The following is a 57,671-nucleotide window of genomic DNA, read 5'->3' on the forward strand; positions in this document are numbered from 1 at the left end:
AAACAGTGGAAACGAGTACGCACACGAATCCGCGAACTCCGAGCGCTTGGAGTACCCGAATGGGCCTGCTTTAGGATGGCAAACTCGCGGCGAGGCGCATGGGAAATGTCTCGGAACACAAATAATGCCCTTCCCACTTCCTACTGGGAAGCGAGAGGGCTGAAAAGTTTGCTTTCACGTTACTTAGAGCTTTGTTAACCTTTTGGAACCGCCGTATGCGGACCCGCATGTACGGTGGTGTGAGAGGACGGGGGCTTGCCGCCCCCTCCTACTCGATTATCCAATTCACAATTGAGAGAGCATTGATTGGCGGCGCGATTGAGCTAGTATCGCAGTTTTGTCAACAATTCTACATACTGAGCATCGTGCTGCAAGATATCCTTATACTTGTCCTCCAGAAAAGTAAGAATCATATCCCGATAGAAAAAGTCGCGGAACACATCGACGAGTTGTTCGGACTTTGTAACAATGGAATGCCAGGAAGGCTCCTTCGCAATTGCGAAAATCACTTCAGCATCGTCCACAACGATGTTCTGAAATTTTTTCAGCTCTTTCTGGTCCTCTCGCGGGATAAAATACCTCAAATGCTTGAGATTGGTTTCAAGCTTCCCCACAACATGCGCTTCAACGCGGATCCCCTGCCGCTCCTTCTCCTCCAGCAACGGCAAGTAAGCGGGTAATATTTCCTTCCACGTCGAAATATTGATTGACTTCCGTGCGCTCTCGATCAATGTCATGCTATAGGCGCGAATCGATTCTTCCGTCGCCAAATTCCACACCCGGTCGTCCGGCATGGATTGTTTCTGTTCAAGCTGCTGCAACTGCTCAATATCTGCCTGAAATTTCAAAGTCAGCTTATGTATCACCTGCTTCACCGGAACGGCACAGTATACCTTCTTCTTCTCAAGCATCGAATCGAGCAGTATCCCCTTATCGAGCAGTCTGGAAATCACCTCATAGACCTTGGCCTTCGGCACCCCCGACAATTTGGCCACCGCAGCCGCATCAATCGCTTGCCCTGCAACTAGTACAGCTTCGTATACCTGGCTCTCATACTGCGAAAATCCGAACTTCTCCAGCAATTGCTTTCCCTCCCTTAACGGCAACGCCATTATACCTATCATAGCAAAGATTAACGGTTGACGAAATTTATTTCCTAAGTTACTATCATGGTAGTAACCTTTTGTAACGTTTTTAGTTATTAAATATGACATGAATTAAATTGAGATCCACTTATTAAATTTTATGTCATATTAGATAACATGAAAAAACGGCGAACATCATTCAAAAAAATACTACTGGAGGTTGATACTATGGCTATGGAACAGCACAGCATTGATTTCATTCCCGAGGGGGAGCGTTACGGAAAGCCGCGAGATTTGTTCGCTATCTGGTTCGGTGCAAACTTGAATTTGACCACAATCGTAACAGGATCTCTGCTGGTCATGATGGGGCTAAATGTCCTGTGGAGCGTTATCGCCATCATTCTGGGAACACTGATCGGCAATCTGTTCGTGGCATCGCATTCCGTTCAGGGACCGCGGCTTGGCATTCCGCAAATGATTCAGAGCAGAGCGCAATTCGGCGTGCTTGGTGCGATTATACCGATGATATTCGTCATGTTCGTCTATTTGGGCTTTGGCGTGGCGAATACGGTGCTGGTCAGTCAGACGCTGGCCGATGTCGTGCCGCTTCACACCAATTGGGTGATTATATTGTTCACCTTCATTTCTATTGCAATTGCCATCTATGGATACAAACTAATTCATGCCACGCAGAAATGGCTGTCCGTCAGTGCCTTCATCGTACTCGGACTGGCAACGATTATCGCCTTCCGCCAGCCGATGCCTGCTGGAGCCTGGAGCGCAAGCAGCTTTGATCTGTCCCTGTTCGCGCTTGGCGTCGGTATTATCGCCACCTACGTGCTGGCCATGGCGCCATACGTGGCCGACTACTCCCGCTACATGCCATCCAATGTTTCATCCCGACAAGTCTTCTGGTATACGTATGGCGGTTTGTCCACCGCAGTCATTTGGATGACGACCATTGGCGCAGTGCTCGCCTATGCCTTGCCGAACTTCTCAGACAATTCAGGAGGCGGAATGGCCGGACTGTTTGGCGCCTACGACTGGATTTTGTATGTGCTGATCGTCTATGGTCTGCTCGCCATCAACGTGTTCAATTTCTACGGAGCATTCATGTTCATCGTCACCTCAATTCAGCCGTTCCGAAATTTGAAAATTACACCTCTCACCCGCATCATCATTCTTGCTGCGATCATGATCATCAATATTGTACTCAGCATGCTGAGCGGCAAAGGCGACTTTGTCACCTTCTTCATTAATTTTATTTACTTCATGAGCTACTTCCTTATCCCTTGGACGGCCATCAATCTTGTCGATTTCTTCGTGCTTCACAAGGGTGAATATCATATTGCCGACATCTTCAACGTCAACGGACAATATGGCAAATTCAATGGAATTACGATTTTCGCTTTCCTTGCCTCGATTGCTATTGAAATTCCGTTTATTAACTCCACACTGTATGTTGGACCAATCGCCAATCTGCTTGGCGGCGTTGACCTGGCTTGGCTCGTCGGGCTGGTCGCCGCTGTTGTACTTTACTACTTCCCAATGAAGGCTAAGCTGGCTGGCAGGACACAAGGCAATTTGTTTCGATAACGTCCTTAGCGTATAAATTGGCACGAGCCCTTGCAGTTGCACAGCATATTGAACACTTGAACACATCGCAATCTAGATAACCAGGAGGAGCATCATATGAAAAAAACAGTTTTTACCAACGTCGTCATCTTCACCGTAGACCCGCATGACACCGTCATTCGAAATGGAACCGTCATCGTTAGCAATGGTGCCATCACGGCTGTCGGCCGTAAGGAGGATATCCCGATTCCAATCGATGCAGACGAATTGATCGACGGCCAAGGACGAATGGCGATGCTGCCGGGACTTATCGATTCCCACAATCACTCCAGCTTGATGCGTGGCGTGGCGGAGGATATGCGACTGGTCGATTGGCTACCGATTTATGACCTTGAACATCGCGCCTGCACGGAAGAGGATGCTTACCACGCCTCGCAGCTAACCTATCTGGAATGCCTGAAGAATGGCACGACCACCATTTTGGACATGTACCGCTTCATGCACCGCAGTGCCGAAGCAGCGGGCGAACTGGGCATCCGGCTGCATCTCGTTCCTTATGCGGCAGATGTCGAACCGTACAATTTCTTCGAAACGACAAAAGCAAACGAGCAGTTGATCAAGACGCACCACATGAGCCAGAATGGTCGAATTCGTGTTTGGATGGGATTGGAAAACCTGTATTATTGCAGCGAGGATATGTACAAGGCGGCCATACGGGCACAGCAGGAATTCGGAGTGGGCATTCATACGCATGGTTGCGAACAGGAAGAAGAAGAACAGTCGATTATCCGGACATTCGGTAAATCAACCATTGATATGTTGGAGCAACGGGGCATTCTGGGTGAGAAAACGCTGCTTGCTCACTGTGTCTGGGTGAATGACGATGATATCAAAAAAATGGCGGCGACCGGCACCAATCTGGCACACTGCGCTGTATCAGCGGCGAAGTTGGGCTGCGGTGTAGCGCGCATTCCCCTTATGCTTGCAGAAGGCGTCAATGTCTCCATCGGCTCGGACGGTATGATTGACAACAACAGCATGGATCTGTTTCAGGAAATGAAATTTGCCTCGCTGATTCAGAAGGCCACACACAGGGATGCCTCCATCATGGGGGCAAAGCAGATGCTGCGAATGGCTACCATTAATGGAGCGAAGTCGCTCCATATGGAGAACGAGATCGGTTCCATCGAAGTAGGCAAAAGCGCCGATCTGATTCTGGTTGACTTCTTCAAGCCAAATCTCCAGCCCATTTATTGGAATGAAACAGAAGAAACCAATCTGCTCTGGAATCTGGTGTTCTCCGCCAAAGGCGAGAATGTCGACACCGTAATGGTGCAGGGCGAGATTCTGGTGCGGCAAGGCCAAACCACGAAGGTGAGCGAACGTGATATTATGCTGATGGCACAGCGTCAGGGCGAGGATTGGATGAACAGAAGAGAACTGCACAAAGCCAAAATCTGAAGAACAAAGACCGGATTTCCTCCATAATGAGGTTATCCGGTCTTTGTTCTTTATATTAGGCGCCTGCTTCCTCCAATGGCATCAACTGCTGCCGGAGAATCTGAACGCGGGAAATTCTCTTGTTGTCGGTCTCTTCCACAATATAAGTATATTCGCCGTACTCAACGGCATTGCCGATCTGAGGCGGGAGAATATCAAGCCGGGCGTAAAGCCATCCTCCGATGGTATCATAATCCTCAGAGTCCAGATCCAGACCGAAATGGTCATTGATCGCTTCGATGAGCAGCAAGCCGTCTACGGAATACACTTCGGTATCCAACTGTTCGATGGCAGGACGCTCCTCGTCAAATTCATCCTGAATTTCCCCAACGATCTCCTCTACAATGTCTTCCAGCGTCACCATCCCAGAGGTGCCTCCGTATTCATCGATCAGAATAGCAATCTGCGACTTGCCTCTTTGCATGCGTTTCATCAGATCGCTGATAGGAATGGACTCGGGAACGGCCATAATCGGCCTAATATGGTCGCGCAGATGGCGGGAATGAGAACGAATCAAATCCTTGATATGAATAAATCCGATAATATGGTCCTTATCCTGATTACATACGGGATAACGGGTTCGTGTGCCTTCCAGGGCAATTTCCAGGTTCTCCTCCAGCGAGTGCTGGGTGTACAAGCAAATCATTTCCGTCCGGGGAATCATGATCTCCCGAGCGGTGGTGTCAGCGAATTCAAATATATTGTCCATGAGCGACATTTCTGTGCTGTCAATCAATCCGCTTTCGCTGCTCTCCTTCATCATGACACGAATTTCCTCTTCCGTATGCAGCGACTCTTGCTCCGAAACCCGGGTCATGCCAAACATGCGTAGCAAACCGCTCGAAAGAAGATTTAACACCCAGATGAAAGGATACATCAGCCGGTAAAAAACACGCATCGGCCAAGCCAACCATAACATGATCGTTTCAGCCTTGCGAACAGCGATCGTTTTCGGAGTCAATTCCCCAAGCACAATATGCAGGACGGCAACCAGTACAAAGGCAACAGCTAGCGATATGATGTACACCGGCCTCTCCCCGAAGCCCATCCACTCAAACCACGGTCCAAGCATGCGGGCAACCACCGGCTCCCCAAGCCATCCCAGCCCAAGCGAACTAAGGGTAATTCCCACCTGGCATGCCGACAAATATCCATCTAGCCGACCTAACAAATCCTTGGCGATCTTGGCGCCTCTGCGCCCTTCTTCCGCCAATGCGTCGATTCGCGAACTCTTGACTTTAATAATGGCAAATTCCGCTGAAACGAAGAATCCGTTAAGCAATACCAATAAAATCATCCATCCTACAGAGAAAAGACTCGGTAAAGGGTCACTCAATACATTTCCTATTCCCACTGATGAGGTGGCGAATAGGTGCACCTCCTTCGTGATTTGAAATTGAAATTGATTTGATCAAAACTTACAACAATTATCAAATTCCGCATCAACTTCCCAATAGACCCATCTCCTTTGATTATATATTATACACTACACAGTCAATCGCTGCCGTATTCCTGTCGAACGGGCCATAGTACAAAAAAAAACACCCCTTGGGCAAGGGGTGTTTTTTCTAGCGGCGTCTGGTTGGCGGAGCGCCAATTGTACCAGGATATTGATAAGTCAGGGGTTCATCAAACGTGGCGTAATCCAGGTTCACCATCAGCATAACCGTACGTACACCAGTTACCGGATCACTAATGATAATGTGGTCACGCCCGGCAGCCTCAAGCACGCCCTTAAATATCTTGGCATTCCATTCGCTGTTATTCTCGTATGTCATATAGAAGGTTCCGACCTTGCCCAGGTTCAGGCGAAGTATGTTCTCGATATAGGATTGCTCGTAGGATGTGACAGGCGCAGGGACGGCAGTGCCGCTGGCGGTCATGGGACTGCCGCTGGGAATCTGTGGCGGGATCGTGCTTCCTCCTGACATCATCGGGTACCCCATGTTCTTATAATGGGGGGCCGTTTGGTTGGGCCCCATAGAGTAGGCCATCGGCCGATAAGGCTGTGTGAACATGTTAAAATTCCTCCTCTTCGGTAATTAATACACGGTAGGACAATCCTCCGCAGTTGGGGCAAAGAAGCAATGAGCTTTGAATCTGCCGGTATTTTGCTGATTGTACCAGGTTGTGGGGCAATCTCCGGCCGGGCGGAAGAACCATAGCGCATTGGACGCAGGCCACACCCGTTCTCCATTAACGACCCGCTGCGCCAGGCGAATATCACGGTCACGTGCCCGCTGATAGAAATATCCTTTTTGCGTGGCTTCAAAACCACCAGGACTTTGAAATACCATCCGGTTCATATCGCGAATATCACGGAAATCAAGGCAATCGCCAAGAATGCGGTTAACGCCGACATTACCAACCATCAGCATTCCCTGCTCTCCTTCTCCCTCCGCTTCTGCACGCATCAAGCGCGCCAGGAGCCTGACGTCCTCGGAGTTGGTCTTGATTACAGCCATTTTGTACCTCCTTCCTCCCTGCTGAACGCTATATCATATGTGCGGATGCCCATCTTGGTGCTTGAGAAAATTGCAAAAATCCCATCCCATATCATGGAAATAAAGACGGTTGAATGCGATTACAAAATTGAACAAATTGTGTCTATTTCTATGGACTCGCTTACATGAATAGCATATACTGAAGGTAAATAACGTTTGTTTATAGGTTTGTGTCTTTTTCTTTATAAAACGCTTGGCTTCATAAACACCTGTTAGGAGGTTTCCCCCATGAGAATTGCGATTATTGGCGGTGGGCTTGCCGGACTGACGGCTGCCGCTTATCTATCGAATCACGGCGATACGTCCGGAACGGTATTCGAACGGAGCCCGCAATTGGGTGGCCGCGCTTTTACTTATGAGAAGTCGGGATTTACTCTGAATTACGGGGCACATGCGGTATACGGAATAGATCGGCACACGCTCCAAACCATGGAAGATGAATTGGAATTAAAATTCCAGAGCAAGCAGGTAGACAAACGTAAGGTTGTATATGCCAAGCACGGACAGTTGACCCCCGCTCCCCTTGATTTTGTCAATGTGATGAAGACTCAAGTGCTATCTCCACTGGAGAAGATGCGATTTGTAGCCGAAATTGCTGCTGTCATCGGTAATATTCATCAATTGAAGCAGCATCGAACCCTGGGGGATTATCTGGAACAGTCGACGGCATCAGCCGATGTCAAGGAATTATGGGAGCATCTGGTCTGCTCCAACTTCTTTATTACACCCGAGGATGCCAGGAGGGTGCCCGGCGATGTTATCGCTGAATATTATCATAATCTCTTCTTGTCCAGCCGCCCTGTCAGCTACATTTTAGGCAGCTGGAGCACGATTACACATCAGCTCACTCAGAAGATTGGGATGAATCCGGAGTGGAACATTGCCACCAAGGAGCCCGTCGAATCCATTGAAATGCAGGATGGCCGATTTATATTGAATACAAAAGCACGGCAACAGCTTGAGTTCGATCAAGTCGTGTTCGCCATGCCTGTGCAGCAAATCCATAAGGTGCTGGAAAATTCGGCGTGGAGCGGTGCGATGGCTCCTTATCAGGATAATACCGCTACCGAGGTGTTAGTGTACGATGTTGGGTTATCCAAGATCGTAGCGCGTCCGTTCCATTACATCAGTGACATGGATCGCAAAATATTCGTTAGCGATGTATCTGCAACGGATTATACGGCAGCCCCACTCCATGGCCAATTGCTTCAGGGAATTGCCTATCTGAACGACGATTTCAAAGAGGAACTGGAGAAGAAGGAATATCTGGAGCAGAAGACGAAGCAGATGGAATCACTATTTGATACGTATTATCCAGGATGGCGCGATTGTGTCGAGGTAAAGCGCGTATCCAAAAAAGCGATGGTTGCCAGTGTGAAAAATGTTAATGGCAACAAGCTGTTACCTAACCGCATGGAGGGGCTGCCTTTCTATTTCTGCGGCGACGGCTGTGTTGGCAAGGGTGAGCTTGCCGAACGGGCCTTCTCCAGTGGCCGGACTATAGCGCAGATGCTGCTGGAGCAAACTTCGGACACGAAAGCCCTGGCTTACTAATCAGAAAAGCAGAAGCCTTCGGAAGAAGCGAATTCCTTTGTCCGCTCGTTTCCTCAGGCTCCTGCTTTTTGTTATTGTCCGTAATTCCAACGACTTGCCCATCCTTTCATTGTTATAATACTGCTGCCTGGCTCATGCTCTTAGCCGGAACTATGGTATTTGCGATATTCCTGCATCTCTGTCACATACGTACGCATAGCCCGCTCAAAGCCGTGATAACGGCGGCCTTGAAATGTCAGCTTCCCCTCATCCCCTTCCGCGCATTGGCCATACTCCAGACCGGAGACAGCAAACTCCAAACGATCCCCGCTCTCCACCTCGAACGTGAGATAATACTTGGTGTCGGACCGGTTAACCGAAGTATCTGTATCGTGCCGATGGGTCACCTCGGTGCGCTTGCCGACAATTACAGAGGTTACGCTAAGCACAGGCTGTCTGCTATTACCCAGGCCGCGCAGCAAGCCACCTGCCGCAGTAACTGCAACCAGGCCCACAAGGATGAATAGCAGAATCGGCAGGCCGCCTTCCATCATTTCGAACATTTCCGTCCAAGGCTGCATTGAGCTTCATCCCTCCTTACAAGAGGTAGCGTTTCATGGCTGTCTTTCCCCTCCTCCACTATGTATATGCCTGGCCGGTGAGAAACTTGTTATTCCACATGTCCGGAAAATATGCCACCCTTGTCCATAAATTTAGGGACAAAACAAAAAAACCTCCAAATCCCGTTTACGGATGGAGGTCTAATCGTAATCCAAGCCTGGTCTGATAAAGTTAAGCATAGTACTGGAACAGCAATTGACGGGTTTCTTCCACACCGTCTGTCTCTCCACTTAATTCAGCGTCAAGTCCTTGTTCCGCCCAGCAAGCCTGACACATTTCCTCGGTCGTACACAGATGAGCATCTTCACAATTGTAGCAGAATTGAAGGAAGTTGCGGGTTACCGTTTCTTGAGCTGTTGTTTTCATAAAGAATACACTCCTGTCAATTTGTATTGGAGCTTAGCTCCTGGCTTCCGATCTTTATTTATGCTTGGTGTTTCTTACAAGTTAAATATATCACAAAGTCTGAAATAAACAACGTGATAAATTTCACAATATGATGAACGTCACAAAATTATTTTTTTCACCTCACCCAAAAAGGCATGACAACGGGCGTCATGCCTTCAATAATCTGGATGAATTTGTTATCGCGAGCATCATTTAATGTATTAAAGGACCTTCCAGCTCTGTCCCCCATCCTTCGTTTGCATCAATAAAGAGCGCTGCTGATCCTCCTTAGCTACCAGCAGCCAACCGACGCGTGAAGAGAAGAATTGCAGCTTCACAATTTCGGGGTAGTTCTGTAAAGTGCGCTGTAGCTCCCGACTCTGCGGCAAAGGCTTCCAATGGCTTCCTTGGTCCGAGGTGTAGTACACTGTGGAGTTAAGAATTGTCCAGCCCTCCTCACTATTCAGGAAGGTTGGAGCAAGAAGTTCATTAATCCCTTGCTGCCAGGACAGCGCAAATGGGACCAGGGACCAGGTATGCCCGGCATCCTCCGTGAAATAACCGTTGAATTTGGTGGAGTCTTCACGACTACAGCCAATGGGAACCCAGCCTTCTTGTTTATTCTCTGAAAAGAAGGATATCGTCCCCATGGTAAAGCTGTCACAGCTCGTATATTTATCCCGATCGAAGAACTGTTCATTCTCCTCCCAGGTTAATCCTCCATCCTCAGTCATAAAGAGCTTAGGATAACCTTCCTCGGTATCTCCGATAAATCCGTGCCGTACACTTGTGAACGTTAACGAGAGACTGTTATCGGAAATAGGTTCATCATTTGAGCTTGGAGCCTTGCTGCCGGAAATGCTTAATCCAAAGCCATTGTCCAGTCCTGACGGGTTCTCGAAGCTTTGCCCTCCATCCTCGGTAACGTATAAAGAATAACGTTCTTCTTCAAGCGAGCTCCCGGTTTCCGAGAGCATCCAGCCGTGAGCCGGGTCCGTGAAGTACATGGCCGAGACTTCTTTATTCTCCGGGAAGGAATTGACCTTCCACGTCGCACCTCCATCAGTGGTCCGCAACATAATAGTATCCTCAGAGCCTTTGGGATTGCGTACTATAAATCCATGATTAGGATCCAGGAAAAAAATGTTCTTGCCGTACTCCGGCGTTTCCGCGAACGGCAAGGAAGCGGCGGGCGATATATTTGTCCAAGTATTCCCGTTATCCTGCGTCATATATAGTCTCAACTCATTACGGGTGCAGCCCCAGGCCAGACCGGTTGTTGCGCTAAGCAACTGAAAATCAGTGAGTCGAGTCTGAATCTGGTAACGATTCTTGCCGTCCTCGGCCGGGGCCCGGGAAGAGGCTGTCCCCTTGTTCTCCGCGCCTGGAGGATTAATCACTGTAATCGTCTGCCCTTTCTCGGGAGGATCGTCCTGTACCGGTGCGGCGGCCGGAGGCGGTTCGGACGTGCAGGCCGTCATCAACAGCAAACCACTGACCAGCGCTGCTCCGGCGAACTTACGCCACATTTTCAAAACCAAACTACCTCACTTTCTACATTAAATTTGATAAAATTTGCTTCGCACATGTTATTATAGCATAGCCATTTAGATAGTTATGCTGCGCTCATAGCCGGGGGTCATTGTCGAAATTAACAGAAAAGTGCTGCTCCGGCTTGTATACGGCGAATGCATAACCTTTACTTTGAAGATACTCAATAATTTGCGGCAGCATAGCCACCGTTTGGGCCTTCTCATGCAATAAGATAACCTCAGTATCTCCTTTTACCTGCCGTTTGATCTCTTGCAAGATCAACTCCGGCTTTTTTGCATTTTTCCAATCCTTAGAATCTACTGTCCAGTCCCACATTTTGAAGCCCGCCTCCGCGATTTCATCGCGAAATTTCTTGTTGACCTCCGGCTTGCTGCCATAAGGTGCTCGAATCAAGGCCGGTGAAGTCCCGATCAATGCCTTAATCATTTCCTGCTCTTTGGTGAATTCAGCGATGAACTGATCGGCATTCCCGCTCTTATATAGCTTCTTTTTGCTGTGGCTCATGCTGTGCAAGCCGATGTAATGGCCTGCCGCCGCCGCATCCTTAACAACTTGCTGATGACCGCTTAACTGGTTGCCAATTACGAAGAAGGTACCATGAATCTGATAATGGTCCATAATTTTCATCAGTGGTTCCGTGTATTTCCCGGGGCCGTCATCAAAGGTCAAATATATCGTCTTTTGCGCTTTGGCGGTGTCCGGCTTGTTGACAGGCTCAACAACCGTGTTTGCCGGCTGCTGAGCTGGCGGTGGAAGCTTGACAGGATCGGAAAAGGAATTTTGCGGTGGTGCAGTAACTGAATTCCCAACTGGCTCAGGCTTGGAGGCAGCGCTGTCGCCTTCCGGCTTTCCTTCCGAGGCAGACAAATTAGCCGGTATCACTCGTTCAACTAGGTTTTGCCGATTGGGGTTCGGGCTCGATAGTAGCGGAACAAGTGCTGCTGCAGTTAAAGCCATGGCAGCCAACGACAAGGCCATGGCCGTAATAACGACAAATTTTGCAGAGTGCGTGCGTCTGGAGCGATTTCTGTGTTGTTCTTTTCTGCTGATGTAAGACGGCATAACCAATCACCGGATTCCTCTCTCTCTTAATCTCTATGTAATAGAATAATATAAATAGAGAGCTTCATCCTTACAGAATCGTTAATCTGTGGTTACAAAGTAATAACAAAATTACTGGCATTTTTATAGTTTACATAACATTTATTATGTATATTTTTATCTCAAAAATGAAAATCCGCTATTTTACTTTAAATTGGGGGTACTTATGGAGTAAAATGAGAATTGGAACAAAAAAGCATTTCTCTTCGGCTAGTAACGAGGTTAATAATCTCTGTATTAGCGTAATCTAAAATTTGCAGAATACTACCCTAGGAGATGAGAACATGAAGAACAAATTACGTTCCAGTCGGGTCGTCATTATTGGAACCGGAGCAGTAGGATCCACGACAGCGTATACCCTGCTGCTGCGAGAGCGTATTTCAGAGCTTGTACTAATTGATGCCAATAAGGAAAAAGCGCTTGGAGAAGCCTTGGATATGAATCATGGATTGCCCTTCACCGGCGGAGTCAAGCTTTGGGCAGGAGATTATAGCGATTGTGCCGATGCCGATGTCATTGTTATTGCCGCCGGCGCTTCCCAGCGTCCCGGAGAGACAAGAATCGATCTGCTGAAGCGCAATGCCGATATTTTCGATAGCATTATTCAGAACATTGTGAAATACAATGATCATGCCGTCATCCTGGTGGCTACAAATCCCGTGGACATTTTATCTTATGTGACCTTGAAGAAAAGCGGCTTCCCCTCCAATCGCGTTATCGGTTCAGGTACGCTGCTCGACAGCGCTCGGTTCCGCTATTTGATCGGACAAAACAAGAAGATCAATCCGCGTAGCATTCACGCTCACATTATCGGGGAACATGGCGATTCTGAGCTTCCGCTCTGGAGCTTGGCTAACGTGGCTGGCATAGGGCTTGAGTTCTCGCCGGAGGATCAGAAAGAAATATTTAACAGCACAAAAAACGCTGCATATGAAATCATCAATGCCAAGGGGGCAACCTCCTATGCCATCGCACTCGCACTGGACCGGATCATTGTCTCCATTCTGCAAAATGAAGCCTCCGTGCTGAACGTCTCTACATTATTGAAGGATTACAACGGGGTATCTGACGTTTATCTAGGCGTACCAAGCATTGTGGATCGCAGTGGGGTTCGCGAAGTGCTGGATCTGCAGCTTAGTGATGAGGAGCTGGCACAATTCCACGCGTCGGCGAACAAGCTAAAGGCCGAAATCGCCAAGCTAGAGCTATAGATATATACAAAGAACCATCACGAGCACTTATTAAAGAAGTGGTTGTGATGGTTCTTTTGATATCTTGCACTCTAAAGTTTAACCCACTCAAGAGCAAAGTTCAGACCATAATTAATGAGATTAATCAATAAAATTCACCTGATTAATCATCTTCAAAAAAGAGCATATTCACCGTACCTTTAGAATGGCGGCAGCATGTCGTCGTCTTCCTCAGGCAGTTTCTTCTCCAGCAAACGCTGAGCGACTCGATCAAAGGGCTCGGGCTGTAACAACTCCACGGGTGAGAAGGCCTTGTCAAATGTGAAGGAATCCCCTTCAAGGATAACTGCATACCGCCCGTTTAATCGAGCGATATGAATCTGATCGCCAAAATCGGCCAGCCGCCCCTTCACCAGCGTATCACCAATACGGAATTTTAGCTCAATTTCCGGCTTAATCTCAATAATGCGTTCCGCCGCCTCATACACCTGCTCAGGCTCCCATTTATCCTGAATATCCCGCTTCTCGCTGGCCGCCCAGAGCTCTAACTCCTTTTCGACTTGCTGACGCTCTTCCCCGCTTTCATCGGGCCATTTGGTTTCTACAAAGGTCTGGACGTACTCCAGCACCTGCTCGTTAACCATTTCGGGGATGGACAGCTCGTAGGTAACGAAGCGAAGGAAGTCCTCAAAATATTTGGCGTGGGAGGATTGGTGAATCTTTAGCTCCCATTCGTCAACCAACCCCTCTTCCTCCATATACGGATATTGAATGGACTTCATGTTCCTGGCACTGATGGCCATCTCCACCTGGCTGATCAAGCTTCGCTCGTCGGAGATACGGGCAATCTTGGGCTCAAAGTCGCATTTCAGCACGAAGATAAATGGCGGTTCCGAATAATTGTCCAGATCGGCCTGGACGACGATCAAGGCGCCGCCACGAACCGCACTTGCGTCAAGATAACCTCGAACGAGATCATCGCAAGCATTTTTATAGTCTTCCTTGTTATCTGCCGCCCGCAATCGAGCAAACATGTTGAAGTTGGGATTGCTATCAAGCTCATACCCTGGCTCAACGATAAAACGGCCAATCTTCGTTGGCGCTTGTTCAACGGCGGGATTTTTATCTACCTTGCGCTTGGCAATCCGCTTGAATTCACCGTCCAAAAACAGCTTGATTTCACTGTCCAGATATTCATAACCGTCCAGTGTTTGATAATGCTTGTAGCTTTTTCCCTGGCCCTCCTTGCCCTCAGCCTGTATAACAAAAAAAGACAAGTGCTTAACACTAAATTTCATTGTTGCGTAGCTCCTTTGAAGTGACGTTTCCAATTAAATTACAGCAAGGATTTGAAGGAATGTCTAATCACATCCCCGCGGCTGATGATGCCAACCAAGACTCCATTGCGCTCCACGGGCAGCTTCTTGATCTGCTTTTTCCCCAGGATTGCCGCGATATTCTCTAATTCTTCATCCCATGAAACTTTGATGACCTTCCTCTTGCCGATTTCCATTACGTTGAGATCCAGCAAACGTTTTGCCCGCTGCTCGAAGGCTTCTGAATCTCCCTCGAATACGGCTACATAGTAGAATGAATCCACAACCACATCCCGGTGCTTGCCGATATAGCGCATAATGTCTCCATCACTGATGTATGACACGATTTCATTCCGTTCATTAACAATGGGAAGACCGCTGATCCGGTGCTCCATAAACCTCTCGATTACCGACCGGACTGTATCGCTCTCTTTGACCTTATATACCTGCTTGATCATAATTTCATGGGCCTGCATAGCCACATCCCCCTTATCTATTGGAATTATACAACGACACGACAGCTTGTCAAATGACTTATGAGGTAATCATTTTTCTCCGCATCCATGCTGTGGTACGATAGGTTTATATCTGTCAGCATTGCTTCACATAAATAAGGCAATGCAAACAGGAGTAGTTTACATAACAATGATTATGTTCGATTGCAAGGAGGATGCAAACTATGAATCATGTAGATTGTCCCGCCCAAGTTATTGAACGGGCTACTACGTCCCGCGGCGAAATTCAGCTGCAACGCAGAGGCGAGTATTTTGAAGTCATCAGCAATGGTACATTTCTGATGGCGACTTATAATGGAGAATCGGAGCGATTGTTGGTTCGCCGCGCGCTGCAGTTGGCCTCCCGGAAGGATAGGGTGCTGATCGGCGGGCTGGGGGTAGGCTTTTCATTGCAGGAAGCCTTGCTTGATCCAAAGGTTCAGGAAGTTACTGTCGTTGAAATTGAGGATAAGATTATTGAATGGAACCGGACCATTCTGGCCGAGGTGTCGGGGCAAGCCTTGATCCACCCCAAGACCCGATTGATTCAAGCTGATTTAGTCGCCTGGCTGCGAGAAACCCGGGAAACCTTTGATCTGATATGTCTGGACATTGATAATGGTCCGGATTGGAGAGTATTTGACGGCAATGCTTCATTATATGACGTTGAAGGCTTAACTGCACTCCGTTCCCGACTGCGTGAAGGCGGATGCCTGTCCTTCTGGAGCGCAACTCCTTCTCCTGAATTCGCCGCACAGCTGGAAGAATTTTTTGGACGAGTGGAAACTTGCGAGGTGCCGCAGGCCCATGGCGAACCGGATTATATTTTCCTGGTCCGTTAGCGAGTGTATGACTATACCGGCCGCAAGCTCCTCATCATTCACTAAGCTTTTAGATTGGAGGGGGTACAAATTGAAAATACAAAGGGTCATCGACCGCAAGAAGCTGGATGAGAAGGTGCTTAGCCTGCCTTGGTTCATCCAGCAGTTTATCGACTACAAGCTACCCGATCTCTCCCCTTCCACTTTGCTGGAATACGTTCGGGATTATGAGCAATTTCTGAGCTGGCTGCGGGCAGAAGGACTGACCTCCGCTGAGAAGAATGCGGATATCACTCTGCTGGATCTGGAGACATTGCACATGGAGAACATCGTGGGCTACCGTCTGCATTTAACGACCCGCACGGAAGGGACGAACTCTAAAATTACCGTATCGCGAAAAATGTCCTCCCTGCGCTCCTTGTTCCACTATTTGAGCCAGATTGCCGAGGATGAGCATTTCTATCCTTTACTCAAGCGCAATATTATGGCCAAGGTAGAGATCAAGCGAATTCACAAGCCGAAAGACACTGCTGCCAAGCTAAAAGGAAAGATTCTGGAGGAGGGCGAACTGATCGAGTTTATTGCCTACGTTGCTGAAGGATATGGTCAGGATATCGTCAACAATAAGCAAGCACTCTACGCGTATAAGCTAAACAGAGAGCGTGATGCCTGCATCGTCAGCCTGATTCTGAATTCCGGGCTCCGCGTGTCCGAAGTTGTTAATCTCAATATAGATGATCTGGATCTGGCCAATAAACTAATTTATGTCTACCGTAAAGGAAATAATGATGAGACCTTCAAAACTCCCGTGTACTTCCGCGAGCAGTCCAGGGAGGACCTCGCCGCTTATCTCGTCCTGCGACAGGAGCGATACCATGCGCCCAAACGGGAAAAGGCCCTTTTCGTCGCCATTCCCAACGGCCAGAAGGAAGGCAAGCGCATGACCAAACGGGCTATGCAGGCAATGATTATCAAATACGCCAAGCGCTTTGGCAAGCCGTACCTGACGATTCATAAGCTCCGGCATTCCTTTGCCACGGACTATTACTTGCAAAATGATATCTATAAAACCAAAGAACAGCTTGGACATGCTTCCACAGAAACGACCGAGGTATATGCCCATCTTACCGACAAGACCATGTCTGAGGCTATTGAGCGCCGGGTTGATGGCAATTAGCACGTAACACTAGAATTACTAACTATTTCAGTGAAAAAAAGAACAGCAGCCTAAAGATCTCCATCAGATCGTCACGCTGCTGTCTTTGGCTTTATTAGCATGGATAGGGGAAATCGAGGTTTGGTTGTCCTTCCTTGCCGCGCTCAATTCCCCTGCTGCTCTTGCAAATACTGATCAAGCAGCTCCGAAGCTTGGCGGGAGATGGCAATAATCTCTTCCTTGGTAAGATCATCATAATGAATGCCCATCACAACGGTCACGGTCCGCTGAAGAGCGGCTGCAGCGCGCTGGGCAAACTCTCCGCTCAGCGTATGCTCCTTATGTCCAGGCACCGCAGAGGTCTGCACTTCTGTTCCCTCATCCCCCACATAAGCGGTAGAAGCTGAACCGATATGCGCCACTCCCCCCGTTATGACAAGCAGCAGATCCCGGCCCACAGGGATCGCCTCAAGCTTGATATCCTCATAGTTCACGTTGCCGTTCCTCCTATAAATGAAGTTGTCTTCATTTTATAGGATTCCGCGGATTTCGTCCAAGCTGCTTATTCCTTCTTGTTCCATAAAGGCCTCCAGACCTGCTACAAGCTGCTCTCCGGCCCGTAATTGGACAAAATTATGCGTCCCTATCTGAATGACAGTGGCTCCGGCCATAATGAATTCAATGATATCTTCCGTACTGCTGATTCCGCCCATCCCCATGACAGGGAACGTTACTGCCCGGCACACCTGATGCACCATACGAAGGGCTATAGGCTTAATGGCCGGTCCAGACAGGCCGGCATACAAATTATCGAACATGCTGCGCCGCTTGTAGATATCAATCTTCATGGCCGAAAAGGTGTTGATGAGCGATACACCGTCTGCTCCTTCCTCCTGGCACATCACAGCCATGCCTACGATGTCTTCGGCATTGGGGGACAGCTTCACCACCAGCGGCAATGTCGTGGCCCCGCGCACCTGACGCACCACCTCACGGGCGATCTCCGTTTGGATACCGTAGGCCATGCCGCCCGCCTTGACGTTTGGGCAGGAAATATTAAGCTCGATCATATCAACGGCTTGACGGCCTGCTCGCGCTCGCCAGGCAGCATCCTCATCAATCAACCGAGCCCCTTCCACATATTCTTCAATCGTGTTGCCGCCCAGATTGGCAATACGGGCCAGATCCAGCGACTCCCAGCGTGGACATTCCTCTTGCAGAAACGCCGCTACGCCAGGGTTCTCCAGACCCACACTGTTTAGCATGCCTGACGCGGTCTCCGCTACTCGAATACCGTCATTACCTGCCTTGGGATGCAGGGTTAACCCCTTCCCCGACAGTCCGCCCAGCTTATTGATGTCGTATAGTGAGGCATATTCCTTCCCGAATCCAAAGGTTCCGGAGGCCATGACAATCGGGTTCTTAAACGCTACTCCCGCGATAAGACAAGAAGTATCTATCATTGGAACACCACCTCCTCCGCAGGGAATACCGGACCATCGGTACAGGCCTTTTTCCGCCCATCCTGGCATTTGACGCTGCATACCAGACATGCGCCTATTGCGCAAGCCATCCGGTTCTCCAGAGATACGTAGACCTTGGCCTGCGTCCCGCTCTCCGCCTGTTTGCGCTGAACGGCATGAAGCATGGGATGAGGACCGCAAGCCACAATCGTATCATAAGCATGAAAGTCAACCTGATCCAAAATAACCCCGCCAACATCCACGATGACCTTTCCTGTAGCAGCTTGCTTGAATTCCTCAACCATATACGGCTCACGGCTGAAGCCAAGATACACGTCTGCCTCCGGCACTTCCTTGAGCGCATAATAAAAGGGAGCAATCCCGATGCCCCCGCCTATAAAAGCTGTTTTCCCTTTCGGCAAGGAAAACCCGTTGCCAAACGGCCCCTCCAGTTCCAGGGGATCGCCAGGCTTCAAGGCGGATAATAACGCTGTGCCTTCGCCCGCCGCCAGAACCAGGAACTCAATCCGGTTGCCGCTTATATTGAAGATGCTGATTGGACGCGACAGCAATGGATAACGTTCACCGGCGCGAAGCATGTAAAACTGTCCCATTTTCCCTGTAAACTGTCCTTCGGCCTCTAGCTTGAAGACCCCTTGAGCTACCTGCTGATTGGCTATCACCGTTGCCATGAATCCACCTCGTCTTTTGTTCGCTTCATCACAGAATGCCAGTTTTTTGCGTTGATAGTCTGTGATATTTATCACTATGAATGACTGATCTGTACCTGAATCCGCCATTGTTACGAGTTTTCATAAATTTTTAGGAAATGGACATAACAATAGAACGATGAATGGAGGTGTAGTATTGCCTGATTTATGTAAGAAATGGGTATGGTTTCTCATCCTGATGTTGCTGGTTACTATTCCAACCAGTACCGCTCAGGCCTCCGTGCGCGACAACAAGCCTTCCAGTCTGGCAGAGCTGCGCAAAAAATACTCGGAGACCTTTAAATTCCGTGGGCCGGATACGAAGCAGATAGCTCTGACCTTTGATGATGGTCCCGACCCCCGCTTCACTCCGCAAATCCTTGAAATCCTAAGCCAGAAAGGGACCAGAGCCACCTTCTTCGTGGTCGGCGCAAGGGCGAAGAAATTTCCTGCTCTACTGGAGCGAATGCATAGGGAAGGTCATCTTATCGGAAATCATTCCTTTAACCATCCCTCATTCCGCAAACAGACCGTAAAGCAGTTCGCCAGAGAAATCGAACGGACGGAGCAGGTTGTGAGTCGGACCGTAGGCTACCGCCCCAAGCTGATTCGCCCACCCTACGGTGAAATCAACGAGGAACAGGTGAAGTGGGCCAAAGCCAATGGATACAAAATCGTCAACTGGAACGTAGATTCATTGGATTGGAAAGGGCTGAACAAGGAGCAGATCAAGGCGAATGTGCTCCAGGCCACCGGACCAGGCGCTATTATCCTGCTCCACGCCGGAGGCGGCGTCGGCTCCGATCTGAACGGGACGATTGAGGCCCTGCCTGATATTATAGACACCCTGCGCGGCAAGGGCTACCAATTCGTCAATCTGGCCGAGCTGCTGCAAACCAGCGCTTCCCGGTAGTACAAAAGAGCTCCCTTATGGAGCTCTTTGTTTTACTTTTACTTTTTGTCCAGCACATATAATTTTACATCTTGATAACCAAACATTTTGACGAAGGAACGGCTGCCTGGAATGAAGATATCAATGCGATTGCCCTTAATGCCCCCGCCCTGATCTGTCGCTGTAGCCACAAAAGCTTGATCCGGCAAGCCATCATGGCTGTGCCCGGTCACCAGCACCTTGGTTCCCATAGGAATGACCTCCGGATCGACGGCGATCGTTCCCAGCTTCAGTGGATTCCCCAAATAATCGACAGCTCCCCATTTCCCGTTCTCGTTGGCTGTCTTGCTATAGGCTGAGGCTTTAACCTCGATCGTATTGGAATAAGTAAACGTCTTGCCCCAAGCTACAACAACTTCCTCGGAGACGACCTCTAGCTTGGATGCGGATTTATGTATCGCTTTGGCATGTACCGCTGTATTTTGTAGTAAAAAGGTTACACTAGCAGCAACAAGGGCTGTCTTGGCGACTTTGGTTCTGATATGACTGTTCAAGGTTGTCCCTCTCCTTATATATCATTTGTTCGCTTTCGGCCTTACGAATATATCACAATTTTGTAACCAGTTGGACAGGTAAATTCGACCAGTTGCGATGAACCGCTGTTGCCTAACCATAAGAGCTATCCAGGTTCACCCGCAGTCACAGAAATAAGAATGGAAACATACACCAATGCAAATAAGCAAAAAGCACAAACATTACAATTTATTCTTCATTTTTTTCATTCTCCCTACATAGCAAGAAGGCTGCCGAAACCAATCGACAGCCTTCACCTGGCCAAACCAGCATTCCACATATGCCATTACATAACAGCTCAAACTACCCTTTAGAGCACTTTGCTTAAAAAGTCCTGGGTACGCTGATGCCGGGGCGAGCCAAACACTTCCTGTGGCGTCCCTTGTTCAAGAATAACACCCTGATCCATAAAGAGAATGCGGTCCCCTACCTCACGGGCAAAACCCATCTCATGAGTCACGATGACCATCGTCATTCCCCGTTCAGCCAGCTTCTTCATCACGTCCAGCACCTCGCCTACCATCTCGGGGTCAAGCGCCGAGGTTGGCTCGTCGAACAACATCACATGCGGCTCCATAGCCAAGGCACGCGCAATGGCAATCCGCTGCTTCTGACCACCTGATAATTGAGATGGATAGCCATCCCGCTTATCCTCCAGTCCAACCGTACGCAATAGCTCTAAGGCAGAAGCTTCCGCTTCAGCCTTGCTTTTCTTTCTGACGCGAATCGGCGCCAAAGTAATATTGTCCATGACCGTCTTGTGCGGGAACAGGTTGAACTGCTGAAACACCATTCCCATCTTCTCGCGGGTCTGATTGATATTATGCCGCTTATCGGTAATAAGCTCCCCCTCAAAGCGAATTTCCCCTTCCGTCGGAGTCTCCAGCAGGTTCAAGCAGCGGAGAAACGTACTTTTTCCAGAGCCGCTGGGACCGATGACGACGACGACCTCTCCCTTGGAAATTTGGAGATCAATGCCCCGCAGGATATGCAACGCTCCGAACTTTTTATGCAAGCCTTTAACGTTGATCACTGGTTTTCAACTTCCTTTCGAAAATCCCGAGAATCCGGGACAGGGTGAAGGTCAACACGAAGTACAGAATAGCTACGATCAGATAAGGAGTCATGCCGTCATAAGTAATCGTGACTACCGATTGGGATTGGAAAATCAGCTCCGTTGTGCCAATAATCGATACGATGGAGGATTCCTTGATAATCGTAATGAATTCGTTCCCGATAGCTGGCAGAACCGATTTGATCGCCTGAGGAATAATGATATGGCGCATCGCCATGCCCTTGGTCATCCCCAAGGAACGAGCCGCTTCCCCTTGGCCTCGGTCTACTGCTTGAATCCCCGCCCGGAAGATTTCAGCCAGATAAGCCGAGCTGTTAATCGATAACGTAATTGCACCGGACTGAATCGGGGAAAAATTAATGTCGAACATAAAGGCCAATCCATAATGAATGATCAACAGTTGGACCATCATCGGTGTACCACGCAGGAATTCTACCCATGCATGACCAAAGAATCGAACTACACGCCAGGAAGACATCCGCAGCATAGCGATGCCAAGCCCCAGGATAAAGCCGCATACCACACTGATAGCCGCCAGCAGCAGCGTATACTGCACACCAGCCAGAAAATAACTTCGGTATTCCACAAACATTGAGATAAGTTCCATAAAACCTTCATTCCTCCTCCGCTACCTTAAGGTAGTTCAACCAAAAAAAGAGAAAATAGCGAAGAATGCTCCGCTATTTTCTTCAAGGCAACAATCATGATTATTTCTCGGCTAACGCACTCGCTTCTGTAACGAATCGGTCGATGCTTCCGTCACCCAGCAAACGGTCGAGTGTAGTGTTCACTTGATCAAGCAGCTCCTTGTTGCCCTTCTTCACACCGATGACATAACCTTCATCTTCATTCTCTGGCTTGGCGTCAGTGATAACCAGGCCCTCCACGTTCTTCACGAAGGATTCGGCAACAGGACCTTCCAGAATAGCCGCATCCACACGATTCGTATTCAATTGCATAATAATATCATTGATTTTGGCCAGCGCTGTCAGCTTGGCATTTGGAATCTTCTGAGCAATTCCTTCCTGAATGGAGCCTAGCTGTATCCCAATCTTGACACCTTCAAGCGATTCCATCGTGGCGAATTTATCTTTGTCATCCGCACGGGTGACAACTGCTTGCTCGGCCGTATAGTAAATTTTCGACATGTCGATTTGCTCGGCACGCTCTGGTGTTGGGCTAAGTCCCGAAATAACAAGATCAATGCGTCCACTAGCAAGCTCATTCAGCAGGGAATCAAATTTCAAATCCTTGATTTCCAACTCAGCGCCCATATCCTTGGCGATCTCCTTGGCAATTTCGATATCAAAGCCGGCGATCTCATCTTCCCCTTGTTCATTCTTGATATGGAACTCATAAGGAGGAAAGTCTGCGCTTGTACCGAGAATCAGCTTATTGGCAGCATCCGTTTCCGGCTGGGAGCCTTGCGTTTCATTTTGGCTTTGATTGTTCCCCGTCGTATTGGCAGCCCCGTTGCTGTTATTTTTATCCTGTCCGCAAGCAGCCAAGACCAGCGTGAGCATCATGATCGCTGCTAACAATATACCCCATTTTTTCATAGTATCTCTCCTGTTCTTTTTGCCATATTCACATGTATTCTGGATAATCACTGGGCTAATTATAAATCAGTTCGTATATATATGCAAAGGTATTTTCATAGCCTTCATCATATAGTCACACTTCCGCTCCAGATCGCTTGGTGAGATGCCATTTGTTTATAATACTTTGGTCAATAATCATGCTGCCCATTCATGGAGTTTCGGGAATTGGGAATACTCTCAGAAAGACAGATCGATCTTTGAGGAGGTGCCCCATCATGCTGCTAGAAGCGCTTTACCATGTTCCCCGCGATAAATGGGCCTATGCCTACGATGCATCCACCATTCACCTTCGCATTCGCACCAAGCGGGATGATGTCACCGAAGTTTTAGCCTGGACAGGAGATAAATACGACTGGGACGGCACCTTTCAGGAGTTGGCAATGGAGCGGACTGCCCATGATCGCAGGTTTGACTATTGGGAAGTAGCCGTGCGCCCCAAATTCAAGCGCTTGTCCTATGCATTCAAGCTAAGCTCCGGAACCGAAACTATTTTTATGCTGGATTCCGGCTTGCAGCACGAAGCTCCCTCCCCGCCCGGGGAGTGCTTTGAATTTCCTTATATTCATGCCGTTGAAGTAGCACAAGTCCCGGAGTGGGCCAAGCAAGCGGTATTTTATCAAATTATGCCTGAACGATTCGCCAACGGAGATCCCTCCAACGACCCGGAAGGTACATTAGCATGGGGCGGCAAGCCGGCAGGGGATAATTTTTTTGGGGGTGATCTGCAAGGAATTCTCGATCATTTGGAGGATTTAACTGACTTGGGCATTACGGCCATCTATATGACCCCATTGTTTGTTTCTCCCTCCAATCATAAATACGATACGATGGATTACAAGCAGGTTGATCCGCATTTTGGAGATAATGCTTTGCTGCGCAAGCTGGTGGAACAATGCCATGAACGGGGAATTCGCGTAGTGCTCGATGCGGTATTTAACCATTGCGGAGAACAGTTTCCGCCATTCCAGGACGTATTGCAGCATGGGGAGTCTTCGCCTTATGCAAGCTGGTTCCACATCAACCGGTTCCCGGCCGCCGTCGACAACGGAATACCGACTTATGATACGTTTGGATTCTCTGGCAACATGCCCAAATTCAATACGGCGGACCTGGAGGTAAGGAAATACCTGCTAGGGGTAGCAGAGTATTGGATTAAGGAAATCAAACTGGATGGCTGGCGGCTGGATGTAGCCAACGAGGTGGATCATCACTTTTGGCGCGATTTTCGCCGTATCGTCAAGCAAGCCAATCCGGAGGCTTATCTGATCGGAGAAGTATGGAGCGACTCCCTCAACTGGCTGCTTGGCGACCAATTTGATTCGGTCATGAACTATCCATTTGCCGATAAGGTACTTGAGTTCTTTACAGGCAATGCGGATGGAGCGGCTTTCTCCGATGAGATGGGTGCCTTGATTATGCGTTACCCCCATCAGATTAACGAGGTTATTTTCAACCTGCTGTGCAGCCATGATACGGCACGCTTGCTCACCCGTGTAGGTGGAGACAAGCGAAAGCTCAAGCTATGCGTCGTGTTTCTGTTTACTTATATCGGGACACCTTGCATCTTGTATGGCGATGAGATCGGACTGACCGGGGACGGTGATCCGGATAGCCGTAAATGCATGGAATGGGATACCAGCAAGCAAGACCGCGAGCTGTATGACTTTTACAAGCTGATGATTGGGCTGCGCAAGCAAAACCCCGCCTTGCGTCAAGGGCATTTTCGCTTCCTGCATGCCGAGGCTGGCGACCCTAATATCATCTACGAGCGGATGGATGGACACAAGCATTTTACGGTCTGGATTAACAATACGGCCAACCAGACTCTTTTAGCTCACCCGATGCAAACCAGTGACTGGCGGGATGCTATCACCGGGGAGCAGGTAAATCCGACGGACGGTATGATGAAGATTACGCTGGAGCCGTATGGCTTTCGAATTTTGTACAGGTCCCTGCATTAAAAAAAGGACGCTCAGGATCCCAAGCAGCTCTAAACACGAGAGTCTGCGGAATCGCTAAGCGTCTTTCTTTTGATTATCGTTCTGCTATAACCTGTTCATAAATCTCCTCATATTGCCGAGCTGAGTGGCCCCAGCTATAATCTCCGGCAAAGGCCTGATCTGCAATCTTCCGCCAATGCTCGGGACGACGGTAGAAAGCCATCGCCCTCCGCAAGGTGTGCAACATATCATGTGCATTGTAATTGTGGAAGGTAAATCCATTGCCCTCTCCCGTAAACTCGTTATAGGATTTTACCGTATCGTTAAGGCCCCCAGTCTCCCGTACGACAGGAATTGTACCATAGCGCAGTGCCAGAAGCTGGCTAATGCCGCAGGGCTCAAAACGGGATGGCATCAGCAGCATATCGCTCCCCGCATAGATGCGCCGGGACAAGGCTTCACTAAAGCGAATTTCCACTGCAAGCTTGCCTGGATGGCGATGAGCCGCTTCCCGGAACCACGACTCATAAACCGCATCCCCCGTTCCCAGCAGAACGAATTGTACCTCATCCGTCCATAGCCACTCATCCAGTACCCGCAGCAGCAAATCAAGTCCTTTCGGCTCTACCAGGCGGGTAATCATACAAAAAAGCGGGACATCTGCCTGCTCCGGCAAACCAAGCTCGCGTTGCAGGGCCAGCTTGTTGGCCTGCTTTTGCTCCAGACTGTTGCTATAACGGGCAAACAGCTCCAAATCCGTCTCAGGATTATATAGCTCCGTATCAATACCGTTGACAATACCCGACAAGCGTCCGCTTAAGAAGCGCAGCAAGCCATCCATCCCGCAGCCGTAATGCTCCGTCTGGATCTCTGCGGCATATGTAGGGCTAACCGTCGTGATATGGTTCCCATAAACGAGGCCTGCCTTCATAAAGCTGACATTGCCGTAATACTCCACACCCTCTGGGGTAAAATAACGCCACGGCAACCCCAGCAAATCAGGCAGAATCTCTTCCGGGAAGTTGCCCTGATACAGCAGATTGTGAATGGTATAGACGGTCCGAATATTGTGATAAAATGCTTGATGCTGATAATGTTCCCGCAGCAGCAAAGGAATCATGCCCGTATGCCAATCATGACAATGGATGATATCGGGCATAAAGCCGGTGAGGGGCAGCAATTCTAGCACGGCCCGGTCAAAGTAAGCAAATCGCTCCCCATCATCTCCGTGTCCATAAATGCCTTCCCGGCCGAAATATTCCTCATTATCAATTAGATAAATAGGAAGTCCCTCCCAATGAACCAGCGACAGGCCGCCATATTTCTGACGCCAGCCTACAGGGACGTCTTTTGTCCCTATCAGTTCCATACGTTCCAGCACAGGACCAGGCAGGGCCTTATATTTCGGCAGCATGATGCGGACATCATGCCCGGATTTGATTAATGCTTTAGGCAACGCTCCAATGACATCGGCCAAACCACCGGTCTTGACCAGTGGTGCGGCTTCTGCAGCAGCAAACAGGATATTCATCTCTTGTTCCTCCTCGTGGTCTCTTGACGCTTCCATACGGTTATACTCAGCGGCGGAAGACACACCCTGAGACTATGCCGCTGGTTATGCCAGGATATTCTCTCACTGCTGCGGCTGGAAGACCTCATCCTCTCTTCCCCACCGAACCGCCGTTCCTGGCTATTGAATATTTGCTGATAGCTTCCTGGCCACGGTACGCCTACACGGTAATTCATTCTCTCTACAGGCTTGAAATTCAAAAGAACTACCAACGTATCTTGTTTTCGTTCACTTTTCCGCATATACGCAATGACACTCTGCTCACGATCATCTGGACAGAGCCATGCATAGCCCGCCGGATCATGATCCAGCTTCCAAAGGGCGCGTTCGTGCAAATATAACCGATTTAGCGCGGCGCTATATCGTTGCATCTTGCGATGGGCCGGATAAACCAGCAGGTTCCAATCCAGTTCTTCCTCATCCTTCCACTCCACAAACTGACCAAATTCGCCACCCATGAACACCAGCTTTTTGCCCGGAAAAGTGAATTGATAGCCCAGAAGCAGCCGAAGTCCGGCAAATTTCTGCTCATAGCTGCCCGGCATTTTATCCAGTAAAGATCTCTTGCCGTGCACCACCTCATCATGTGACAAAGGAAGTGTAAAATTCTCGGTATGCGCGTACCAGATCGGAAAGGTAAGCAAAGCATGTTGTTTCGGACGCTGGGCAAATGCAGTCTCCACATATTGCAACGTGTCGTTCATCCAGCCCATATTCCATTTGTAGTTAAAGCCCAGTCCCCCCTCATGTACAGGTGTGGTCACTTTCGGCCAGGAGGACGATTCCTCTGCCATCATTAACGCCTGGGGAAAATAGTGGAACACCGCCTTGTTCAGTTGCTGCAAGAAAGCCATTCCCTCCAGATTCTCCACACCCCCTTGCGAGTTGCGTGCTGATTCCCAGGAGGGCTTCTCAAAGTCCAGTCGGAGGATGCTGGTCACCGCATCTACGCGTAAGCCGTCAAAATGATACATCTCCAGCCAATAGATCGCGCTCGAAATCAGGAAGGAACGTACCTCCGGCTTGCTAAAATCAAAGCCTAACGTCCCCCATCCCCTTTTCTCCGCCTTGACGGGATCGTCATATTCGTACAACGCTGTGCCGTCAAACCGCCGCAGTCCATGGGCATCCTTCGGGAAATGTCCCGGAACCCAATCCAGCAATACTCCAATGCCGGCTTGATGACAACGATCGACAAAATACATGAGATCACACGGCCGCCCGTAGCGGCTTGTCGGCGCAAAGTAGCCCGTTGTCTGGTAACCCCAGGACAAATCATAGGGATGCTCACACAGAGGCAAAAGCTCGATATGGGTATATCCCATCTCACGGATGTAGGGGATCAGCTCATCGGCCATCTCACGGTAGGTCAGAAATTCCCCGTCTTCCTTTTGACGCCAGGTCCCGAAATGCAGCTCATAGATGCTCAAGGGACGCTGATAAGGAGCAGTTCGGCTCCGAATCCAGGCTTGATCTCCCCATTCATAACCATCCAGGGAAGTAATAATCGAAGCCGTACTGGGCCTGACCTCAGCCTGAAAGGCAAAAGGGTCGGCCTTTAGCCAAGTGGAGCCGTCAGAAGCCGTTATCGCGTACTTGTAAAAACTTCCTTCGGGCACACCCGGCAAAAAAAGAGTCCATATCCCGGAATCGGGCATCTTATGTAATACATCACGCTTCTCGTCCCATCCGTTCCAGTCACCCGCCACGGCGACCTGACGAGCACCGGGAGCCCACACCGTGAAGCGCACGCCTGGCCGTGCATCCTCGGTAGTGCAGTGGGCGCCAAAGGTTCGGTAGCTATGGTGCAGAGTCCCTTCGTGAAACAAATAAATGACCTCCGGGGAGAGGGGACAACTTTGGCTTAAAGCAGACATAGAATCACCAACTTCCATTCCAAAAAAAATTTTTAGCGATTTCCATAAAATGATGTAATAATTCTGCGGTATTTCCATAATTTATTTCATCTACATTATATCCTTTAGTGTATGTGCTACTCACACTAAAACATACGGGAGGGAACCAAAAATGAGGAAAAAGGATTGCATTGCTATGCTGCTTGCGGGCGGAGAGGGACGGAGATTATCACCGCTGACAGCCAAGCAGGCCAAACCGGCCGTGCCGTTCGGTGGACGATACCGAATCATCGATTTTCCTCTAAGCAATTGCGCGAATTCCGGCATCGATACGGTTGGTGTGCTGACTCAATATGAAGCCGAGTCGCTCCACAATCATATCGGAGAAGGCGATCCCTGGAGATTGCCCCATTCGGAAGACGGTGGAATCACCCTGCTCCCCCCAACCCAATGCGGCACAGAAGCCTATGCTGGCACTGCGGACGCCATCTACAAAAACATGGCCTTCGTCGATAGTTATTCTCCCAAGCATGTGTTGATCCTGTCCGGAGATCATATCTATCATATGAACTATCGCCGTATGCTGGATTTCCACCTCACCACCAAGGCAAAGGCAACCATCTCGGTCATGCCGGTGCCTTGGGAAGAAGCCCATCGCTTCGGTGTGATATCGATGGATGACCGGCACCGCATTACTGAGTTTGCCGAGAAGCCAGACCAGCCAGCCAGCAATCTTGCTTCCATGGGCATTTACATGTTCGAGTGGGAGTACTTGAAGCAGCAGTTAACGGCAGATGCTCAGAGTCTCTTGTCGAGTCATGACTTCGGCAAGGATGTCATTCCGAGCATGCTGAGCGGAATTGAGCCGCTTTATGCTTACCAGTTCAACGGTTACTGGCGGGATGTGGGGACTGTACGCAGCCTGTGGGAAGCGCATATGGATTTGCTGGAGGACCCTTCGGCTGCTTTGCTGCATCGCGACGATTGGCCCATGCTGACCAGGGAATTGTCCCCCGGTCTTAGCCTGGTGAGAAGACGCAGCCTGCAGTCCTCCACCGTACTGGTCCATGAGCAATGCCTCCTGGAGGGTCATGCAGAACGGTCGGTTGTGTTTGCCGGTACAGAGATTGCCCGCCATGCCTGGGTGAAGGATAGCGTAGTCATGCCCGGAGCGAAGATCGGCAAGCATGCTCTTGTCGAGAACGCAATTATCGGTGAAGGTGCTGTCCTTAAGGAAGGTGCCATAATCAAGGGTAACAACGGCGAGATTGCAGTGGTGGGCCCAGGCGAGATCGTAGCCGCTAAACCGGCCTTGCGGCCACAGCCCTCCCGGCTGCTGCAGGAGGTTTACGACAATGCTCCGCGCCTGCGTGCTGAGGGGCTGCTATCTTAGTCCTCCACTTTGAAGTGAACGGCTAGCTTGCATAAGAAAAGAGCGGTGCGGAACGAATCTGAACTCCTGATTCATTCCTGCACCGCTCTTGCTCATTCCGGATCGCTTTCATCTACGAGTTTATTGTCACTCTCGGCAAGGTCAAGAAGTGGCAGAGTTACCGAAACTGTGGTACCAACGCCAAGTTCGCTTTGAATCTCCATCTCACCCTGATGCAGTTCCACGAGCTGCTGACTGATGGCTAACCCCAGTCCCGTACCCCCTCCCTGATGATTGACCTGGAAGAAACGATCCTTCACTTTGTTTAAATATTCTTCACTGATGCCGATGCCTGTATCGATAACCTCCACCAGCGCCTTACCATCCTCTTTGCGACTGATAACCAGCTGAATCCAGCTTTGCTCATGGGAGAACTTGATAGCATTGTCCACCACATTGAGGAAGACCTGCTTCAACCGGTTGCCGTCGCCATGGATGATCACTTGACCCTCTGTCTTGTCCTCCAGCTTTAGCTGAATCTGCTTTTGCTCCGCCTTTGCCCAAACGTTAAGCATCGTTTCCTGGAGCAGTTCCTTAAGATTGACCTCCCCAATAACCAGCTTCATCTCATTTTGCTGCAGCTTAGAGAAGTCCAGAATTTCCTCAACCAGACCGATCAAACGGTCGGTTTCCTTGGCAATGATGTTCATGCCAATCTTGGTCTCTTCAGGATCAAAGCCACCGGAGGTTAACGTCTCGCTCCAGCCCTTGATGCCAGTGAGCGGCGTTCGCAGTTCATGGGAAATCGATGAAATAAAATCATCCTTAATTTGATTGCTTCGCACGATCTCCTCAGCCATGTAATTAAGCGTGGAAGCCAGTTCGCCCAGCTCGTATTTGTAACTGCCTTTAATTCTCGCATCAAACCTGCCGCGGGCCATCTCCGCCGAAACCGCACGAATATTATTAATGGGCTTAACAATCGAATTAGCCAAGCCGATACTTAATAACGTAACTAGAGCAAGAACGGCTCCCGCTACCCCAATAGATAGCAGCGTAAGATTCAGCAGCTTGGCGTTCACCAGCTCCATGGAGGTGACATAGCGAACGATGTACTGCGTCTCCCCTTGAAGCTGAAGCGGACGTGATACGGCCATGACAGGCTCCCCGGTTGCTGGCTGGCGGCCCACCCATTTTCCGACATTGCCGGCCACTGCCTGGGGAACATCGCTGGTTTGAATCGCCCTGTCAGCTTGAAAGGGATTGGTGCTGGCCTTTACCTCACCATTGCGATCCAGAATCATCAGCTCCGTATTATCGAGTTCAAAGGTTCGCAGCATTTGTGTGAAGTAATCAGGGTCCCGTTCAGCATTCAAGCGCACAAATTTATCAAAATAATCCGAGGCCCACATGGAATGGTTGGACATATGATTATAAACCGCATCGTAATAATACATGCGAATGGCCAGCGTAAAGATGCCCACGATCATGAACAAGGTTACAAATACGACAATGAAATAATGTAAAACAATTTGCCGGCCAATCCCTTTCTTAATCATTGCCCCTCGCCCTTCCACTTATAGCCGTGTCCCCAGACAGTTTGCAGGAACGCCGGTTCGGACGGGTTATTCTCAATTTTCTGCCGCAGCCGCCGAATGTTGACGTCCACAATTTTCGGGTCGCCCATATACTCCTTGCCCCATACATGATCCAGCAGCAAATCCCGACTTAGCGGAGTATTCTCATTCTCCAAGAAATACTGAATTAACGAGAACTCCGTAGGTGTAAGCTCAATCATCTGCCCCCCGCGTTTAAATTGCTTGGAGATCAAATCGAGCGTAAATGGCCCTGAGCTGAACGTGACCTTCGCACTTGCTTCGCGGTATACATTCACGCGACGCAGCAGCGACTGAATCCGGGCGATCAGCTCTGTTGGACTGAACGGCTTGCTGATGTGATCGTCCGCACCAACAGAGAGGGCATACACTTTGTCCTGCTCCTGAACCTTCGCCGTAAGGAAGATGATGCCGATTCGTTCATTTGATTCACGGATGCGGCGACAGACCTCAAATCCGTCGATCCCCGGCACCATGACGTCCAGCAGAGCGATGTCAATATCTGCCACGCTTTGCAGCTTGCTCAGCGCCTCGTGGCCATCCGCCGCCTCCAGGACATCAAATCCGTTGCGCTTTAAATTGATCACAATAAAACTGCGGATGGACTCTTCATCCTCCAATATCAATACTTTACTCAATGTTAAAGCCCCCTCTTTTCCATTGAACCCGCTTAACGCTTGATTTCTGTTTCTCCCTTATTGACCTTCAAATCCGTATGACTGAGAAATCCAATGACTCTGTCAGCATCCCTTGCCAGAAGCTCCCAATCCGCTTTGTTCTTTTCCCATTCAGCTAATGAGAAGAAGCGAATCTCTGCCACCGTCTCGTTCGTATCGACCTTGACAAACCACAGGTGCTCGTTCTTGTCTGACTTGGTATCAATCGTCACATTACCGCGCCATTCCTTCGGAAAATTGAAGTAGAACCGTCCGGACAAATCCATGTATTGCTGCATCATGAACTTGAGCCCCTGCGTTTCATCCCACTGATAATAAGAGAACAGCCAAGGTACTTCATCAAATGAAATATATTCCCAGCCCTTTGGCTTCTCCAGCATCCCGATTTCAAGCACCCCGTCGTTGTTCACATCTCCGCTCATAATGGGGTACCCTTTCAATGTCATGTCCTGAGAAGGCAACAGGTTGATGAGTTGACCGTTCTCCATGACGATCACTGTCGAGAATGCAGAATGACTGCCCACACTGGCATCGAGAATAATCCCTTTCAGGTTCGGTGTAATATTTCCGCTAACTGCATTATAGTATTCGCTAACCGGATCATTTAGCTCCAGATGGCTAAGTTCCTTAAAGGATTCGTCATACTGGTATGTCGTGACGGTTGCCATTTGACCGCGCTTCAGGTTAACCACAGTGAGATCCAGCTGCTTATCCTGATTCAGATCATCAACGATAAAATTGTTATAAGGAAGGGCCAGCACCTTTTCGACCTCATTGCCATCATAGGTATATACGGTTAAGCCCTTCTGAAGTTCCTCCGATCCGCTAGAGAAGCCGGCAACAATATCGAGCTTGCCATCGTTGGTAATATCCAGCATGTCGTAGTTCTCCAGCACCTGGCCTTCCCCATCAAAACGTGCCTTTAGCACCCAGGAGTCGCCCTGTTGCTGCAGGATCATGCCGTGAATGCGTACCGCTTCCTCCGGTGTCTCGTAGAACACCACAGCTTCCATAACCCCGTCGTTATTCAGATCAAGCGTACGGATGGAGCTGCTGTTGCGGATATCCCGCGGCGTAATCATTTCACCGCCCTTCAGCTCCCCCTTGATAACGCTGATGAGCGACGCCTTATCCGATGAAAGCTGTGGTGTCTCCATCATGGACTTGGGATCAATTATAAAATTGCATCCGCTCAGTACGAGCAGCAATACCAGCCCGGACAAAGCAGAAAACCATCTTGTTGTCATCAATGCTATCACTCATTTCATGCCAAATCGATTTGGCGTTTCTCCTCCGCGGTCAAACGGCGTCCATAAACGTCAAGCTCCAGCCTACCCTCATGAATTCCCCAGATCCGTGTGCAATAACGCTCGGCTAGCTCCAGCGGCAATGTAACAACTACCACTTTGTTCTGTGTGGTGCAAAGCTCCTTAAGCGTAACCAGCACATGCTCCGCCGATTTGGGATCAAGGCCGATTACCGGCTCGTCTGCCGCAATGAAGTTCGCTCCATGAACCATAGCACGGCAGATCGCCACCCGTTGCCGTTCTCCCCCGCTGAGCTTGTTAGCCTTGACATGAGCCTTGTCCAAGAGTCCGTACTTCTCCAACTCGTCCATGGCACCCATATAATCATCCGAGCGTACCATACCGGTCAGGCGACGAAGAAGCGGAGTTTGACCAACCTGTCCGATCAGGACATTCTTCAAAGCCGTCTTCTCGGGATACAGGGATGGCGGTTGCTCCAGATAAGCACACTGGGAACGGTATTTCGCTCCCCCTGCCCCTCCGCCTTCCAATACCTTCTGACCATCCCAGGTATAATCGCCCCGATTCCAGCGTTCGCGCAGTGCCAGGCAACGCAGCAGCATACTCTTGCCACTACCGCTTGCCCCCACTACGCCAATCATTTCCCCGGTGCTGAACTGAACGGAAATGTCGCGGAGCACCTTCTTTTTATTTCCATCCACTGATTTGAGTAAGTGGTTGATTCTGATCATAGGTCCGATTTCTCCTTTTTAAGGTAGTTCAAAAAAGCCATATCTAATCACGGAGTAGGTCAGGGAAGTGAAGCCGTCGTCGATTCGACTTTTTGAACATCCTTTGCTTGACGCAATGCGAAGCCCTTTATCCTCTAGTTTATTGGAAAAACCATTTAAAATCCATTACAGCCTGTTCATATTTGTACTTTTTTTGTCTGATTCCCCCGAAATGCAAAGCCAAGCAAGGAAAACAGAATATACGCCGCCCCCAAAAATACGAACAACAGCGGAGCCGATCCCCATTGCATAGCTATTCCGCCGAGATTAGGACCGGCGATGCTGCCAAAATTAAAATGAAACGAAGCAATCACATTGGCAACCGGCAGCAAGTGTCTGGGCAGCAAATCAGCAGCATAAGCCAAACCCAGGGAGAAGAAGGAACCTACAAGGCCCCCTGCTCCCATAAACAGAAGGAGAATGGCCGCAAAATGATTGCCGGCCAGCGGTACCGCCATGAACAGGAGTCCTCCCCCCAGCCCCGCGGTCATCAGCACTTTTTTTCGTCCGAAACGATCGCTAAGCAGGCCCAGGGGTAATTGCAGAATCAGTCCGCCAATGCCAAAGAACGGCAACAAAGAAGAGATGTCTTCACTACTCAATCCGGAACGCAAGCCGTAAATCGGAAAATTGCTGTTCATAGAAGCTTCCATATATCCATACAACAAAGCCGGGACCAGAGCAAACCAAGCCAACCGATATATATGCAGAACTTGCCGTGGAGCCCCCGTCTGCTCCTTGGAGCCAAGACTCTCCGGAGATCGATTAGGCAGACAAGTCAGAACCAACACGAGCATCAGAAGAAAGAGTAGGCTCAAAATGACGAACGGGATGGCCTGCCCATAGGAAAGCAGCCTGATACCCAGAGGTCCAAGGCTGAAGCCCAATCCGTAAGACATGCCGTAAAGAGAAATGTTCCACCCCCGCTTCTCGGGCGGTGATAACAGCAACATCCATAATTGCGAGGTAAAGTGAATGGCACTATCTCCAATCCCTACGAGGATACGCAACACCAACCAGACCCGCACATCAGCCACTAGTGGAAATAGCGGCAATGCGATCATCACCAGAACTACTCCCGACAGCAGCAGCTTTCTGAACCCGGTGCGGCGAAGCAGCCGTTCGGCTACCAGCGACATGGCGAATGAGCCCACATAGAGCGCGGCAGCATGTAAGCCATTCACAGAGGAAGATACACCCCGCTGCTCCATAAAAATAGATAAAACCGGAAGCAGTAGCCCTTGGCTAAGCCCGGCAATGACGATAACGCCAATCAGAATGAAAGTGGGAGTAAAGACAGGTTTTAAGTAAGACGAGTTTGTTTTCAACGGTAACGCTCCTTTAGTATCAACCCTTACTTGCATAATCCTTCAACATTATAGTGGACAACCCTTCGCCAAACAAGCATAATAAGTCTGAATGCAACGAATATTGGGAGGTTTATGATCATGGCCTATGACGTGAAAGTAGATGTCTCACCGGTCTACGAACTCATCAGCAGCTTTATGATATATACAACGCGCAAATGGGTAAGCAGTCTGGATGTAGGTGCCGAATGGTTTGCCGATATTGAAGAGCGGCTCACACAGGAACAGAGGCAGCAATTTGCCGAAGCGGCAAAATTACCGCTAACGGATTATGATGTGCTTTTCGCTTGGACTCTGGGACGACAGGACGCTGATGAAATAGCTTCTTTTCTGCACGAATTGGCCGAAGCTGATGCCGAGACGCTTTATGCACGAACAAATGCCTACATTCCCTCTGTGACTAATGATACTATTGCTCGGATTCGCAGTAGCTATGTTCCGCTCCTGAAGGTATGGGATCAGCTATATTTCCGCCAAATAGAGGGACGGCTTGTGGGGCTGCTGCAAGAAGATTTTGATGAAAAAAATACCCTGTTGCAAAAAATGGACGCCGACGCGCTCATTGAATATGCATCCGGAGGGCTGGTGCTGGAGCCGCTTAAGCCCATTACAGAGGTCGTATTGTGCCCTTCCATCCATTTTCGGCCAATTAATACATACGTCTTCTATGAAGGAGTCCTCTTCATTCAATATCCACTTGACCTGCCGGAGCTTGACGAAAACGAGCCTCCCATGGTGTTGAAGAGATTAACCCGGGCTTTGGCAGAGCCCCAGCGATTGCGTTTGCTTCGCTGTGTAGCGGACAAACCGAAATCCATGCAGGAAATTATGCAGGATATGGGACAGCCTCAGGAGCAGCTTCTGCACGATTTGTTATTGCTTCGCGTAGCTGGCCTCTTGCGTATACATCTGTTAGCGCAAAACACGGAGAAATTCAGTATCCGCCCGGATGGTGCGGCCGAATTGCAAATATTTCTTGAATCCTATATCCGGTTGTCCTGAGCAAAGCGGCAAAGATGGGTCACTTGCTTTAGCCAGGCGCTTGTGCTTATGATAGGAACATACTTATAGTGCTAGTGCGAGTTCAAAAAATCGGGTGTACCGGACCGATTATAGAGAAGCGTGCTTTGGATAAAGGAGTGACCTACCTATGAAATCAGCAACACCACAACAGATTATTTTTGACCTCGACGATACATTGGTTCACTGTAACAAATACTTTGAACTCATCCTTGAACAATTTGCCGATCTTCTTACCAACTGGTTCAAGCCCAGTGGCATTACTCCCGCAGAAATCCGTGACAAGCAAACGGAAATTGATGTGGCCGGAGTGCATCAAATTGGCTTCGCCAGCGTGCATTTTCCGGAATCGCTGATTGATACGTATCGGCATTTTAGTCAGGTGACAGGCCGCCCAACTCAATCTGAGGAAGAAGAGCGGCTCATGAAGCTGGGTCTTAGCGTATACGAATTGCCGATCGAGCCTTACCCCGGCATGGTCGAGACGCTGAACCTGCTGCGGAGCCAAGGCCACGAGCTCCACCTTTATACGGGCGGGGAATCGGTGATCCAGCAACGCAAGATTGATCAGATGAAGCTAAGCGACTATTTTCAGGACCGGATTTATATCCGCCGTCATAAAAATATTGAAGCGTTGGAGAGCATTTTGCGATCTCGACCCTTTGACCGCTCCCAGACCTGGATGGTAGGCAATAGCTTGCGTACAGACATTACTCCGGCACTGGCCGCGGGAATTGGTGCGATTCATATCCAAATTCCTAACGAGTGGCAATACAACATTGTCGAGTTGCAGCAAGGGGCTAATCTTCAAATGTATACGGTCTCGTCTTTGAAGGAAGTTCCCGGCATTATTTTCAACCATATTCATCAAGCCCGGCAGCAGCAACAGACCTTGTAAGGTCGTTGCTGCTGTTTTTTGTCTACTTGCTATCATCCACAAGCAGGTCCAGCTTGCCGGTGGTTCGATCAGATAGCACCATTCGCGCCTTCACCTCTCCACCGGGCTGCTTGAAGGTTAGTAATTGGGTCTGACCCTTGGCAAGCAAGGCGTTAAGCATTGCCTGGGTGACCTTCTTGCCCTGGAACTCCTTCCAGATAACGAAACCGCAGCCTTGCTTGTAATGAGTGCACCCGTAGCCCTTGCGGCCCTCGATTAATTGACCTCCACAACCCTCACGCGGACAAGGGGCCAGCGGCTGGAGTGAACCAGCGGTTTTGGCCTTCGCTGCTGTGGCTGTTGTCGTCCGTGAGCCCGCAGAAGCGCCACCTGCACTCCCTGACGCTCTCCCCCGGCCGCTGGCATTACTGTTCCTACCGCCGTGACTGGCCCCCTTCTCGGCTTCCTCTGTACCGAACACAGAAGCGTCTGCCTTTTGCTGGGTTCTTACTTTATCAATGATTGAAAGCGTAAAACGCCGAACATTATCCATAAACTTCTCACGGGCAGCTTCTCCCTTGGAAATTTGATATAACCGCCGTTCCCATTGTCCGGTCATTTCCGGTGACGTCAGCAATTCAACCCCCGCATGACGGATAAGCTCAACCGCAGCTCGTCCCTTCTGAGTTACGGTAATTCTCTTGCCCTGCATCGTGATGTATCCAACCTTTTTCAGCCGTTCAATGGTTGCCGCGCGTGTGGCTGGAGTGCCAAGGCCCGCATCCTTCATAACTTCGCGCAGTTCCTCGTTCTCAAGCTGCTTGCCTGCGCTTTCCATCGCTTTCAGCAAAGTGCCCTCGGTATAATGCTTGGGTGGCTGCGTTGCCTTCTCCTTCGCCTGAGCGTCGATACATTGAACAGGCAAGCCGCGGTCGATTTGAAAAGGGACATCCGTCAATTCCTCAGCGTCCTCTTCCTCATCCTTTTTCTTCCCTCGCCCCCGGCTGGATCTGGCCCCATCATCACCTGGCAAGCAGACCTTCCAGCCCAAGGAGAGCAATTCCTTCACATTGGTCTTGAACGTCTCGCCCTCGACTTCGGTCAGAACTGTATGTTGCTTGTATTCAGCCGCAGGATAGAAATGGGACAGGAACCGCCGAATCACCAGGTCATAGACGTTCTGTTCCTCCTTGCTCAAGGTCCCGGGCCTTCTTAGTGTAGGCAAAATCGCATGGTGATCCTCGACCCGCGACGGATTGCACACCGCCTTATTACCGACATGCACCAGCTTGGAGTTGCCCCCTTCGGCCAGTCGCTTGTAATCCGAAGACTTCAGCATATGAAGCACCTTATGCATGCCGTCGATATTTTGCTCAGTGACATAGTTGGAGCTTGTCCGCGGGTATGAGATCACTTTGTGCCGCTCATATAACGCTTGGGCGATGTCCAGCGTCTTCTTGGCCGAGTAACCATACTTGGCGTTGGACTCCCGTTGCAGCAAGGTCAAATCATAGAGCTTATATGGATACTCCTTGGTCTCCTTCACCTCGTATTCGGCAATCCGGCCAGTCTTCCCTTTTACCTTCTCGGCGATGGCCGCAGCCTTCTCCCCATCCGTCAGCCGCTCCCCTTGCCAGCTTCCTGTATATTTGCGGCTCTCTTGTTCAAACTCCGCTTTAATCTCGTAATAGGTCAGGGAATCGAAATTCTCGATTTCCTTCTGCCGATCATAGATCAAAGCCAAAACCGGAGTTTGCACCCGTCCCACAGACAGCAATGTGCGGTGCTTCGTCGTAAACGCTCGCGTGGCGTTCATGCCGATGAGCCAATCCGCTTCGCTGCGTGCTCTGGCAGCCATAGTGAGATTATCGAATTCCGAGGCATCGTACAGTTCGGCGAAGCCTTTGGCTATGCTTTCGCTGGTCAGATCAGAGATCCACAGACGTTTGACAGGTTGAGACAGCTTCAGTTGCTGCTGAATTAAGGCAAAGATGTACTGTCCCTCCCTGGCGGCATCACATGCGTTAACAATGGCATCGCAACGTTTCGCCAAATCTCCGATCGTCTTCAACTGGTCCTTGGTTCTCGGGTTAGGCACGATTTTGAAGCGTTCCGGCAAAATGGGCAGGTCACCAAAATTCCAACGCTTGTATTTATCATCATAAGCATCCGGCTCAGCTAGCTCTAGTAAATGGCCGATTGCCCAAGTAATAATATACTGTTCACCCTCCAGGTAAGAGCGATTGTTTTTCGCTTTTGGTTCGATTACCGCAGCAATCGTTCGTCCCATATCCGGTTTCTCGGCAATAACGAGCGTCTTCATGCTTCCCTAATCCCTCTTTCGTTTTGTTGCTATGTAAGTTGAACATATATACACTTAGGGATGCTGCATCCCTGTGCCCGAAAAAAAGAGCCGCGCTCTGCGCAGCTCCAGTAAGCTTTATTTGATTATATCACAATGCCCTAAAATGTTCCTGTGCTTTCTTGTTGTAATCCGTGCAGAGCACACCAGGAACTATACCAGCACCGTCGAGCCCATCAGGTATTTATCCACTTCGCGAGCGGCAGCCCGACCTTCGTTGATCGCCCATACTACAAGGCTTTGTCCCCGGCGCATATCTCCAGCAGCAAATACCTTGTCAACGTTCGTCTTGAACTGGCCGTATTTAGCCTTCACATTGGTCCGGCGATCGCGTTCCAGGCCCAGTTGATCAGCCAAGGTTGATTCCGGACCATCAAATCCGATAGCGATCAATGCCATTTGAGCTGGGAAGACACGCTCGGTTCCTGGAATCGGTTCATAAACCTTGCGTCCGGTTTCATCCACGATCCGCTGAATTTGCACGGTATGCAATTCCTTCAAGTTGCCTTGCTCATCCCCGACGAAACGTGTCGTCATAATGGAAAATTCGCGAGGATCGCTGCCAAACAAAGCCTTTGCTTCCTCTTGAGCGTAATCCAAAGTGTAGACATTCGGGAATTGCGGCCAAGGATTGTTAAGCGTATCACGCTCCAGCGGCGCTTGTTTATGCGTACCGAATTGGGTAATAGTACGGCAGCCATGACGCAGAGCTGTTGCTACGCAGTCAGACCCGGTGTCTCCTCCGCCAATCACAATGACATCCTTGCCTTCTGCGGACAGATACTTTCCATCAGTAAGGTTGGAATCCAGATAGCTCTTGATCGTTCCGTTAAGGAACGGCATCGCATAATGAACCCCATTCAAATCACTGCCCTCAATATCAAACTGACGTGGCTTGGTGGCGCCCCCGCATAATACGACCGCATCAAACTCTTCAACCAATTGCTCTGCCTTAATATCTTTGCCAATTTCGGTGTTGGTTACGAACTTTACACCTTCTGCCGCGAGCAGATCCACACGGCGTTGCACTACAGCCTTATCCAGCTTCATCGTTGGAATGCCGTACATCAGCAGTCCGCCAATTCGATCAGCCCGCTCGTAGACGGTTACCTCATGTCCGGCTTTGTTCAACTGTGCCGCACAGGCCAAACCAGCAGGGCCGGAACCTACAACGGCCACCTTGCGGCCTGTCCGTTTCTCTGGAGGCTCAGGCACAACCCAGCCCTCTTCAAAGCCTTTATCGATGATTGCCTGTTCGATCGTCTTGATGGTTACCGGCTGACCAATGAGGCCCACAGTACAAGAGCCTTCACATGGTGCAGGGCAAACCCGGCCAGTGAATTCCGGAAAATTATTTGTCTTGTGCAGCCGGTCCAACGCGTCCTTCCACAAGCCCCGATAGATCAAATTGTTCCATTCCGGAATTAAATTGTGCACCGGACAACCCGATGTGCCGCCAAGCATATCAACCCCCACATGGCAATAGGGTGTTCCACAGTCCATACAGCGGGCCCCTTGGTTACGCAAATCCTCATCAGACATATGTTTATGAAATTCTTCCCAGTCCTTCACCCGTTCGGACGGGCTCCGGTCCCCCGGAAGTTCTCTTTTGAACTCCATGAATCCTGTTGGTGTAGACATCATTCAGTTCCCCCATCCGTAATTCTTAAGCATCCGTGTATCTAGATGTTAGCATTCGGGAAAACTGTTATTAATGGATTAATAATATGATAATTTGCACTTATCCTCACTTTATTAACGACGCGTGTAAGTTAAAAATCGGTAGTTGAAGGGATTTTTCTCATCTTTAGTCCCCTGTTCTTCATGGACTAATTTGAATTCATCCCAGTCAAAATGCGGAAAGAAGACATCTCCCTGAATGTTTTCGTCAATGCGCGTCACCAGCAGACGATTCGCTAATGGGAGGAAATGCTTGAAGACTCCCGCTCCCCCAATCACCATCAATTCTTCATCTGCTGCAAATTCAAGTGCTTCTGCAACGGAATGCACAATCTCCGCCCCTTCGGCTACATAAGAATGATCACCCGTCAAGACTACACTGCGCCTGCCGGGAAGCGGCTTGCTGCCCATTGATTCCCATGTTTTGCGTCCCATCAGAATCGTCTTCCCTATCGTCTGTGCTTTGAAGAATTTCAGATCGGCAGGCAGCCTCCATGGCAATTGATTGTTGAGGCCAATAGCGCCATTGCTGGACATGGCCCATATAAGTGTAATTCCCATGCTCACTGCTTCCTTTCTCCTCAGTACCGTTGTTATACGGCTACCGTAGCTTTGATGGCTGGATGATGCCGATAGTCGATAAACTCAAAATCTTCATAAACGTAGTCGAAGATTGAGTCAGGCTTGCGCTTAATGACCAATTTGGGCAATGGATAAGGCTCTCGTTCCAGTTGGGTCTTGACCTGCTCCACATGGTTGTTATAGATATGGACATCGCCACCGGACCAGATGAACTCGCCCACTCCCAGGCCACATTGCTGTGCAACCATGTGCGTTAAGAGCGAATAACTGGCAATGTTGAATGGAAGACCGAGAAACGTATCTACAGAACGCATCGTTAGCATACAGGACAATTTGCCGTCCGCCACATAAAATTGAAATACGAAGTGACATGGCGGCAACTTCATTTGCTCCACCTCAGCCACATTCCAGGCGCTAACCAGATGACGCCGCGAATCGGGATTATGCCTGATGGCCTCTACCACGGCAGCAATCTGGTCAATCTTCCGGCCATCCGGGGCCGCCCAGGAACGCCACTGTGAACCGTAGACCGGCCCTAAATCCCCATTTTCATCCGCCCATTCGTCCCAGATACGCACTCCATTTTCCTTTAAGTAAGCAATATTCGTATCGCCGCGCAAGAACCACAGCAGCTCGTGAATCACCGATTTCAAATGAACCCGTTTGGTTGTAACCAGCGGAAACCCTTCATTCAGATCAAAACGCAGTTGTCGTCCAAATACGGAACGTGTTCCGACCCCGGTACGGTCTTCCTTCGAGGTTCCGTTATGTAGTACGTCTTCTAGCAAATTCAAGTAATCTCTCATTATTCTGGGCCCCCTGCTGCCTTAATCTATTCCTTCCCTATTATAGCCAGAGTTGCTCGCAATGAAAAGGTGCGTAACGATCACAGAGATATTGCGAACCATCCGGGAATAGAGAAAGCATACAGATATTATCAAACATACGTTCCTCTTTGTATTGACATTCGCAGCATGGAAGGTTATAGTAAAAGCACCAAATCCAAATAGATTCGCGAGTGAAGCACCTCGCAAGATAAGCGATTTTCGGATCGTTTTCTTGCAGGTGCTTTTTTGTGTCCTACTGGATTTTATTTTAAAAGCTTAGGAGTGATTGTAATGAAGCATAAGCCAATTATTCGCTTGAACGTGCTGTTTCTAAGTATCCTGCTGCTCCTGTCCGCGCCAGAGGTTGAAGCAGCCAAAGGCGGAGAAGCGTGGGATGCCGCCTTGAACAGCATCGATGCCTTGTATGACGGACTGACAGCCGTGCAAGCTGGCGTTAAGCTGCAAAGCGCAGAAGTTACAGCCCTACGCAAGAACAACAACGAGAAGCTTTCAGTGATCAAAGCGAAAATCAAGTCCATCGATCAGCCGTTAATTACCCGTTTGTCCCAGGAAAGTGCAGGACTGCAACGCAAGCACGCTTCCTTGCTGGATCAATATACTGCTCTAGGCAAGCAGGCTACAGCCGCCAGGAAACGAAAAGACAAGAAAAAGGTCGATTTGCTGGAGCTCAAACGCAATAAGCTAAAGCCTTCGGCAACCGCTGCCTCTTCAGAGATCAAGGCAAAGAAGGCTGCGCTTGCAGCTGCCAAGAAATCCGCAGCAGCCAAGGCGAAAATCGTGAAGGATGCCCTTGTACCCGTTCAGAACTTGAAGAAACAAATTACCGCTAAGAACAAAGTGATTGCTGCCGCCCGCAAACAGCTAGCAGCCGCCAACAAGCGCTATAAATCAAATGTGAAGGCCGGCGATGCCGTTGGAGCCATGATTAATTTGAAGTCCGTTTATGATCAGACCAGTCAGGTTCATATTTCCCTCAAACAAGTTTATGAATGGGAAAATAAAATTGCGAAGTCCCTCGCTGCCGCTGCGGCCAAGCTGCCATAGCCATTCCAATTATAGGACAATAAAAATAGTTCCCCCGTTAGATATAGCCTGTTCTGTTCAGGTAAAATTATCTGACGGGTTTTTTATATTGCTATATCGTAATATTAGGATATAATGATATTAATAAAATGAATTGAGGTGCCCGTATGAATAATGACTTTAAGACCTATCAAGAAGCAGCCGATATGCTGAAGGCACTTGCTCATCCGGTACGGCTTTGTATCGTCTGCGGCTTGCTCGGTAAGGAACAATGCAACGTCTCCTACATGCAGGAATGCTTGGATTTGCCCCAATCCACAGTGTCCCAACATCTGCAAAAGCTGCGCAGTCTGGGAATTGTCACCGCTGAACGCAACGGGCTGGAAGTTAACTATCGCATTGCCAACGACAAAGTAGCGAAGCTTGTACGAGGTTTATTTGAGGAGGAAACAGCCGATGAGTAGGAAGGTTCTGATTGTTGGAGGTGTCGCCGGCGGGGCTTCTGCCGCGGCCAGACTACGCAGACTGGATGAAGACGCCCAAATTGTTCTGTTTGAACGTGGTGCTTACATCTCATTTGCCAACTGCGGGCTTCCCTACTACATCGGGAACACCATTCAGGAGCGTTCCAAGCTCCTTATCCAGTCCGCTGAAGGAATGAAGCAGCGCTTCAACATCGACGTGCGAACAGAAACGGAAGTTATCGCCATCGATCCAGTGAGTAAAACGGTTCAAGTACGCAGCAAAGAACATGGCGAATATGTTGAGAGCTATGAAGCTTTGATCCTCTCCCCCGGGGCCCGGCCGTTCCGGCCAGAGCTGCCAGGAATTGATAGCAAACATATCTATAGCTTGCGGAATATCCCTGATACAAATCGGATCAAGCAACGGGTAACTGCGGGAGGCGCTTCATCAGCTATTGTAATCGGCGGCGGCTTTATCGGGGTTGAAATGGCTGAGAACTTGCGCGGCCTTGGGCTTCAAGTTACCCTGATCGAAGGCGGTGCGCAAATATTGCCTCCCTTCGATATGGAAATAGCAGGCATACTCGCTAAAGAAATGGAGGAACAGGGCATCTCCCTGCTGATGGAACAAACGGTCACCCGCTTTACTGACCTGACTGACGGTATAGAGGTCCATACCTCGCAAGGAAACTCCCTTCGAGCTGATCTGGTCATTTTAGCCATTGGTGTGGCTCCCGATACCGCATTTCTCCAAGGCTCGGGGCTGGAATTGGGACAACGCGGTCACATCCTTGTCAATGAACGGATGCAAACCAATGTTGCGGGCATATACGCCGTAGGCGATGCCGTGGAAGTTACTGACCTGGTCAATGGAAGCAAAACAGCCATCCCGCTGGCCGGGCCAGCTAATAAACAGGGACGTATCGCTGCCGATCATCTCGCCGGATTGAACAGCACCTATCCAGGCACGCAAGGAACATCCATTATTAAGGTATTTGGACTTACAGGGGCCAGCACCGGAAATAACGAAAAAACGCTACAGCGCCTCGGCATCCCTTACCGGACAACCGTAATCCATCCCCTGTCTCATGCCGGCTACTACCCGGGAGCAACCCCACTCTCCATCAAGCTGCTCTTTGGTGAAGACGGAAAAGTTCTGGGGGCACAGGCTGTTGGACATAGCGGTGTGGATAAGCGGATTGACAGCATAGCAACTGTAATTCATTTTCAAGGAACCATCCGTGATTTGACTGAGCTTGAATTAGCCTATGCTCCTCCCTATTCCTCTGCCAAGGACCCGGTAAACATGGCTGGTTACACAGCAGAGAACATCCTGTCAGGACGCACTCAAACCTTCGTCCCTCGGGATTTAGATGAACGAGATGAGCAAGCGACGATACTGGTTGATGTTCGCTCCGAAATTGAGCACGCCAACGGTCATATTCCCGGTTCACTTCTCATTCCCGTTGACGATTTGCGTGAGCGCTTAGATGAACTGGACTCTAGTAAAGAGATTTGGGTCTACTGCCAGGTCGGACTACGTGGATATACCGCATCGCGCATTCTGCAGCAAAAAGGATATCGGGTCCGCAATTTAACAGGTGGCTACAAATATTATCAACTGTTTGCTTACCGGCCGGGCAAGCTCATACATTCAGAGGCCGCTGCTGGAGCCGAGCAAGTCCCCGCAAGCCAGCCTTTGACCGAGTCGTCCCCCCGGGCTGATTTGGAGTTGAATGCTTGTGGCCTCAGCTGCCCAGGCCCACTGATTCAGATCAAGCAATCCATGGACACTTTGGCAGCAGGCCAGGTCCTCCACGTGACCGCCTCTGATCCTGGCTTTTATGAGGACGTACAGGCATGGGCTTCCATGTCAAAGCATCGGTTGATTCAGGTAAATCGGCAAGATAACGGACTCATTGATGCTTTTGTGTCCAAGGGTCTGCCGGAAAGCAACAACCAGACGGACAACCCACAAGCACCAAGGCCCGAAGGGACCTCCATGATTGTGTTCAGCGGTGACTTGGATAAAGCCATAGCTTCCTTTATTATTGCTAATGGAGCTGCAGCCAGCGGCAAGAAGGTTACCTTGTTCTTCACCTTCTGGGGACTTAATATATTGCGCAAGCCAGCGAATATCAAAGTAAACAAAGGCTTGGTAGGCCGTATGTTTGGAGCCATGATGCCCCGTGGCAGCCGCATGTTGCCGTTGTCGCGCATGAATATGTTCGGTCTGGGCGCCAAAATGATTCGTGACGTTATGAAGCATAATCAGGTCTCTTCTCTGGAGGAGCTGATGGACAGCGCTATGCGTCATGGAGTTGAAATTGTTGCTTGCCAGATGTCCATGGATGTCATGGGTCTTCACAAGGAAGAGTTGATTGACGGTGTCAAGATCGGAGGTGTCGGTTATTATCTAGGCAAAGCAGATCAATCGGGTATTAATCTGTTTATTTAAATTACAGAAGCTCCTGCCTATATCTATAGAGCAGGGGCTCTTTTTTGTTTGCTTCCAGGATTCATGTATAATCGGTAATATAATCCTTAAATCTATATAAATAGTTGGATTCTATCACCCTGAAGGAGTGGTTTTGGTTGAACGAACATATCCGAGTGAACAATGTAGAACGTTTTAGCGGATTTGGCGAGCTATATGACCGCAATCGTCCTAAAGCTCCAGAGGAAATCATCAGGATATTGACTATGTATTTGGGCCACTCCCCACGCCTGGTTGCCGATGTGGGCTGTGGAACCGGTCTCTCCTCCTTTATATGGCTAGGACAAGCCGAGAACATCGTTGGGGTTGAGCCCAGTGATGATATGCGTGCTGTCGCTATGTCACGGTGGGAACAGCAAGACAAGCCGGAAAGCTTGAATTTTGTACAAGCTCTGTCGCACGCCTTGCCTTTCCAGGATGACACTGTCGATATCGTTACCTGCTCCCAATCCTTCCACTGGATGGAGCCGCAGCCGACGCTGCAAGAGTTTGCCCGTGTCCTGCGGCCGGGAGGCTTGTTCGCTGCTTACGATTGCGACTGGCCGCCAGTTAGCCTGCCAGAGCTGGAACAAAGCTACGAACGCTTGATCCGGCTTGCCGATGAGTGGGCCGTTCAATTGGCCGAGCCTGCGAAGCAAGCCTATAAATGGCCAAAGGAAGGACATTTGCAACAAATCCGCGAGTCAGGATGGTTTGATTTTACTCGCGAGATTGTGTTCCATAAGTGGGAGACTTGCGACGCTGAACGCTACATCAATATTGCCTTTAGTCAAGGGGGACTTCAAACTGCCTTAAAGCTGGGGACCAGCGAGCTTCATCCTGAAGCTGAACAATTTCGCAATCAGGTCCAGGATATCTTTGCAGGAGCTGCCAAAGAAATTATGTTCAGCTATCGCATGCGTCTAGGGAGAAAAAAAGAGCTGGACCGATAATCGGCCCAGCTTTCATATATGCTTAGGAGTTATGTGCTCTCTTCAGAGAGCCATTCAAGCCGCCTTAAAATTAGCGGGAGATGACGTGAATTGGATGACCTTCTACCAGCTCCGCGGTTTCCATCACGATTTCACCCAAGGTTGGGTGAGCATGGACGGTCAGCGAGATGTCTTCCAGGGTAGCACTCATCTCGACCGCAAGACCCAACTCAGCAATCAGGTTGGAAGCTTCGACACCGACGATTTGTGCGCCCAGAACCACGTTGTTTTCTGCATTGGCAACAATTTTAATGAAGCCGTCAGGCTGATTCAGGGAAGTAGCACGGCCATTGCCCGCAAACGGGAACTTGCCAGCTTTAACCTTGAAGCCTTTTTCCTTCGCTTCCTTCTCCGTGTACCCAACGCTTGCACACTCAGGATCCGTGAAGCATACAGCAGGCATTCCTTTGTAATCTACTACGGAAGGCAATCCGGAGATGGCTTCTGCAGCAACCTTACCTTCGTAAGAAGCTTTGTGTGCAAGTGCTAGACCTGGCACAATATCGCCAATAGCGAAGATTTGCGGGTTGCTTGTGCGACCTTGGTGGTCAACCTTGACCAATCCACGATCCGTCAACTCAACACCTGCCAGTTCAAGACCAAGGTCACCATCTGTATTAGGACGGCGGCCTACTGTCACTAGCAGGTAATCAGCCGTTACTTCTTTAGCTTCACCATTTACAGAATATTTAACAGTTACGTTTTTATCCGTCTGCTCTGCACTTTCGGCTTTAGCATTCGTAATAATTTCGATACCTGTTTTCTCCATGTTCTTCGCAACCAAACGAGTCATGTCCTTGTCGAAGCCAGGCAGAACTGCGTCTGCACCTTCAATGATCGTCACTTTTGTACCAAACTTCGAGTACATTTGTCCAAGCTCAGCACCGATGTATCCACCACCGATAACGATCAAGCTGGAAGGAACCTCTTGCAGATCCAATGCTTCTGTAGAGGATAAGATGCGTCCGCCAAACGGGAACGGCTTAAGCTCAATTGGACGAGAGCCTGTGGCAAGAATACAGTTTTTGAAACGATAACGTGGTGATTCATGATCATTAAATGCCCGAGCTTCTGTGTTGTTAATAAACATCACTTCACCGTGGAAAATTTCGATCTTGTTGCCTTTAAGCAAACCGTTAACACCTTGGGTCATTTTTTTAACGACACCATTTTTAAACTCTTGTGTTTTGGTGAAATCCACTTTCACATTTTCAGCACTAATCCCGAAAACTTCACCATGAGAAGCATTTTCGAATTGATGTGCCGCAGCAATCAAAGCCTTCGATGGGATACAACCGCGATTCAAGCATACGCCGCCTAGCTCCGATTTATCTACGATAACAACCTTTTGTCCAAGCTGAGCTGCCCGAATTGCAGCTACATAACCACCAGGACCAGCACCTACGACCAATGTATCAATATCAAGAGAAGCGTCTCCTACTACCATTACATTACACCTCCATGACAAGCAGCTCAGGATTAGCGAGCAGTTGTTTGATATAGTTCATGAAATTTTGTGCGGTTGCACCATCGATCAGACGGTGGTCAAAGCTCAGCGACAGAGCCATTACAGGCGCTACTACAACTTCACCATCGCGTACAACCGGTTTTTCACTAATCCGGCCCGTACCCAGGATAGCTACTTCAGGGAAGTTGATAATCGGAGTGAAGAACATACCGCCCGCAGAGCCGATGTTGGAGATAGAAATGGTGCTGCCTTTCATTTCGTTAGCGCTAAGCTTACCTTCACGGCCACGAAGCGCCAGATCAGAAATGGACTCAGCGATCATCCAGATGCTCTTGCGATCCGCATCCTTGATGACAGGGACGATCAAGCCGTTATCTGTGTCTGTGGCAATACCGATATCATAATGCTTCTTGTACACGATTTCGTTGTTCACTTCATCGATGGAAGCATTTAGTGCCGGGAACTTACGGGAAGCAGCTACCAATGCCTTCACGATAAATGGCAGATAAGTTACTTTGATTCCCTTCTTCTCAGCTACTGGCTTCATACGAGTACGGAAGGCTACCAGTTCAGTAACATCCACTTCGTCCATAATCGTAACATGTGGTGCGGTGTAAGCCGATTTAACCATCGCGTTCGAAATGGCTTTACGGATACCCTTGAATGGTACACGTTCTTCGTCCGCCCCTTGCGGAATTTCAGTAGGAGCAGCTGCCGGAGCTGAAGTTGCCACAGCATTCGCTGCTGCTGGTGCCGCTGCAGAAGATGCTGCCGGAGCCCCTCCGTTCTTGAAGGCTTCTACATCTTCGCGAGTAATTTTGCCCGCTTTACCTGTACCTGGAACTTGTGCAATATCAATGCCTTGCTCGCGAGCAAACTTGCGAACGCTTGGCGTAGCCAATACTTCACGGTCAGGAGCAACTGGAGCTGCCGATGCTGCTGGTGCCGATGCACTTGCCGCAGTCGCTGCTTCAGCAGGAGCCGGAGCTGCCGCTTCAGGCTCTTCATGTGCCGGTGCATCCCCTTGGTCAGGGATTTCTCCCTCCGCATCAATGACAGCCACTACCTGGCCTACACGGAATACCGCACCATCCGTACCGAACACCTCTTGTACTGTCCCGTTAACTGGACAAGGTACTTCTACAACCGCTTTATCGTTCTGAACTTCCATGATGATATCTTCATCTGTTACAGTATCACCGGGTTTGATATGCATTTTAATAATTTCGCCTTCATGCAGACCTTCCCCGAGTTCAGGGAACCGATATTCAAATTTTGCCACAGGAATTACCTCCCATTTTTTGTCTAATTAAAATTCAAGTACTTTATTGACACCTTCAATAATGCGGGCCGGGGACGGGAGCCATTGATCTTCGATTTGCGCGAAAGGATAAACCGTATCCGGTGGCGTAATGCGAAGCACAGGAGCTTCCAGGTGTAAAATAGCTTTTTCGTTGATTTGCGCAATAATTTCAGCGGCAATACCTGCCGATTTTTGAGCTTCTTGTACGATAATGACGCGGTTTGTCTTCTTCACAGAAGCTACGATCGTATCGATATCAAGCGGCGCCAGTGTGCGCAAGTCGATAACTTCAGCTTTCACACCATTTTTCTCCAGCTCGTCTGCCGCTTTCACTGCAGTGTGTACCATCATGCCATAGGCAATGATAGTTACATCAGAACCTTCACGAACGATGTTGGCTTTGCCCAGCTCAACCGTGTACTCTCCTTCTGGCACCTCATCGCGGAAAGCATGATACAAGTTCAAATGCTCCATAAAGAATACAGGGTCATTATCGCGAATTGCAGAAATCAACAAACCTTTGGCATCATAAGGATTTGAAGGAATAACCAGCTTAATCCCCGGTGTTTGGGCGATCAAACCTTCCAATGAATCAGTGTGCAGCTCAGCGGCCTTAACGCCGCCGCCAAACGGCGTACGGAATACGATTGGCGCATTGTAACGACCGCCGGAACGATAACGCAAGCGAGCCGCTTGAACCAAAATTTGATCCAGTGCTTCAAAGATAAAACCTACGAATTGAATTTCTGCGATAGGACGGAATCCTTGAATTCCAAGGCCTACAGCCATACCACCGATCGCTGATTCCGCCAGCGGCGTATCCATAACGCGGTCTTCACCAAAATCCTTTTGCAAGCCTTCAGTAACGCGGAACACCCCGCCGACATTCCCTACGTCTTCACCGAAAATAATGACATTCGGATCACGTTCCAATTCAACGCGCATTGCGTCCCGAATTGCTTCTTTCATATTCATCTGTGCCATTGCTTGTATCCTCCTCTATAGAACGATCAGACTTATTAAATGTACAGCTTATTTAAAATCGGCTTTTTGCTCTTCCAGATGTTTTGGCGTATGCTCGAACATGCTGTCAATCAGGCCTGGAATTGTCATTTTTTCTGTTTGCTCTGCTTTTTTAATTTGTTCGTTCACTTTTGCTTTAGCTTCATCCTTCACACGAGCGGTATCTTCATCTGTCCACAGACCTTTCTTTGTCAGGTACTTGGCCAGACGATTGATTGGATCCTTCTCGCCCCATTCGCCTTCCTCTTCCTTCGTCCGGTACTTGGAAGTATCGTCGGACAAGGAATGTGGACGGAAACGGTAAGTTACAGCTTCGATCAACGTAGCCCCTTCTCCGTTACGGGCACGCTCAGCAGCTTCTTGCACCGCGCTGATGACAGCAAATACGTCCATCCCGTCGATCTTGACGCCGCGAATCCCGGCAGCAACCGCTTTATGGGCAATCGACAAAGCCGCAGTCTGTTTGGAGAATGGTGTCGTAATAGCATATCCATTATTTTGTACGAAGAAAATAACAGGCAGCTTGTATACCCCGGCAAAGTTCAGTGCTTCGTAGAAGTCGCCTTCCGAGGAACCACCATCACCGGTATAAGTAATTGCTACTTGTTTTTGTTTTTTCAATTTATAGCCCATAGCAATCCCCATCGCATGCAGCACTTGTGCACCGATGATGATTTGTGGCATAAGTACATTAACGCCTTCTGGAATTTCACCGCCATGTTGATGACCGCGGGAATACAGGAACGCTTGATAAAGCGGGAGACCATGCCATACAAGCTGAGGCATATCGCGATAGCCTGGGCAAACAAAATCTCCTTTGTCCAAAGCAAATTCACTACCTACCATAGTCGCCTCTTGGCCGGATACCGGTGCGTAGAAGCCCAAACGACCTTGACGGCCCAGGTTAATCGCCCGTTCGTCCCAAGTACGGGTAAATACCATACGGTACATAAGCTCTTTTAATTGATCGTCGGTCAAAGCCGGGACTTTATCTTTATTCACAATCTCGCCATCCGGCGAAAGCACGGTTAAAGCTTCAACTTCTTCCGTATACACTTCATAAGGAATCTTGCTCATTTTTTTCACCTCGACTAAATATTTGATTATCTTGTGTCTCTGTTATAGAATTATTATACAACTGTTTCACTCAATAAGTCAAAGGATTTCAGGTTAATTGTGTTATGTTTTTATTTTTGTGTATGTAACAGTTTATTTAAATTAGTATAACACAGTCCTTTTTTCGGGAATTGTCTATGACCCATTTCTCACGATAAATTCTATCTGAATCCAAGGGCAAAAGCAAAATTTCAAGGAACGGAGCGTGTTTGAACTATGACAGAATCACGTTATCTCAAACGAACTATTATTAAGGAAGAGATTGAAAGCAAGTTTCTAGAAGAAAAGCGCTATCTCCGCGTATACCTTCCTCCTGGCTACAATGAAATTATCAGCTATCCTGTCGTATATTGTCAGGACGGTGAGGAATTTTTCAACTTTGGACGGATTGCCACCCATGCCAACCAACTGATATTGGATGAAGGAATTGATCCCTTTATCATCGTTGGCGTAGAGGTCAATACGACCGTGCGCACAGAGGAATACGCTCCATTTGGCAATCGCTTTGAAGCTTACACAAGCTGTTTTACGGAAGAAATTATTCCCTTCATTGAACAGAAATATCCGGTTCGCCGCGAGCCCGGGGAACGGATACTGGCAGGTGATTCTTTAGGAGCAACCGTTTCCCTTCATTTGGCCTTGAAAAGACCGGACCTGTTTTCCAAAATTATCAGCCTGTCTGGAGCCTACTATGAACCTTCACTGAAACTGCTGGCGAAGGAGACCGATCTGACCACTCTGTCGCTCTATATGATCGTTGGTCTACAGGAACAGAAGTATACGACCGATACGGGGACCTATAACTTCGTTGAACTGAACCGCAAGGCCAAGGCCCTGCTGGAGGAACGTGGCGCCAAAGTTACTTATTTTGAGAAGGATGGCAAGCATTTGTGGGGCTTCTGGCAGCAAGAACTTCCGGATGCGTTAATTTACTTTTTGAAATAGCGCTTACACTTTTTGACTTGAACAAGGCTGTCCATTAAGCGATTAGGGCTTTTAGGGGACAGCCTTTGTTCATTTTCCTATTCCGCCGCATTAGAAGTTTGCTCCCTTACGACGACGCGTTCTGCGGTCACCTCGGTTATCCCGGTCTCAGTTCCCATATGGATATTCCCGGTTTCCAAGGACCGGCGAGGCAGCTTCCATTTGTAGTGCACCGACAACATACGAAAGAAGACAACGAGAACAAACAAAAAAATAAGCTCAAATGTGGACTCGAACCACCCGAAACCCACCGCCAAACCGGCCAGCATTGCCCATACGGCATAGATTTCTTCCCGGAGTACCAGGGGCTTGCGCCCGGCAAGCAAGTCACGAATGATCCCGCCGCCAATCCCCGTCAATACTGCCGCAACCAGCACCGCACTGATTGGATGCTTCATTTCTGTGGCATAGAGCGCCCCTTGAATAGCAAAAGCGGACAAGCCAATGGCATCAAACAGCACCTCCGTCCGCTTCCAATGCCGAATCCACGGCATAGGCAGGATAAAGGCAATCAATACAGCCAATACAGCCAGTAAAATTAAATCCCCTTGCGTCCATAAGGTAGTGACCGGAACACCGATTAGCACATTGCGGATAATTCCGCCGCCAAAAGCTGTAACTAGGCCCAGCACCACTACCCCGAGCATGTCATACTTCTCCTCCATCGCCACGAATGCCCCGGACATGGCAAACGCAATAGTTCCAATGATGCTGAAAATATCAAATATGTGCATGTCCCCGTCCTTCTCTGCCTCTTTCTGTTAGCTATGTTCCATCATTCCTCATTGTAGGCTCTTAAGATGAAATTGTGCAAGCCTAAAATCTGAATTATACTAATTTAATGAACCGATTTATGTACGAAAGGAAGAATGGAACATGACCAACAATCGGGTACTCATTTTTGCCGGAGGACGTATTGATCCAACCCTTGTCCAAGAGATTCGTGACGACGACTATATTATCGGGGCTGACCGCGGAGCCTTGTTCCTAATACAGCATGGTATACAACCCAATTTGGCAGTAGGTGATTTCGACTCCGTCAGCCAAGAAGAATTGGCAGTGATTCGGGATAACAGCGGCGAATTCACCAACTGCGATGCGTTGGATAAAGACTTGACCGATACGGAGCTTGCCTTCGACCTGGCTATTCGTCTTCTCCCACAGGAGATTGTGCTTATGGGGGTCATCGGCACTCGTATGGATCACACTCTTGCGAACATACATATTTTGCTGCGCGCGGTTCAGCATCAAATTGCCTGCAGTATTTGGGATGAGTACAACTATATTACACTCACCGGCACAACCTGCCAGGTAGAAGACCGGGGATATACTTACGTTTCCTTACTTCCACTCACTCCAGAGGTTACCGGCATCACACTAGAAGGCTTTCTCTATCCCCTGGACAAGGCTACGTTGAAGATGGGACAATCTCTAGCTGTCAGCAACAAACTTGTTGCCTCCACGGGCACGGTTAAAGTCGAAAGTGGCTGGCTTTTGATTATTCAAAGCCGGGACTAGTCTAATAAATAAAACAAAATTGTAATTATTTAAAAAAAGCCCGCAATACCTTGATAGTCAAGGCGTTTCGGGCTTTTTAGTTCATGTTTTTTATCCTTTTCCTAGAAAAAAACAATTTTTAATCGTTTTTTAATAATCGCCCTCAAAGCTTTGATATACAAGCTATAAAGCCCTATCTACCAATTTTTAGAATATTACAAACCTGTTATACTTCATTACGAATCAAATTAACAAAATTTTGGAGGTACAACAAGTATGATTAGACGCAGCGTTTTCCAAAAGGTATTAACAGTCGGACTAGCTTCCGTCATTGGATTTGGCTCTTTGCTTACAACCGGAGTCGGAACAGTACAAGCAGAATCCGCAGAAAGCACTGCCGTATCCAAAGGGACTAGCGTGGTTAACTACGGCAAGAAATTTTTGGGCACGCCTTATAAATTTGGGGCTTCCACCTCGACCAGCCGCGTATTCGATTGCTCATCCTTTACCAAATATATATTTAAAAAATACGGAGTTGATTTACCTCGCACTTCCTCGGCACAATCTAAATCAGGTTATGCGGTATCCAAGTCCAACCTGAGAACGGGAGACCTCGTCTTCTTCTCCAGTGGCAGCCGGGCCAACGGAAAGAATGTGACCCATGTGGCCGTTTATATGGGGAATGGAAAAATATTGCATACTTACGGCAAGCCGGGAGTGACAATCTCGAACTTGAACTCCGGTAACTGGAAGAAGACTTATCTCAAAGCCCGCCGCGTCCTGTAATGGACAAGCCTGCTTATCTTAACATATAGCCTGTACCGTGGATTGTATGCAGCAGTTTGGGGGTACGACCACGGTCCAGCTTCTTACGTAAATGGCGGATATACACATCCACCACATTAGTCCCCGTGGCAAACTCATAGCCCCACACCTGCTGCAGAATCATTTTGCGACTACAAACCTTACCGGCCCTCCTGGCTAGAAATAAGAGCAAGTCGAATTCTTTCGATGTAAGCACAATCTCCTCACCGTCCCGGTAGACCTTGTGGTTGCGAAGCTCCATACGCAATGGACCATAGCCCAATTCCGTGGCAGAACCATCGCCAATCTGCTTGTAAAGGGAGAGCAAATGACCCATTCTTGCATAGAGTTCAGCCATGGGAACTGTCACATTTACACAATCATTAACCCCATTGGCAAAAGCGCGTACCACCGTTTCTGAGCTCCACTCTTCAAGCAGCAGGATGATGGGAAAGGGAGCAAACCTGCCAATTCGCTCTAATATTCGCTCCCATTTCTCTTCGGACAGATCGGTCCCGAGCAGGACCAGCTCTGGCAATTCATCATTCAAGTGATGGATTGCCTCATCCCCGCTCTGACACCATCCCACCTGGTAGCCCGCTTCCTCAAGTCCAGCCTTGATTCTGTCCCCTTCCCTCCCATTCTCCAGCACCAGCAGTATATATCTTCGCATTGCTATAACCACCTTACCTGCAATTACCAAGCAGAAAACCTGACTTTTTGAACATGCATTTATAAGATGTTCAATCAAGACTCAAACCATTCTGTACGCATGGCTGAAGATAAGCAAAAAAGCTGCGGGATACGCTCTGCACCTGCATCATTCCAGCCGGCGGCAATTGGCTGCGAAATACCCCTTTGCCGCCGCTGCCTGCTCACTGGCGAATACCTCTTGAACCTGATAACGACGCTCCTCCGTAGTCGCACAGGACTCCCGTTCGTAATATTTCATCCCCGTTGCCAAATCGACGAGGCCAAGAACGGCTGAGGAACGAACCAGCCTTCCTCCCCCAAGCGCATAGTTATTGTAATAACGATCACCAACGGGGATTCCCTGCAGAAAAGCAATGATACCAACATCATCCAATGTATTGTTCCATTCCTCCTGTGAAATAGTTGGGAGTGTAAAGGTATAACGCACTCCCTGTCTGGCAGCATAGTCATTGTGAAGATGAATAGCTTGCTCCAAATCCTGCTCAATGCTATGCACAATCACTGAGCGGCGTACCGCATCGAATTGGGAATCGTCCTGAAGCAACGGGATGGCTGTCTCATCCTTTAGCTCATCCTGCCTTCCGCTTAGCCAGCGGTTCTCAGCCGCATCATATACCGTCACATAACGATCCAGCGTGAAGGACATGCTGTTGCCACCAGGATCGGCATAAACATAAGGCTTCTTGGCTCCCCAACGGTGCGTCAGGGAAGATTCCTGGTCATATTCGGGACCTAACCTGGCCGCATATACATAATAACCATCGTAATCAAGCACAACCACCGCCGGGATGTAGGCAAGCAAGGCCTGTTGTCCCACCAAATCATCGGCTACACCAAAATTGACATACATC

At 49.1% G+C, this 57,671-nt stretch carries 52 protein-coding genes and 2 pseudogenes (1 of these 54 running past the window's edge); 19 read left to right on the forward strand and 35 right to left on the reverse strand.

All coding sequences use genetic code 11. The features are described 5' to 3' along the window. Nucleotides 1–198: pseudogene (locus C557_RS25615) on the forward strand (group II intron reverse transcriptase/maturase); the annotation flags it as partial. Nucleotides 199–323: 125 nt separating this feature from the next. On the opposite strand, the gene C557_RS0115385 reads toward C557_RS25615, so the two are convergent. Then, nucleotides 324–1,082, reverse strand: a complete 759-nt coding sequence (locus tag C557_RS0115385; RefSeq protein WP_018752778.1) for a TrmB family transcriptional regulator — start codon at nt 1,080–1,082, stop codon at nt 324–326. A gap of 231 nt (nt 1,083–1,313) precedes the next feature. Between C557_RS0115385 and C557_RS0115390 the strand changes: the two genes are divergently transcribed. Next, entirely contained in the window at nt 1,314–2,681 is a 1,368-nt protein-coding gene (locus tag C557_RS0115390) for a purine-cytosine permease family protein (protein WP_018752779.1), read from the forward strand. A 96-nt stretch (nt 2,682–2,777) separates the two neighbouring features. Beyond that, entirely contained in the window at nt 2,778–4,121 is a 1,344-nt protein-coding gene (locus tag C557_RS0115395; protein ID WP_018752780.1) for an amidohydrolase family protein, read from the forward strand. A gap of 55 nt (nt 4,122–4,176) precedes the next feature. Here the strand turns inward: C557_RS0115395 and C557_RS0115400 are convergent, their stop codons facing one another. From C557_RS0115400 to C557_RS0115410, 3 genes are all read right to left on the reverse strand, one after another. Then, complete coding sequence (locus C557_RS0115400; protein ID WP_018752781.1) at nt 4,177–5,457, reverse strand: hemolysin family protein; 1,281 nt, start codon at nt 5,455–5,457, stop codon at nt 4,177–4,179. A gap of 271 nt (nt 5,458–5,728) precedes the next feature. Further along, nucleotides 5,729–6,178 (reverse strand): spore coat protein GerQ, encoded by a 450-nt coding sequence (gene gerQ, locus C557_RS0115405; RefSeq protein WP_018752782.1) that lies wholly within the window; start codon nt 6,176–6,178, stop codon nt 5,729–5,731. 24 nt (nt 6,179–6,202) lie between these two features. After that, nucleotides 6,203–6,625 carry a cell wall hydrolase gene (locus C557_RS0115410; RefSeq protein ID WP_018752783.1) on the reverse strand — a complete coding sequence of 141 codons (423 nt, stop codon included), beginning with the start codon at nt 6,623–6,625 and terminating at the stop codon, nt 6,203–6,205. Nucleotides 6,626–6,892: 267 nt separating this feature from the next. On the opposite strand from C557_RS0115410, the gene C557_RS0115415 reads away from it, so the two are divergent. After that, nucleotides 6,893–8,218 carry an FAD-dependent oxidoreductase gene (locus C557_RS0115415; protein ID WP_018752784.1) on the forward strand — a complete coding sequence of 442 codons (1,326 nt, stop codon included), beginning with the start codon at nt 6,893–6,895 and terminating at the stop codon, nt 8,216–8,218. Between the two features lie 140 nt (nt 8,219–8,358). Here the strand turns inward: C557_RS0115415 and C557_RS0115420 are convergent, their stop codons facing one another. The 4 genes from C557_RS0115420 to C557_RS0115435 all read right to left on the reverse strand — a co-directional run bounded on the left by C557_RS0115420 (nt 8,359) and on the right by C557_RS0115435 (nt 11,821). Further along, complete coding sequence (locus C557_RS0115420) at nt 8,359–8,778, reverse strand: DUF2500 domain-containing protein (protein ID WP_018752785.1); 420 nt, start codon at nt 8,776–8,778, stop codon at nt 8,359–8,361. 211 nt (nt 8,779–8,989) lie between these two features. Further along, on the reverse strand, nt 8,990–9,184 hold the full coding sequence (locus C557_RS0115425; protein ID WP_018752786.1) for a hypothetical protein: 195 nt from the start codon (nt 9,182–9,184) through the stop codon (nt 8,990–8,992). Between the two features lie 242 nt (nt 9,185–9,426). Further along, nucleotides 9,427–10,734 carry a WD40/YVTN/BNR-like repeat-containing protein gene (locus C557_RS0115430; RefSeq protein ID WP_018752787.1) on the reverse strand — a complete coding sequence of 436 codons (1,308 nt, stop codon included), beginning with the start codon at nt 10,732–10,734 and terminating at the stop codon, nt 9,427–9,429. A 97-nt stretch (nt 10,735–10,831) separates the two neighbouring features. Further along, nucleotides 10,832–11,821: a polysaccharide deacetylase family protein gene (locus C557_RS0115435; RefSeq protein WP_154656251.1), complete on the reverse strand. Its 990-nt coding sequence runs from the start codon at nt 11,819–11,821 to the stop codon at nt 10,832–10,834. Between the two features lie 323 nt (nt 11,822–12,144). Here C557_RS0115435 and C557_RS0115440 point away from each other — a divergent pair, with 323 nt between their 5' ends. Then, entirely contained in the window at nt 12,145–13,071 is a 927-nt protein-coding gene (locus tag C557_RS0115440) for an L-lactate dehydrogenase (RefSeq protein ID WP_018752789.1), read from the forward strand. 179 nt (nt 13,072–13,250) lie between these two features. Here the strand turns inward: C557_RS0115440 and C557_RS0115445 are convergent, their stop codons facing one another. Together C557_RS0115445 and C557_RS0115450 are read right to left on the reverse strand one after the other, a co-directional pair. After that, nucleotides 13,251–14,348: a DUF3900 domain-containing protein gene (locus C557_RS0115445; RefSeq protein ID WP_018752790.1), complete on the reverse strand. Its 1,098-nt coding sequence runs from the start codon at nt 14,346–14,348 to the stop codon at nt 13,251–13,253. Between the two features lie 38 nt (nt 14,349–14,386). Continuing rightward, entirely contained in the window at nt 14,387–14,842 is a 456-nt protein-coding gene (locus C557_RS0115450) for a CBS domain-containing protein (RefSeq protein WP_018752791.1), read from the reverse strand. 203 nt (nt 14,843–15,045) lie between these two features. Between C557_RS0115450 and C557_RS0115455 the strand changes: the two genes are divergently transcribed. Together C557_RS0115455 and xerS are read left to right on the forward strand one after the other, a co-directional pair. Beyond that, nucleotides 15,046–15,702 (forward strand): spermine/spermidine synthase domain-containing protein, encoded by a 657-nt coding sequence (locus C557_RS0115455; RefSeq protein WP_018752792.1) that lies wholly within the window; start codon nt 15,046–15,048, stop codon nt 15,700–15,702. A 70-nt stretch (nt 15,703–15,772) separates the two neighbouring features. Continuing rightward, entirely contained in the window at nt 15,773–16,858 is a 1,086-nt protein-coding gene (gene xerS, locus C557_RS0115460) for a tyrosine recombinase XerS (protein ID WP_018752793.1), read from the forward strand. 143 nt (nt 16,859–17,001) lie between these two features. Here xerS and lpdD read toward each other — a convergent pair whose 3' ends face one another. From lpdD to C557_RS0115475, 3 genes are read right to left on the reverse strand one after another with little or no spacing between them, the layout of a single operon-like run. Next, nucleotides 17,002–17,331 (reverse strand): prenylated flavin chaperone LpdD, encoded by a 330-nt coding sequence (gene lpdD / locus C557_RS0115465; protein WP_018752794.1) that lies wholly within the window; start codon nt 17,329–17,331, stop codon nt 17,002–17,004. A 36-nt stretch (nt 17,332–17,367) separates the two neighbouring features. Then, nucleotides 17,368–18,300, reverse strand: a complete 933-nt coding sequence (locus tag C557_RS0115470; protein WP_018752795.1) for a dihydroorotate dehydrogenase — start codon at nt 18,298–18,300, stop codon at nt 17,368–17,370. Further along, nucleotides 18,297–18,992 carry a dihydroorotate dehydrogenase electron transfer subunit gene (locus tag C557_RS0115475; protein ID WP_018752796.1) on the reverse strand — a complete coding sequence of 232 codons (696 nt, stop codon included), beginning with the start codon at nt 18,990–18,992 and terminating at the stop codon, nt 18,297–18,299. Before C557_RS0115475 ends, C557_RS0115470 begins: the two co-directional genes overlap by 4 nt. A gap of 175 nt (nt 18,993–19,167) precedes the next feature. On the opposite strand from C557_RS0115475, the gene C557_RS0115480 reads away from it, so the two are divergent. Further along, nucleotides 19,168–19,923, forward strand: coding sequence for a polysaccharide deacetylase family protein (locus tag C557_RS0115480; RefSeq protein WP_018752797.1), 756 nt, complete (start codon nt 19,168–19,170; stop codon nt 19,921–19,923). A 38-nt stretch (nt 19,924–19,961) separates the two neighbouring features. On the opposite strand, the pseudogene C557_RS0115485 reads toward C557_RS0115480, so the two are convergent. The 4 genes and pseudogenes from C557_RS0115485 to C557_RS0115500 form a co-directional block, all read right to left on the reverse strand. Beyond that, nucleotides 19,962–20,312, reverse strand: a pseudogene (locus tag C557_RS0115485) (3D domain-containing protein); the annotation flags it as partial. Nucleotides 20,313–20,785: 473 nt separating this feature from the next. After that, entirely contained in the window at nt 20,786–21,508 is a 723-nt protein-coding gene (locus C557_RS0115490; protein WP_018752799.1) for an amino acid ABC transporter ATP-binding protein, read from the reverse strand. Next, a complete protein-coding gene (locus tag C557_RS0115495; protein WP_018752800.1) occupies nt 21,495–22,157 on the reverse strand; it encodes an amino acid ABC transporter permease in 663 nt (220 codons plus the stop codon). The genes C557_RS0115490 and C557_RS0115495 overlap by 14 nt, the downstream gene beginning before the upstream one ends. Before the next feature lie 100 nt (nt 22,158–22,257). Next, nucleotides 22,258–23,109 carry a transporter substrate-binding domain-containing protein gene (locus C557_RS0115500; protein WP_018752801.1) on the reverse strand — a complete coding sequence of 284 codons (852 nt, stop codon included), beginning with the start codon at nt 23,107–23,109 and terminating at the stop codon, nt 22,258–22,260. A gap of 257 nt (nt 23,110–23,366) precedes the next feature. On the opposite strand from C557_RS0115500, the gene C557_RS0115505 reads away from it, so the two are divergent. Beyond that, a complete protein-coding gene (locus C557_RS0115505) occupies nt 23,367–25,112 on the forward strand; it encodes an alpha-glycosidase (protein ID WP_018752802.1) in 1,746 nt (581 codons plus the stop codon). Nucleotides 25,113–25,185: 73 nt separating this feature from the next. On the opposite strand, the gene glgA is transcribed toward C557_RS0115505, so the two are convergent. Together glgA and glgB are read right to left on the reverse strand one after the other, a co-directional pair. After that, complete coding sequence (gene glgA, locus C557_RS0115510) at nt 25,186–26,622, reverse strand: glycogen synthase GlgA (RefSeq protein WP_018752803.1); 1,437 nt, start codon at nt 26,620–26,622, stop codon at nt 25,186–25,188. Continuing rightward, a complete protein-coding gene (gene glgB, locus C557_RS0115515) occupies nt 26,619–28,538 on the reverse strand; it encodes a 1,4-alpha-glucan branching protein GlgB (protein ID WP_026263515.1) in 1,920 nt (639 codons plus the stop codon). Before glgB ends, glgA begins: the two co-directional genes overlap by 4 nt. A gap of 151 nt (nt 28,539–28,689) precedes the next feature. On the opposite strand from glgB, the gene C557_RS0115520 reads away from it, so the two are divergent. After that, nucleotides 28,690–29,910, forward strand: a complete 1,221-nt coding sequence (locus tag C557_RS0115520; RefSeq protein WP_018752805.1) for a glucose-1-phosphate adenylyltransferase — start codon at nt 28,690–28,692, stop codon at nt 29,908–29,910. Nucleotides 29,911–30,002: 92 nt separating this feature from the next. On the opposite strand, the gene C557_RS0115525 is transcribed toward C557_RS0115520, so the two are convergent. From C557_RS0115525 to C557_RS0115545, 5 genes are all read right to left on the reverse strand, one after another. Further along, on the reverse strand, nt 30,003–31,448 hold the full coding sequence (locus C557_RS0115525) for a sensor histidine kinase (RefSeq protein ID WP_018752806.1): 1,446 nt from the start codon (nt 31,446–31,448) through the stop codon (nt 30,003–30,005). Continuing rightward, nucleotides 31,445–32,143: a response regulator transcription factor gene (locus C557_RS0115530; protein WP_018752807.1), complete on the reverse strand. Its 699-nt coding sequence runs from the start codon at nt 32,141–32,143 to the stop codon at nt 31,445–31,447. Before C557_RS0115530 ends, C557_RS0115525 begins: the two co-directional genes overlap by 4 nt. A gap of 32 nt (nt 32,144–32,175) precedes the next feature. Next, nucleotides 32,176–33,429 (reverse strand): hypothetical protein, encoded by a 1,254-nt coding sequence (locus tag C557_RS0115535; protein WP_026263516.1) that lies wholly within the window; start codon nt 33,427–33,429, stop codon nt 32,176–32,178. Between the two features lie 17 nt (nt 33,430–33,446). Next, a complete protein-coding gene (locus C557_RS0115540) occupies nt 33,447–34,181 on the reverse strand; it encodes a phosphonate ABC transporter ATP-binding protein (RefSeq protein WP_018752809.1) in 735 nt (244 codons plus the stop codon). Nucleotides 34,182–34,357: 176 nt separating this feature from the next. Beyond that, entirely contained in the window at nt 34,358–35,548 is a 1,191-nt protein-coding gene (locus C557_RS0115545) for an MFS transporter (RefSeq protein WP_018752810.1), read from the reverse strand. Between the two features lie 120 nt (nt 35,549–35,668). Between C557_RS0115545 and C557_RS0115550 the strand changes: the two genes are divergently transcribed. Continuing rightward, nucleotides 35,669–36,589: a hypothetical protein gene (locus tag C557_RS0115550; RefSeq protein ID WP_018752811.1), complete on the forward strand. Its 921-nt coding sequence runs from the start codon at nt 35,669–35,671 to the stop codon at nt 36,587–36,589. 148 nt (nt 36,590–36,737) lie between these two features. After that, on the forward strand, nt 36,738–37,505 hold the full coding sequence (locus C557_RS0115555; RefSeq protein WP_018752812.1) for an HAD family hydrolase: 768 nt from the start codon (nt 36,738–36,740) through the stop codon (nt 37,503–37,505). A 22-nt stretch (nt 37,506–37,527) separates the two neighbouring features. On the opposite strand, the gene C557_RS0115560 is transcribed toward C557_RS0115555, so the two are convergent. From C557_RS0115560 to C557_RS0115575, 4 genes are all read right to left on the reverse strand, one after another. Beyond that, nucleotides 37,528–39,807 (reverse strand): type IA DNA topoisomerase, encoded by a 2,280-nt coding sequence (locus tag C557_RS0115560; protein WP_018752813.1) that lies wholly within the window; start codon nt 39,805–39,807, stop codon nt 37,528–37,530. Between the two features lie 192 nt (nt 39,808–39,999). Next, nucleotides 40,000–41,487 (reverse strand): glutamate synthase subunit beta, encoded by a 1,488-nt coding sequence (locus C557_RS0115565; protein WP_018752814.1) that lies wholly within the window; start codon nt 41,485–41,487, stop codon nt 40,000–40,002. 114 nt (nt 41,488–41,601) lie between these two features. Continuing rightward, complete coding sequence (locus C557_RS0115570; protein ID WP_018752815.1) at nt 41,602–42,087, reverse strand: dihydrofolate reductase; 486 nt, start codon at nt 42,085–42,087, stop codon at nt 41,602–41,604. A 32-nt stretch (nt 42,088–42,119) separates the two neighbouring features. Beyond that, complete coding sequence (locus tag C557_RS0115575) at nt 42,120–42,914, reverse strand: thymidylate synthase (RefSeq protein ID WP_018752816.1); 795 nt, start codon at nt 42,912–42,914, stop codon at nt 42,120–42,122. A gap of 312 nt (nt 42,915–43,226) precedes the next feature. On the opposite strand from C557_RS0115575, the gene C557_RS0115580 reads away from it, so the two are divergent. The 4 genes from C557_RS0115580 (at nt 43,227) to C557_RS0115595 (ending at nt 47,872) form a co-directional block, all read left to right on the forward strand. Next, on the forward strand, nt 43,227–44,000 hold the full coding sequence (locus C557_RS0115580) for a hypothetical protein (protein ID WP_018752817.1): 774 nt from the start codon (nt 43,227–43,229) through the stop codon (nt 43,998–44,000). Between the two features lie 146 nt (nt 44,001–44,146). Continuing rightward, nucleotides 44,147–44,443: an ArsR/SmtB family transcription factor gene (locus tag C557_RS0115585; RefSeq protein WP_018752818.1), complete on the forward strand. Its 297-nt coding sequence runs from the start codon at nt 44,147–44,149 to the stop codon at nt 44,441–44,443. Next, complete coding sequence (locus C557_RS0115590; protein WP_018752819.1) at nt 44,436–46,901, forward strand: FAD-dependent oxidoreductase; 2,466 nt, start codon at nt 44,436–44,438, stop codon at nt 46,899–46,901. The genes C557_RS0115585 and C557_RS0115590 overlap by 8 nt, the downstream gene beginning before the upstream one ends. Before the next feature lie 137 nt (nt 46,902–47,038). Beyond that, nucleotides 47,039–47,872 carry a class I SAM-dependent methyltransferase gene (locus tag C557_RS0115595; RefSeq protein WP_018752820.1) on the forward strand — a complete coding sequence of 278 codons (834 nt, stop codon included), beginning with the start codon at nt 47,039–47,041 and terminating at the stop codon, nt 47,870–47,872. 70 nt (nt 47,873–47,942) lie between these two features. Here C557_RS0115595 and lpdA read toward each other — a convergent pair whose 3' ends face one another. The 4 genes from lpdA to pdhA are packed head-to-tail and all read right to left on the reverse strand — an operon-like array spanning nt 47,943 to nt 52,782. Next, the gene (lpdA, locus tag C557_RS0115600) at nt 47,943–49,358 is read right to left on the reverse strand and encodes a dihydrolipoyl dehydrogenase (protein ID WP_018752821.1); all 1,416 of its coding nucleotides are present in this window, start codon (nt 49,356–49,358) and stop codon (nt 47,943–47,945) included. 4 nt (nt 49,359–49,362) lie between these two features. Next, nucleotides 49,363–50,661: a dihydrolipoamide acetyltransferase family protein gene (locus C557_RS0115605; RefSeq protein WP_018752822.1), complete on the reverse strand. Its 1,299-nt coding sequence runs from the start codon at nt 50,659–50,661 to the stop codon at nt 49,363–49,365. Nucleotides 50,662–50,688: 27 nt separating this feature from the next. Then, nucleotides 50,689–51,666: an alpha-ketoacid dehydrogenase subunit beta gene (locus C557_RS0115610; protein ID WP_018752823.1), complete on the reverse strand. Its 978-nt coding sequence runs from the start codon at nt 51,664–51,666 to the stop codon at nt 50,689–50,691. Nucleotides 51,667–51,714: 48 nt separating this feature from the next. After that, on the reverse strand, nt 51,715–52,782 hold the full coding sequence (gene pdhA, locus C557_RS0115615) for a pyruvate dehydrogenase (acetyl-transferring) E1 component subunit alpha (RefSeq protein WP_018752824.1): 1,068 nt from the start codon (nt 52,780–52,782) through the stop codon (nt 51,715–51,717). A gap of 255 nt (nt 52,783–53,037) precedes the next feature. On the opposite strand from pdhA, the gene C557_RS0115620 reads away from it, so the two are divergent. Then, nucleotides 53,038–53,766: an alpha/beta hydrolase gene (locus C557_RS0115620; protein ID WP_018752825.1), complete on the forward strand. Its 729-nt coding sequence runs from the start codon at nt 53,038–53,040 to the stop codon at nt 53,764–53,766. Between the two features lie 77 nt (nt 53,767–53,843). On the opposite strand, the gene C557_RS0115625 is transcribed toward C557_RS0115620, so the two are convergent. Further along, nucleotides 53,844–54,539 (reverse strand): trimeric intracellular cation channel family protein, encoded by a 696-nt coding sequence (locus C557_RS0115625; RefSeq protein ID WP_018752826.1) that lies wholly within the window; start codon nt 54,537–54,539, stop codon nt 53,844–53,846. Between the two features lie 142 nt (nt 54,540–54,681). On the opposite strand from C557_RS0115625, the gene C557_RS0115630 reads away from it, so the two are divergent. Both C557_RS0115630 and C557_RS0115635 read left to right on the forward strand, forming a co-directional pair. Then, complete coding sequence (locus tag C557_RS0115630) at nt 54,682–55,323, forward strand: thiamine diphosphokinase (protein WP_018752827.1); 642 nt, start codon at nt 54,682–54,684, stop codon at nt 55,321–55,323. 255 nt (nt 55,324–55,578) lie between these two features. After that, nucleotides 55,579–56,088, forward strand: a complete 510-nt coding sequence (locus C557_RS0115635) for a C40 family peptidase (RefSeq protein WP_018752828.1) — start codon at nt 55,579–55,581, stop codon at nt 56,086–56,088. Between the two features lie 13 nt (nt 56,089–56,101). On the opposite strand, the gene C557_RS0115640 is transcribed toward C557_RS0115635, so the two are convergent. Then, entirely contained in the window at nt 56,102–56,779 is a 678-nt protein-coding gene (locus C557_RS0115640) for a winged helix-turn-helix transcriptional regulator (RefSeq protein WP_018752829.1), read from the reverse strand. A gap of 147 nt (nt 56,780–56,926) precedes the next feature. After that, nucleotides 56,927–57,671, reverse strand: the 3' portion of a protein-coding gene (locus C557_RS0115645) for a hypothetical protein (protein ID WP_018752830.1). Its footprint extends 254 nt past the window's final position; 745 of the gene's 999 nt are visible here — the last part of the coding sequence; the start codon falls outside the window, past its right edge — the gene reads right to left on this strand; its stop codon occupies nt 56,927–56,929.

Origin of the sequence: Paenibacillus sanguinis 2301083 = DSM 16941, assembly GCF_000374825.1 — a bacterium.
GTDB lineage: Bacteria > Bacillota > Bacilli > Paenibacillales > Paenibacillaceae > Fontibacillus > Fontibacillus sanguinis.

What these genes read in the sequence shown, in the direction of transcription:
- C557_RS0115390 (WP_018752779.1), top strand. Translation starts at nt 1,314, where the DNA reads ATGGCTATGGAACAGCACAGCATTGATTTCATTCCCGAGGGGGAGCGT.
- C557_RS0115395 (WP_018752780.1), top strand. Translation starts at nt 2,778, where the DNA reads ATGAAAAAAACAGTTTTTACCAACGTCGTCATCTTCACCGTAGACCCG.
- C557_RS0115400 (WP_018752781.1), bottom strand. Translation starts at nt 5,457, where the DNA reads ATGATTTTATTGGTATTGCTTAACGGATTCTTCGTTTCAGCGGAATTT.
- gerQ (WP_018752782.1), bottom strand. Translation starts at nt 6,178, where the DNA reads ATGTTCACACAGCCTTATCGGCCGATGGCCTACTCTATGGGGCCCAAC.
- C557_RS0115410 (WP_018752783.1), bottom strand. Translation starts at nt 6,625, where the DNA reads ATGGCTGTAATCAAGACCAACTCCGAGGACGTCAGGCTCCTGGCGCGC.
- C557_RS0115415 (WP_018752784.1), top strand. Translation starts at nt 6,893, where the DNA reads ATGAGAATTGCGATTATTGGCGGTGGGCTTGCCGGACTGACGGCTGCC.
- C557_RS0115420 (WP_018752785.1), bottom strand. Translation starts at nt 8,778, where the DNA reads ATGCAGCCTTGGACGGAAATGTTCGAAATGATGGAAGGCGGCCTGCCG.
- C557_RS0115425 (WP_018752786.1), bottom strand. Translation starts at nt 9,184, where the DNA reads ATGAAAACAACAGCTCAAGAAACGGTAACCCGCAACTTCCTTCAATTC.
- C557_RS0115430 (WP_018752787.1), bottom strand. Translation starts at nt 10,734, where the DNA reads ATGTGGCGTAAGTTCGCCGGAGCAGCGCTGGTCAGTGGTTTGCTGTTG.
- C557_RS0115435 (WP_154656251.1), bottom strand. Translation starts at nt 11,821, where the DNA reads ATGCCGTCTTACATCAGCAGAAAAGAACAACACAGAAATCGCTCCAGA.
- C557_RS0115440 (WP_018752789.1), top strand. Translation starts at nt 12,145, where the DNA reads ATGAAGAACAAATTACGTTCCAGTCGGGTCGTCATTATTGGAACCGGA.
- C557_RS0115445 (WP_018752790.1), bottom strand. Translation starts at nt 14,348, where the DNA reads ATGAAATTTAGTGTTAAGCACTTGTCTTTTTTTGTTATACAGGCTGAG.
- C557_RS0115450 (WP_018752791.1), bottom strand. Translation starts at nt 14,842, where the DNA reads ATGCAGGCCCATGAAATTATGATCAAGCAGGTATATAAGGTCAAAGAG.
- C557_RS0115455 (WP_018752792.1), top strand. Translation starts at nt 15,046, where the DNA reads ATGAATCATGTAGATTGTCCCGCCCAAGTTATTGAACGGGCTACTACG.
- C557_RS0115470 (WP_018752795.1), bottom strand. Translation starts at nt 18,300, where the DNA reads ATGATAGATACTTCTTGTCTTATCGCGGGAGTAGCGTTTAAGAACCCG.
- C557_RS0115475 (WP_018752796.1), bottom strand. Translation starts at nt 18,992, where the DNA reads ATGGCAACGGTGATAGCCAATCAGCAGGTAGCTCAAGGGGTCTTCAAG.
- C557_RS0115495 (WP_018752800.1), bottom strand. Translation starts at nt 22,157, where the DNA reads ATGGAACTTATCTCAATGTTTGTGGAATACCGAAGTTATTTTCTGGCT.
- C557_RS0115500 (WP_018752801.1), bottom strand. Translation starts at nt 23,109, where the DNA reads ATGAAAAAATGGGGTATATTGTTAGCAGCGATCATGATGCTCACGCTG.
- C557_RS0115505 (WP_018752802.1), top strand. Translation starts at nt 23,367, where the DNA reads ATGCTGCTAGAAGCGCTTTACCATGTTCCCCGCGATAAATGGGCCTAT.
- glgA (WP_018752803.1), bottom strand. Translation starts at nt 26,622, where the DNA reads ATGAATATCCTGTTTGCTGCTGCAGAAGCCGCACCACTGGTCAAGACC.
- glgB (WP_026263515.1), bottom strand. Translation starts at nt 28,538, where the DNA reads ATGTCTGCTTTAAGCCAAAGTTGTCCCCTCTCCCCGGAGGTCATTTAT.
- C557_RS0115520 (WP_018752805.1), top strand. Translation starts at nt 28,690, where the DNA reads ATGAGGAAAAAGGATTGCATTGCTATGCTGCTTGCGGGCGGAGAGGGA.
- C557_RS0115525 (WP_018752806.1), bottom strand. Translation starts at nt 31,448, where the DNA reads ATGATTAAGAAAGGGATTGGCCGGCAAATTGTTTTACATTATTTCATT.
- C557_RS0115535 (WP_026263516.1), bottom strand. Translation starts at nt 33,429, where the DNA reads ATGACAACAAGATGGTTTTCTGCTTTGTCCGGGCTGGTATTGCTGCTC.
- C557_RS0115540 (WP_018752809.1), bottom strand. Translation starts at nt 34,181, where the DNA reads ATGATCAGAATCAACCACTTACTCAAATCAGTGGATGGAAATAAAAAG.
- C557_RS0115550 (WP_018752811.1), top strand. Translation starts at nt 35,669, where the DNA reads ATGGCCTATGACGTGAAAGTAGATGTCTCACCGGTCTACGAACTCATC.
- C557_RS0115555 (WP_018752812.1), top strand. Translation starts at nt 36,738, where the DNA reads ATGAAATCAGCAACACCACAACAGATTATTTTTGACCTCGACGATACA.
- C557_RS0115560 (WP_018752813.1), bottom strand. Translation starts at nt 39,807, where the DNA reads ATGAAGACGCTCGTTATTGCCGAGAAACCGGATATGGGACGAACGATT.
- C557_RS0115565 (WP_018752814.1), bottom strand. Translation starts at nt 41,487, where the DNA reads ATGTCTACACCAACAGGATTCATGGAGTTCAAAAGAGAACTTCCGGGG.
- C557_RS0115570 (WP_018752815.1), bottom strand. Translation starts at nt 42,087, where the DNA reads ATGGGAATTACACTTATATGGGCCATGTCCAGCAATGGCGCTATTGGC.
- C557_RS0115575 (WP_018752816.1), bottom strand. Translation starts at nt 42,914, where the DNA reads ATGAGAGATTACTTGAATTTGCTAGAAGACGTACTACATAACGGAACC.
- C557_RS0115580 (WP_018752817.1), top strand. Translation starts at nt 43,227, where the DNA reads ATGAAGCATAAGCCAATTATTCGCTTGAACGTGCTGTTTCTAAGTATC.
- C557_RS0115585 (WP_018752818.1), top strand. Translation starts at nt 44,147, where the DNA reads ATGAATAATGACTTTAAGACCTATCAAGAAGCAGCCGATATGCTGAAG.
- C557_RS0115590 (WP_018752819.1), top strand. Translation starts at nt 44,436, where the DNA reads ATGAGTAGGAAGGTTCTGATTGTTGGAGGTGTCGCCGGCGGGGCTTCT.
- lpdA (WP_018752821.1), bottom strand. Translation starts at nt 49,358, where the DNA reads ATGGTAGTAGGAGACGCTTCTCTTGATATTGATACATTGGTCGTAGGT.
- C557_RS0115610 (WP_018752823.1), bottom strand. Translation starts at nt 51,666, where the DNA reads ATGGCACAGATGAATATGAAAGAAGCAATTCGGGACGCAATGCGCGTT.
- pdhA (WP_018752824.1), bottom strand. Translation starts at nt 52,782, where the DNA reads ATGAGCAAGATTCCTTATGAAGTGTATACGGAAGAAGTTGAAGCTTTA.
- C557_RS0115620 (WP_018752825.1), top strand. Translation starts at nt 53,038, where the DNA reads ATGACAGAATCACGTTATCTCAAACGAACTATTATTAAGGAAGAGATT.
- C557_RS0115625 (WP_018752826.1), bottom strand. Translation starts at nt 54,539, where the DNA reads ATGCACATATTTGATATTTTCAGCATCATTGGAACTATTGCGTTTGCC.
- C557_RS0115630 (WP_018752827.1), top strand. Translation starts at nt 54,682, where the DNA reads ATGACCAACAATCGGGTACTCATTTTTGCCGGAGGACGTATTGATCCA.
- C557_RS0115635 (WP_018752828.1), top strand. Translation starts at nt 55,579, where the DNA reads ATGATTAGACGCAGCGTTTTCCAAAAGGTATTAACAGTCGGACTAGCT.
- C557_RS0115640 (WP_018752829.1), bottom strand. Translation starts at nt 56,779, where the DNA reads ATGCGAAGATATATACTGCTGGTGCTGGAGAATGGGAGGGAAGGGGAC.